At 52.1% G+C, this 57,671-nt stretch carries 54 protein-coding genes and 1 pseudogene; 40 read left to right on the forward strand and 15 right to left on the reverse strand.

Annotated features, from left to right (window positions below; translation table 11 throughout):
• Positions 1–215 (reverse strand): Arm DNA-binding domain-containing protein (locus tag M0R33_RS00005; protein WP_292563193.1); only part of this gene is annotated, 215 nt, incomplete at its 3' end.
• A 253-nt stretch (positions 216–468) separates the two neighbouring features.
• Between M0R33_RS00005 and M0R33_RS00010 the strand changes: the two genes are divergently transcribed.
• The 10 genes from M0R33_RS00010 (at position 469) to M0R33_RS00055 (ending at position 4,422) form a co-directional block, all read left to right on the forward strand.
• Positions 469–837 (forward strand): N-6 DNA methylase, encoded by a 369-nt coding sequence (locus tag M0R33_RS00010; RefSeq protein WP_292563196.1) that lies wholly within the window; start codon positions 469–471, stop codon positions 835–837.
• Between the two features lie 199 nt (positions 838–1,036).
• Positions 1,037–1,276, forward strand: a complete 240-nt coding sequence (locus tag M0R33_RS00015; protein WP_292563199.1) for a hypothetical protein — start codon at positions 1,037–1,039, stop codon at positions 1,274–1,276.
• Between the two features lie 104 nt (positions 1,277–1,380).
• Positions 1,381–1,551, forward strand: coding sequence for a hypothetical protein (locus M0R33_RS00020; RefSeq protein WP_292563201.1), 171 nt, complete (start codon positions 1,381–1,383; stop codon positions 1,549–1,551).
• 19 nt (positions 1,552–1,570) lie between these two features.
• Positions 1,571–2,119 (forward strand): endonuclease domain-containing protein, encoded by a 549-nt coding sequence (locus M0R33_RS00025; RefSeq protein ID WP_292563204.1) that lies wholly within the window; start codon positions 1,571–1,573, stop codon positions 2,117–2,119.
• A gap of 283 nt (positions 2,120–2,402) precedes the next feature.
• Positions 2,403–2,702, forward strand: coding sequence for a hypothetical protein (locus M0R33_RS00030; RefSeq protein ID WP_292563207.1), 300 nt, complete (start codon positions 2,403–2,405; stop codon positions 2,700–2,702).
• 35 nt (positions 2,703–2,737) lie between these two features.
• On the forward strand, positions 2,738–2,929 hold the full coding sequence (locus M0R33_RS00035; protein ID WP_292563210.1) for a hypothetical protein: 192 nt from the start codon (positions 2,738–2,740) through the stop codon (positions 2,927–2,929).
• A gap of 6 nt (positions 2,930–2,935) precedes the next feature.
• The gene (locus M0R33_RS00040) at positions 2,936–3,502 is read left to right on the forward strand and encodes a hypothetical protein (RefSeq protein ID WP_292563212.1); all 567 of its coding nucleotides are present in this window, start codon (positions 2,936–2,938) and stop codon (positions 3,500–3,502) included.
• A 38-nt stretch (positions 3,503–3,540) separates the two neighbouring features.
• A complete protein-coding gene (locus tag M0R33_RS00045; RefSeq protein ID WP_292563215.1) occupies positions 3,541–3,675 on the forward strand; it encodes a hypothetical protein in 135 nt (44 codons plus the stop codon).
• 33 nt (positions 3,676–3,708) lie between these two features.
• The gene (locus M0R33_RS00050; RefSeq protein ID WP_292563217.1) at positions 3,709–4,107 is read left to right on the forward strand and encodes a type I restriction endonuclease; all 399 of its coding nucleotides are present in this window, start codon (positions 3,709–3,711) and stop codon (positions 4,105–4,107) included.
• Positions 4,108–4,110: 3 nt separating this feature from the next.
• The gene (locus M0R33_RS00055) at positions 4,111–4,422 is read left to right on the forward strand and encodes a hypothetical protein (protein WP_292563220.1); all 312 of its coding nucleotides are present in this window, start codon (positions 4,111–4,113) and stop codon (positions 4,420–4,422) included.
• A 151-nt stretch (positions 4,423–4,573) separates the two neighbouring features.
• Here M0R33_RS00055 and M0R33_RS00060 read toward each other — a convergent pair whose 3' ends face one another.
• The 5 genes from M0R33_RS00060 to M0R33_RS00080 form a co-directional block, all read right to left on the reverse strand.
• The gene (locus M0R33_RS00060; protein WP_292563223.1) at positions 4,574–5,509 is read right to left on the reverse strand and encodes a response regulator transcription factor; all 936 of its coding nucleotides are present in this window, start codon (positions 5,507–5,509) and stop codon (positions 4,574–4,576) included.
• A complete protein-coding gene (locus tag M0R33_RS00065) occupies positions 5,506–8,883 on the reverse strand; it encodes an ATP-binding protein (RefSeq protein ID WP_292563226.1) in 3,378 nt (1,125 codons plus the stop codon). The genes M0R33_RS00060 and M0R33_RS00065 overlap by 4 nt, the downstream gene beginning before the upstream one ends.
• A gap of 151 nt (positions 8,884–9,034) precedes the next feature.
• Positions 9,035–9,562 (reverse strand): transposase, encoded by a 528-nt coding sequence (locus M0R33_RS00070; protein WP_292563228.1) that lies wholly within the window; start codon positions 9,560–9,562, stop codon positions 9,035–9,037.
• A gap of 88 nt (positions 9,563–9,650) precedes the next feature.
• Complete coding sequence (locus M0R33_RS00075; RefSeq protein ID WP_292563231.1) at positions 9,651–9,935, reverse strand: hypothetical protein; 285 nt, start codon at positions 9,933–9,935, stop codon at positions 9,651–9,653.
• A 393-nt stretch (positions 9,936–10,328) separates the two neighbouring features.
• Positions 10,329–11,069, reverse strand: a complete 741-nt coding sequence (locus M0R33_RS00080) for a hypothetical protein (protein WP_292563234.1) — start codon at positions 11,067–11,069, stop codon at positions 10,329–10,331.
• Between the two features lie 185 nt (positions 11,070–11,254).
• Here M0R33_RS00080 and M0R33_RS00085 point away from each other — a divergent pair, with 185 nt between their 5' ends.
• The 18 genes from M0R33_RS00085 (at position 11,255) to M0R33_RS00170 (ending at position 28,764) form a co-directional block, all read left to right on the forward strand.
• The gene (locus tag M0R33_RS00085) at positions 11,255–12,487 is read left to right on the forward strand and encodes a hypothetical protein (RefSeq protein WP_292563237.1); all 1,233 of its coding nucleotides are present in this window, start codon (positions 11,255–11,257) and stop codon (positions 12,485–12,487) included.
• Between the two features lie 26 nt (positions 12,488–12,513).
• On the forward strand, positions 12,514–13,818 hold the full coding sequence (urtA, locus tag M0R33_RS00090; RefSeq protein WP_292563240.1) for an urea ABC transporter substrate-binding protein: 1,305 nt from the start codon (positions 12,514–12,516) through the stop codon (positions 13,816–13,818).
• Between the two features lie 176 nt (positions 13,819–13,994).
• A complete protein-coding gene (urtB, locus tag M0R33_RS00095; protein ID WP_292563243.1) occupies positions 13,995–15,701 on the forward strand; it encodes an urea ABC transporter permease subunit UrtB in 1,707 nt (568 codons plus the stop codon).
• 98 nt (positions 15,702–15,799) lie between these two features.
• The gene (gene urtC, locus M0R33_RS00100; RefSeq protein ID WP_292563245.1) at positions 15,800–16,915 is read left to right on the forward strand and encodes an urea ABC transporter permease subunit UrtC; all 1,116 of its coding nucleotides are present in this window, start codon (positions 15,800–15,802) and stop codon (positions 16,913–16,915) included.
• 83 nt (positions 16,916–16,998) lie between these two features.
• The gene (urtD, locus tag M0R33_RS00105) at positions 16,999–17,718 is read left to right on the forward strand and encodes an urea ABC transporter ATP-binding protein UrtD (RefSeq protein ID WP_366042951.1); all 720 of its coding nucleotides are present in this window, start codon (positions 16,999–17,001) and stop codon (positions 17,716–17,718) included.
• Positions 17,718–18,491, forward strand: coding sequence for an ABC transporter ATP-binding protein (locus M0R33_RS00110; RefSeq protein ID WP_292563871.1), 774 nt, complete (start codon positions 17,718–17,720; stop codon positions 18,489–18,491). The genes urtD and M0R33_RS00110 overlap by 1 nt, the downstream gene beginning before the upstream one ends.
• Before the next feature lie 18 nt (positions 18,492–18,509).
• Positions 18,510–18,782, forward strand: a complete 273-nt coding sequence (locus M0R33_RS00115) for a hypothetical protein (RefSeq protein ID WP_292563252.1) — start codon at positions 18,510–18,512, stop codon at positions 18,780–18,782.
• A 4-nt stretch (positions 18,783–18,786) separates the two neighbouring features.
• On the forward strand, positions 18,787–19,641 hold the full coding sequence (locus tag M0R33_RS00120; protein ID WP_292563255.1) for an urease accessory protein UreD: 855 nt from the start codon (positions 18,787–18,789) through the stop codon (positions 19,639–19,641).
• Between the two features lie 116 nt (positions 19,642–19,757).
• Positions 19,758–20,060, forward strand: a complete 303-nt coding sequence (ureA, locus tag M0R33_RS00125) for an urease subunit gamma (protein ID WP_292563257.1) — start codon at positions 19,758–19,760, stop codon at positions 20,058–20,060.
• A 197-nt stretch (positions 20,061–20,257) separates the two neighbouring features.
• Positions 20,258–20,575: an urease subunit beta gene (locus M0R33_RS00130; protein ID WP_292563259.1), complete on the forward strand. Its 318-nt coding sequence runs from the start codon at positions 20,258–20,260 to the stop codon at positions 20,573–20,575.
• Complete coding sequence (gene ureC, locus M0R33_RS00135) at positions 20,572–22,308, forward strand: urease subunit alpha (RefSeq protein WP_292563261.1); 1,737 nt, start codon at positions 20,572–20,574, stop codon at positions 22,306–22,308. The genes M0R33_RS00130 and ureC overlap by 4 nt, the downstream gene beginning before the upstream one ends.
• Positions 22,309–23,147: 839 nt before the next feature.
• A complete protein-coding gene (locus M0R33_RS00140; protein ID WP_292563265.1) occupies positions 23,148–23,384 on the forward strand; it encodes a type II toxin-antitoxin system CcdA family antitoxin in 237 nt (78 codons plus the stop codon).
• A 1-nt stretch (position 23,385) separates the two neighbouring features.
• Positions 23,386–23,703, forward strand: coding sequence for a CcdB family protein (locus M0R33_RS00145; RefSeq protein WP_292563268.1), 318 nt, complete (start codon positions 23,386–23,388; stop codon positions 23,701–23,703).
• Positions 23,704–24,404: 701 nt separating this feature from the next.
• Positions 24,405–24,926, forward strand: a complete 522-nt coding sequence (locus M0R33_RS00150) for a hypothetical protein (RefSeq protein WP_366042943.1) — start codon at positions 24,405–24,407, stop codon at positions 24,924–24,926.
• Between the two features lie 424 nt (positions 24,927–25,350).
• Complete coding sequence (ureE, locus tag M0R33_RS00155) at positions 25,351–25,782, forward strand: urease accessory protein UreE (protein ID WP_292563271.1); 432 nt, start codon at positions 25,351–25,353, stop codon at positions 25,780–25,782.
• Positions 25,772–26,446, forward strand: coding sequence for an urease accessory protein UreF (locus tag M0R33_RS00160; RefSeq protein WP_292563874.1), 675 nt, complete (start codon positions 25,772–25,774; stop codon positions 26,444–26,446). The genes ureE and M0R33_RS00160 overlap by 11 nt, the downstream gene beginning before the upstream one ends.
• A gap of 183 nt (positions 26,447–26,629) precedes the next feature.
• Complete coding sequence (gene ureG, locus M0R33_RS00165; protein WP_292563275.1) at positions 26,630–27,244, forward strand: urease accessory protein UreG; 615 nt, start codon at positions 26,630–26,632, stop codon at positions 27,242–27,244.
• A 140-nt stretch (positions 27,245–27,384) separates the two neighbouring features.
• The gene (locus M0R33_RS00170) at positions 27,385–28,764 is read left to right on the forward strand and encodes an L-serine ammonia-lyase (protein WP_292563278.1); all 1,380 of its coding nucleotides are present in this window, start codon (positions 27,385–27,387) and stop codon (positions 28,762–28,764) included.
• A 3-nt stretch (positions 28,765–28,767) separates the two neighbouring features.
• On the opposite strand, the gene M0R33_RS00175 is transcribed toward M0R33_RS00170, so the two are convergent.
• From M0R33_RS00175 to M0R33_RS00185, 3 genes are all read right to left on the reverse strand, one after another.
• Entirely contained in the window at positions 28,768–29,895 is a 1,128-nt protein-coding gene (locus M0R33_RS00175; RefSeq protein WP_292563281.1) for a sensor domain-containing diguanylate cyclase, read from the reverse strand.
• A 97-nt stretch (positions 29,896–29,992) separates the two neighbouring features.
• Positions 29,993–32,551, reverse strand: coding sequence for a bifunctional aconitate hydratase 2/2-methylisocitrate dehydratase (acnB, locus tag M0R33_RS00180; protein ID WP_292563284.1), 2,559 nt, complete (start codon positions 32,549–32,551; stop codon positions 29,993–29,995).
• Between the two features lie 79 nt (positions 32,552–32,630).
• Positions 32,631–33,641, reverse strand: coding sequence for an isocitrate/isopropylmalate family dehydrogenase (locus M0R33_RS00185; RefSeq protein WP_292563287.1), 1,011 nt, complete (start codon positions 33,639–33,641; stop codon positions 32,631–32,633).
• A gap of 296 nt (positions 33,642–33,937) precedes the next feature.
• On the opposite strand from M0R33_RS00185, the gene M0R33_RS00190 reads away from it, so the two are divergent.
• The 4 genes from M0R33_RS00190 to M0R33_RS00205 all read left to right on the forward strand — a co-directional run bounded on the left by M0R33_RS00190 (position 33,938) and on the right by M0R33_RS00205 (position 38,986).
• Entirely contained in the window at positions 33,938–34,852 is a 915-nt protein-coding gene (locus M0R33_RS00190; protein WP_292563290.1) for an ABC transporter ATP-binding protein, read from the forward strand.
• Entirely contained in the window at positions 34,849–36,141 is a 1,293-nt protein-coding gene (locus M0R33_RS00195) for a hypothetical protein (protein ID WP_292563292.1), read from the forward strand. Before M0R33_RS00190 ends, M0R33_RS00195 begins: the two co-directional genes overlap by 4 nt.
• Before the next feature lie 13 nt (positions 36,142–36,154).
• Positions 36,155–37,024 carry an ion transporter gene (locus tag M0R33_RS00200; protein ID WP_292563295.1) on the forward strand — a complete coding sequence of 290 codons (870 nt, stop codon included), beginning with the start codon at positions 36,155–36,157 and terminating at the stop codon, positions 37,022–37,024.
• A 261-nt stretch (positions 37,025–37,285) separates the two neighbouring features.
• The gene (locus M0R33_RS00205) at positions 37,286–38,986 is read left to right on the forward strand and encodes a L,D-transpeptidase family protein (protein WP_292563297.1); all 1,701 of its coding nucleotides are present in this window, start codon (positions 37,286–37,288) and stop codon (positions 38,984–38,986) included.
• A 26-nt stretch (positions 38,987–39,012) separates the two neighbouring features.
• On the opposite strand, the gene M0R33_RS00210 is transcribed toward M0R33_RS00205, so the two are convergent.
• Entirely contained in the window at positions 39,013–39,603 is a 591-nt protein-coding gene (locus tag M0R33_RS00210) for a YcbK family protein (RefSeq protein ID WP_292563300.1), read from the reverse strand.
• A gap of 260 nt (positions 39,604–39,863) precedes the next feature.
• Here M0R33_RS00210 and M0R33_RS00215 point away from each other — a divergent pair.
• The 8 genes and pseudogenes from M0R33_RS00215 to rpiA all read left to right on the forward strand — a co-directional run.
• A pseudogene (locus tag M0R33_RS00215) lies at positions 39,864–41,039 on the forward strand (acetylornithine transaminase); the annotation flags it as partial.
• A gap of 7 nt (positions 41,040–41,046) precedes the next feature.
• Positions 41,047–41,946: an ornithine carbamoyltransferase gene (argF, locus tag M0R33_RS00220; protein WP_292563302.1), complete on the forward strand. Its 900-nt coding sequence runs from the start codon at positions 41,047–41,049 to the stop codon at positions 41,944–41,946.
• A gap of 47 nt (positions 41,947–41,993) precedes the next feature.
• On the forward strand, positions 41,994–42,632 hold the full coding sequence (locus M0R33_RS00225) for a TIGR04211 family SH3 domain-containing protein (RefSeq protein WP_366042944.1): 639 nt from the start codon (positions 41,994–41,996) through the stop codon (positions 42,630–42,632).
• Positions 42,633–42,731: 99 nt separating this feature from the next.
• Entirely contained in the window at positions 42,732–44,594 is a 1,863-nt protein-coding gene (gene ilvD / locus M0R33_RS00230; RefSeq protein WP_292563306.1) for a dihydroxy-acid dehydratase, read from the forward strand.
• Between the two features lie 191 nt (positions 44,595–44,785).
• On the forward strand, positions 44,786–45,619 hold the full coding sequence (locus M0R33_RS00235; RefSeq protein ID WP_292563307.1) for an ATP-binding protein: 834 nt from the start codon (positions 44,786–44,788) through the stop codon (positions 45,617–45,619).
• A gap of 30 nt (positions 45,620–45,649) precedes the next feature.
• Entirely contained in the window at positions 45,650–47,884 is a 2,235-nt protein-coding gene (locus M0R33_RS00240) for a fused MFS/spermidine synthase (protein WP_292563308.1), read from the forward strand.
• 8 nt (positions 47,885–47,892) lie between these two features.
• A complete protein-coding gene (gene lpxD / locus M0R33_RS00245) occupies positions 47,893–48,921 on the forward strand; it encodes a UDP-3-O-(3-hydroxymyristoyl)glucosamine N-acyltransferase (protein ID WP_292563311.1) in 1,029 nt (342 codons plus the stop codon).
• 24 nt (positions 48,922–48,945) lie between these two features.
• Positions 48,946–49,617, forward strand: coding sequence for a ribose-5-phosphate isomerase RpiA (rpiA, locus tag M0R33_RS00250; protein ID WP_292563313.1), 672 nt, complete (start codon positions 48,946–48,948; stop codon positions 49,615–49,617).
• A gap of 152 nt (positions 49,618–49,769) precedes the next feature.
• On the opposite strand, the gene M0R33_RS00255 is transcribed toward rpiA, so the two are convergent.
• The 5 genes from M0R33_RS00255 to M0R33_RS00275 all read right to left on the reverse strand — a co-directional run bounded on the left by M0R33_RS00255 (position 49,770) and on the right by M0R33_RS00275 (position 57,509).
• Entirely contained in the window at positions 49,770–54,065 is a 4,296-nt protein-coding gene (locus tag M0R33_RS00255) for a hypothetical protein (RefSeq protein ID WP_292563315.1), read from the reverse strand.
• Positions 54,066–54,236: 171 nt separating this feature from the next.
• A complete protein-coding gene (locus tag M0R33_RS00260) occupies positions 54,237–54,527 on the reverse strand; it encodes a cupin domain-containing protein (protein ID WP_292563316.1) in 291 nt (96 codons plus the stop codon).
• Between the two features lie 54 nt (positions 54,528–54,581).
• Positions 54,582–55,580: a lipopolysaccharide heptosyltransferase I gene (waaC, locus tag M0R33_RS00265; protein ID WP_292563319.1), complete on the reverse strand. Its 999-nt coding sequence runs from the start codon at positions 55,578–55,580 to the stop codon at positions 54,582–54,584.
• Positions 55,581–55,583: 3 nt separating this feature from the next.
• Positions 55,584–56,582, reverse strand: a complete 999-nt coding sequence (gene waaF, locus M0R33_RS00270; protein WP_292563322.1) for a lipopolysaccharide heptosyltransferase II — start codon at positions 56,580–56,582, stop codon at positions 55,584–55,586.
• On the reverse strand, positions 56,583–57,509 hold the full coding sequence (locus M0R33_RS00275; protein ID WP_292563324.1) for a branched-chain amino acid transaminase: 927 nt from the start codon (positions 57,507–57,509) through the stop codon (positions 56,583–56,585).
• Between the last annotated feature and the right edge of the window lie 162 nt (positions 57,510–57,671).

A 57,671-nucleotide genomic window follows, 5' to 3' on the forward strand; every position in this document is an offset into this window, starting at 1 on the left:
AGCTTTCGGTATTCAGATGCTTGCTCCCTGGCTACTTCCAGCGAAATATCGACAAAACTACCCAGACCTATCTCGGTAGCCTTTTTATTCCTGACAAATTTGAAAATCCAGCTTTTTGAAAGTGTCGGACTAACCTGTAGGTAAAGACCACCACCATCACTGTGATAACCAGGAGTTTTGATTGTCACAACCTTGCGTGCGTTCAGCTTATTCAAAATCCGACTCATAAATCCTACCCTACTTCCTACCCTACTTTCGGCATCGGATTGGAGTATATTTTATCGAACCAAGCTGGACAATAAATTTATAACTTATCGTTTTTTAACAAGAATTTAGGACAATAAAAAACGATATCGGACTCTTGTTAGGCGGACTAGCTCTCCGCCATATTCAAAAAACCCGCACCGCCGCAAGGCTTGCGGGTTTTTTTATGCCCCCGACTTGCCGCGACACGCACAGGATGCCCGCATGAACAATCAATCCCTCTCAGCCTTCATTTGGTCGGTTGCCGACCTGCTGCTGCATCTGATCAGCAAAATGCGCCCCACCCATGACGGCGGCAGTCGCTTCGGCATTGTTCTGAACGGCTCGCCGTTGTTCACCGGCGGCGCCGGTTCCGGCGAAAGCGAAATCCATCGCTATGTGCTGGAAAACGATTTGGTGGAAGCTATCATCGGCTTACCGACCGACATGTTCTACAACACCGGCATTTCCACCTATGTCTGGATACTCTCCAACCGCAAACCGCCAAGGCTTGCTGCAACTGATCGATGCCAGCAGCTTCTGGCAAAAGATGCGCAAAAGCCTGGGCTCCAAACGCAAGGCATTGTCGGATGAGCATATCGCCGAAATCACCCGCTTATTCGGGTAGTTCATCGAAGCCAGCGACGACAAGAAGCCGATTTCAAAAATCTTCAAGAATAGCGATTTCGGCTATCGCAGCATCATCGTCGACCGGCCGCTGCGCGACAAAAACGGCAACATCCTGCTCGGCACCAAAGGCAAGCTAAAAGGCAAGCCGCAACCCGATTCCAGCTTGCGCGACAGCGAAAACGTGCCGCTGTCGGACGATGTGGACGCCTACTTCAAACGCGAGGTGTTGCCGCGTGCCCCCGACGCCTGGATAGACTACGACAAAACCAGGGTCGGCTACGAAATTCACTTTAATAGGCATTTCTATGTGTTCGAACCGCCGCGCCCGCTGGCCGAGATCGACGCAGACCTGAAAAAGTGCACCGATGAGATACTAACCATGATTGCCGGATTGAGCGCATAACGTTAACCTAGCGCACAATGCCTGAACGACTTTTTAGTAGAGGTTTTTATGAATATCGACCAACTGGCTAATGAGGATTAAAACTTAACTAACACGACAGAGCGATGCTTGCCCAAACGATTTGGGAAAGTCTTGATTCCCCTTATCAGGCGGCGGATTTATCATATGACGAGGCTATCCTATTGGCAAAAGCCCGCGATAGCGAAATGCAGAATGGCGCGGTAACGCCGCTGTCGCATGCGCAGATAATGTCAAAGTTACGCAATGCGCGTTGAATACCAGTTTACGGAAGAAATGAACATTAAATATGCTCGCGAGCTGCGCAAAAACGCCACCGACTGCGAACGTCTGTTGTGGCTGCACTTGCGGGCCGGGCGATTGCAAGGATACAAATTTAAACGTCAGCAACTGCTTGGCAATTACATCGTCGATTTCGTTTGCTTTCAAACGCGATTGATCGTGGAAGCCGATGGCGGCCAACATAACGAACAGATCGAATATGACACACACCGTGATGATTGGCTAAGGCGCCAAGGTTTTACCGTATTGCGATTTTGGAATAATGACATTTTAACCAATACAGAGAGTGTATTGGCTATCATTCTTGATGCTTGTAATCAGTATGTGGACGCACCCTCTCCCCAACCCCTCTCCCGTAAAGGGAGAGGGGTCAAGGGCGCTGGTGTTATTCAAGCTCATGGCGCGGATTCGGCGTTGACCGATTTGATGCCGGCAGCGCATAGCGTCGGTTTCAACAATCGTCCCATAAACACAGAGCTAACTTCCCTTGCCCCTTGCAAAATGACTGCATGGATGCAGGAGGTAGAGCGACGTCTGGAATAGTTGGCGAAAGGACTCCGGCAGCATTTGGCAATGGCGACCGTAGGCACGACACCCCTCTCCCCTAGCGGGAGAGGGGCCGGGGGAGAGGGGGTGACGGATTAGAAGTTTTCTGCGTTACCAAAGTTATAAGGATAGCGGCGTCAAATGGTTGGGCGAGGTTCTGGAGCACTGAGAGTTTAAACAATTAAAGCACTTAGTTAATCCTGCAACTTCGATCACCTATGGCATCGTCCAAGCTGGCCAACATCACGAAGGGGATATCCCCTACATTAAAACAAGTGATATGTCAGACGATTCGTTACCGTTTGAAGGTTATTCGCTGTCTTCACCTGAAATTGATCAAGCTTACGAAAGATCCAAAGTGGCAAAAGGAGATTTGGTTATTGCAATTCGAGCGACTTTTGGTAAATGTCTGCCCGTTCCTGATGAGTTGGATGGTGCAAATCTTACCCAAGGCACTGCAAAAATTTCTCCCGGACTCAATATCAGCAATGAGTATATGCTCGCGGCTATCAACGCTTCACCGACACAAGCGTATTTTGACCACATGGCTAAAAGTGCAACCTTCAAGGAAAAACTTTAGACGCTCTCAGACGAACGCCGATTGTGTTACCGCCCATGAGTGAACAGACCGCTATATCTGATTTCCTTAGACGCGAAATCACCAAACTCGACACGTTAACCACCGAAACCCAACGCGCGATAGCCCTACTCAAAGAACGCCGCAGCGTGCTGATTTCCGCCGCCGTTACCGGCAAGATCGATGTGCGCGGCTTTGTCGATTCACTCCCTGATTCCAACCCAACCTGACACCGTATGACCGAAATTATTTTCCAAGCCGCCGATTATCCCGAAATTCGCCGCGCGCAGTTCGAGCTGAACAGGCGCATTTTGAAAAACCCCAATCTGGACGAGATCAAAACCTGCGCCAAGCATTTGGGCTTGTGGCACAAGAAAAACCTCAAATTCGATAACGACAGCGAAGTCGATTTGCTGATGGATTATCGGGTGTATGCATTTCGACCGCACGGCTTCAATATGGCCGAAAAATATTTGCGCGTACACCGACACAGCTTGTGCGACTACGACCGGGCCCTGCTGGAGCACATGTGCCTGGCCCGCTATGCGGTTTATCAGGTAGAAGCCGGCAATCACATCGACAGCGTTACGGTAACCGACGTATTTTTAAAGACCCGCTTTACCCTGGTTGACCATCAGCTGGCCAAAACCGCGACAGCCGGCCTGGTCATCGCCAGCCATATCATCGACCTCGGCGATTTTATGATTCAGTCCGGAGCGCTGCTGCCGTTGAATAAAGCCATATTGCAAGCCGACGAAGTCGTCGATGCCTTGGGACGCGTCGATGAAGGTAGCCGCAGATAGGAATCATTCTTAATTAAAACGACGAAGTCGTCGATGCCTTGGGACGCGTCGATGAAGACAACTTTAGCGGGCATTTCCTGGACCCGGCCAACGGCGCGAAACTGGCACGGGCGATCATTGCCGCGTCTATCCGCTTGGGGCATACCGAGCGGATTAAATACCAAGAAATTTGATTGCATCGATTGTAGAGGGAGTGTTCATGGATATTGCCCACTACCACTATCTGCGTGAATGCGAGCTGGATGCTGCTGGACTGGGTAAAACACACCCAGCCGCAGGCATGGGAAACGCTGGAGAAGAACCACGGCGCACAGGCCGGTGAGGTGTTGCTGGGCAGGTTGCGGGATTCCATCAATCAACGCGGCACACTGGCTGTATTGCGCCACGGCATCGAATTAATCGGCTTGCGGCAACCCTTGACCCTAGCCCAGTTCAAATCGGCGCTGGCCATCAATCCGGATATTCTGACCCACTACGCGGCTAACCGGCTGCGGGTGGTGCGGCAACTGCGTTACTCCTTGCATAACGAAAACGCCATCGATTTGGGGCTGTTTTTGAACGGCATTCCGGTGGCCACGGCGGAGCTGAAAACCGATTTTACTTAAGCGGTGGAAGATGCGATCGATCAATACCGCTTCGACCGCGAGCCGGGTCCGAAAGCTCAAGGCAGCCCCGAACCCTTGCTGTGTTTCCCCAATGGCGCTTTGGTGCATTTCGCGGTCAGCAATAGCGAAGTTTATATGAGCACGCAGCTGGCAGGGGCGGCCACCCGATTTTTGCCGTTTAATAAAGGCAATAACGGCGCGGCGGGTAATCCGGCCAATGAACACGGGCATCGCACCACCTATCTATGGGAACAGATTTGGGCACGGGATAGCTGGCTGGAGATTCTGGGACACTATACCTATCCAGCAAACTGATGAATGCGATCATCGACGCCTTCGCCGCACACAGCACCATAAGCAAACAGGCACTGAATTCGGAACAGGTACGCAGCGACTTGCGGGATATTCTGCTTGGGCCGACGCAACTGTATGAAGCGCTGCGGGCGTGCGGAGACTGTCGGAGACTTTAACCCCGCTCCAACACCATCGCCACCGCCGCCGCGCGGGTCGACACGCCCAGTTTTTCGAAGATGTGTTCCAGATGCTTGTTGACGGTGCGGGGGCTGGTATTCAGGATGATACCGATCTCTTTATTGGTTTTGCCGCGGGCTATCCACATCAGGATTTCCGCCTCGCGAAACGTCAGTTTCAGCTTGCCTCGTAAAGCCTGTAAATCCCACTCGGCATTATTTCCGTCCCGCTGCAGCAACAGCATGTATTCATCCGGATGCTCGCAGGCGCAGATACTGGCGATAAAACCCGGCGCAAGACATTCTTCACCCGACTCGGCGTTTGCCTGGTCCAGGCGCTGCCGCCAGGCTTGAAACCGCGTCAGCAACTTGCCGGGTAAAAAGTCCATAACACCGCATGCTATTTGCAAACGTTGCTGAACATTGAAGTCGGCCAACCAAGCTTCGGCGGTCGGCGTCATCCAAACAATTCGACCGGTGCCGTCCACCGTCATGGCGGCAAACTCGCCACTGGACAACAATTGCTCGGCACGCCGCAAGTTGCGGGTTTGGCTCAAATGTACTTCGATGCGCGCCAGCACTTCGGCCGGCCTGATAGGCTTGACGATATAATCCAACGCCCCTTCGCCAAATCCACGCAACAAATCGTCCAATTCGCTCAGGCCGGTCATGAACAATACCGGAATGGCGGCGGTAGCAGGATCGGCTTTCAAACGGTTGCAGGTTTCGAAACCATCGATACCCGGCATCATCACATCCAGTAAGATGATGTCGGGTTTGATGTATTGAATCTGCTCCAGCGCCGCACTGCCGTCTATGGCTACCAATACCCGGTAATGAGCCTCGGACAGTGTGTCGGATAGCAGCGCCAGATTGCCCGGCGTATCGTCGACTATCAACACCGTGCCGTTGTTAACGGTAGATTCCATCATCGTCGCGTCTCCTGTATTGCTGGCATATCCAATAATTTTCTGATTTCAGCGATCCGAAAGGCGTTGGCCAATGCTTTTAACTTGGCAAAAAATGCCGCGTAGTGCGGTTCGGTTTTAGTAAGCTGTTCAAGGGTTTGCTTCAAGCCTTGCAGGTCGCCGATGCGCACCAATGCAATGCAGGGTTCCAATAGGGTCGGCGGCGGCACCTCGATAACAGTGGTTCCGGGCTGCCGAATTTGCGGCTGTTTTTCCTGATACAGCCAATCCAGCCCCAAATACAATTTCAGTTTATCCATCAATTCGGCCACGTTGATGGGTTTGGACAAAAAGTCGCTGCAACCGACATTCAAAGCCGCCAGCCTATCGCTGGGATATGCATTCGCACTCAATACCCCGATAGGCATACTCCATTCCTGGTAGCGTAATTGAACAGCGGTTTCGATACCGTTAATGCCTGTCATGGATATATCCAACAAAATCAGATCGGGGGGATTTTCGGCGACTTTAAGCAAACATTCTTCGCCGGAACAGGCTTCGGTTAAATAAAAACCCAAAGGTTCCAGCATGGCCAATAACAATTCCCTGTGTTCACGCTGATCGTCCACCAACAAAATCTTGCGGCGCGGCCCCAAATAGCCGACTATTTTGGTATCCGCATCCGATTCGGTATCGGCACCTAAACTGGGCAGCAATAGCCGTACTGTAAAAGTGGAGCCCTCTCCGGGCTGGCTTTTTACCGTCAATTCCCCGCCCATTAACTCCGTGATGATCTTGCTGATGGTCAAGCCCAGGCCGCTGCCGGCTTCCGCGTTGCCGGTGGAATTATTGACCCGGGTAAACGGCTGAAAAATATTCTGCAATTGTTGTTCGTCGATGCCGCTGCCGGTGTCGATCACTTTAAAATTGGCTACCCCGCCACTGTAACCGATACGGAATATCACTTCGCCATTGGCGGTAAATTTGACGGCATTACCGAGCAAATTCATCAGAATCTGCCCTACCCTTTTTTCGTCGCCGCGCACCCGTTGCGGTAATGTATTGACAAACTGACAGCTGAAATTCAGGCCTTTCTGTTCCGCTTGGGCCTGAAAACTGTCCTGTAAATGGACGATGAAATCCGGAAAGTTGATCGGGTGGTACTTTAAATCAAACTTGCGGGCTTCAATACGGGCGATATCCAGAATATCTTCCACCAGCGAACATAAATGCTCACCGCTACGCTTGAGAGTTTCCACGGCCCGTCTGCGATTTTCCGGTATAGCGGGATCGTTGTGCAAAATATGCGCATAGCCGAGAATACTGTTGAGCGGCGAACGAATCTCATGGCTCATGCTGGATAAAAATCGGCTTTTGGCCTGATTGGCGCTATCCGCCATTTTCATGGCCTGTTGCAGTTTGCTATCGGTCTTTTTGTGGTTTTCAATTTCCTGCAACAGCAATTGGGTTTGTTTGGCGGTTTCCTCATGGGCAACACGGCGGCTTTCCGCACTGAGTATCAACAACCAGGTACACAAACCGATAAACACCATCAGCGCGGCAAAAATTTTAAAAAAGTTATACAGCAGCAGGTTAAATGCCGCTAAATCCTGCTGCACGCTCAGCAAATCCTGATAATAGATAATGCTGATAAAAATGCCGGTCAGCACCGACAAAAAAGAAAACATCAGCGCAAAACGCAGCAATCTGAGCCGCGCATTCAGACTCATGGTATTCGGCAGAAAACGCAGCGCGACCCGTTCCAGATAATCGTCGAAACGAAACCCCGTCTTGCAGACATCCAGACAGCGCGCATCCAGCGTGCAACATAAGGAACAAATACTGCCCGCATATGCTGGACAATAGGCCATATCCTCATGCTCAAACTGATTTTCGCAGATCGAACATTTAGTCTGACTGCGCGGATTATTCTCATCCCGGTCGCGGGCCAGATAATGCCGGCTACGGGTCAGCCAGGCAATCCCCGGCGTCAAAATAAACGCCAAGCCCAGGGCCAGAAAGGCTGAAAAAGCCTTGGGATATTCGCCGAACAAACCCACATAGGCCAGGATGGAAATCATGGAGGCAAGCGATGTCGATATAATGCCGACCGGGTTAAGGTCGGTCAGATAAGCGCGTTTGAATTCAATGATCTTGGGGCTGAGTCCAAGCGGTTTATTGATCATCAATTCCGCCGCCACGGTGCTGATCCAGGCGATCGACATATTGGAAAACAGCCCCAGCACTTTCTCCAAGGCCCCAAACACCCCGAATTCCATCAGTAACAAGGCGATCAACACGTTAAACACCAACCACACCACCCGGCCCGGATGACTATGCGTCAGCCGCGAAAAAAAGTTGGACCAGGCCAGCGAGCCGGCATAGGCATTGGTGACATTGATTTTGATCTGGCTAAGCACCACGAAAAGCGTGGTAGCGGCCAAGGCCCATTGCGGATTCTCGAACAGCTCGTTATAAGCCACCAAATACATCTGGGTAGGTTCATGGGCATGCTCGGGACTAATGCCGTGCCGGATCGCCAAGTGCGCCAGCAAGGCCCCTCCCAATTGACGCATAACGCCGAACACGACCCACCCCGGTCCGGCAGTCAGCATCGCCACCCACCAACGAATTTTGTTATCTTGGGTTTTATCCGGCAAAAAACGCAGAAAATCCACCTGTTCGCCGATTTGCGCCACCATGGAAAACGCCACCGTCGCGGCGCTGCCAAACAGCAACCATTCGAAACCTTGCCCGCTGCCGGCAATCCAGAAATAGCTTTCCAGTGTCTGCATTGCTTCCGGCTCATGCACCGCCACCGCCACATAAGGCGCGATTAATAACACTAACCAGATCGGCTGGGTCCATAGCTGCATGCGGCTGATCGTAGTGATACCAAAAGTCACCAATGGAATAACAATCGCCGCACTGGCAATATGGGCTAGCCACAACGGAATCTGAAAATACAACTCCAGCGCCAGCGACATAATTGAAGCTTCCAGCGCAAACAACGTGAAAGTAAACGAAGCGTAAATCAGCGAAGTCACCGTGGAGCCGATATAGCCAAATCCGGCGCTGCGAGTCAGCAAATCCATGTCTATGTGATAAGTGGCGGCATAATAACTGATCGGAAAACTGGTAATAAAAATCACCACACCTACAATCAAAATCGCCCAAAACGCGTTAGTAAACCCATAATTAATCGATAAAAATCCGCCGATGGCTTCCAGCACCAAAAACGAGGTAGAGCCGAATGCGGTATTGGCAACCTCAAACTCAGACCACTTACGAAAACTGCGCGGCGCATAGCGCAGTGCGTAGTCTTCCATGGTTTCGTTGGCGACCAGGGCGTTGTAGTCGCGGCGGACTTTTGTGATGCTTTGGCGGATTGTTTTCATTTTGTTGTGTCGCTATTACGACGGATTGGTTAGAAGTCGGTTCGCGGATCGGTGGCCGCGATGCTTTTTTGCTGCACCAATCCAAATAACGTAGGGTGGGCACGGCTTTTTCGTGCCCACGCGACCACCTCATTCCCCCGCAACCAAATTATCATCTACGTTGCCGCTTTCCCAATCCAATAGATAGATAAACGCCTTGTTCAACATAACGATGAAAAGTCGAATAAGGCCATTCGCCGACCGGTTTACAATATCCATGCTTGACCGGGTTGAAATGCATGTAATCCATATGCCGCTCGAAATCGTTTTCGTCCCGGATTTGGTGTTCCCAATACCTGCGTTGCCATAGCGTCGATTCCCGATGTTTTTGTTTCGAAGAACCAATCCAATCGGCCCGCCGATAGTTATTTGCACATGCCACGCTCACCTGCCGTTTGATCACCGCCCAACGTGTGGCAAAATCCGCATCGCCGGGCGGCAACGTCCAGATAGCATGCAAATGATCCGGCAACAACACCCAGGCATCGATAGTAAACGGCCGTTTGGCGCGCACCGCCGCAATCGCATCACGCAAGGCCTCCCGTATCGGCGCATCGCACAAAATCGCTTGCCGCCGATACATCACCACCGTAAAGAAATACGTTGCACCGGGTGTTTGCGAGCGGCGGTAACGGGACATTGTTTTCGGCGGTTATGTCGTGACGGTTAATTCAAGCGTTATGGTTTATTCCGCGTGGGCACGAACAGCATGTGCCCACCCTACGTCACTATTCATTTTCAATTGTTGCTATTACAAACGGATTTGTTCCACATGAATAACCATATTTATCTCCATTTTCAAGTCTCACTTCCAAATAATTGAAATGTACTTTTGCCCGTCTATTGGCATAACTAGAAATAATTTCATCTTCAGATAACGAAACTTTTGATGTTAAAACCTTGAGTAACTCTCTTAACCGTTTTTCACTGATTTGACCGACATATATTTTGTGCTCGAACAATAAAGTACAACTGTCCCATCCTTGTATGACCCAGTATTGCTTTCGTTTCATTTTTTTCCACATAGACTGTAGAGTACGCCAAATATTATTAAGCATTAATAATCGTGAACAATGTCTCTTCTAATGTTTGCATTGTTTAGCCATTGTCTCGACAAGTTTATTTATTATATTGAATCCTTAAATGAGATTTCTCCCGTTATTCCGCCCCGAGCATCGCAGCTTTTGGCGAACAAGGCCCGATAGGGGAGCGGCAGGAAGCCGCTCGTTTTCGTAGGGCCAGGGATGGTCCTTCGAAAACCCTCGGCAAAAGCGAGAAGCGCAGGAATCAGGCGGAATCCGGGCCGCCTTTCTTTTGGGTACTTTTCTTTGGCGGAGCAAAGAAAAGTACCTCGGCTGTCGGGCCGAAACCCGACTTCAAAAGCCGTCGCCCCAGCGACACAAAACCTACCTACGTTCATGCCCAAAGGTAAATATCACCGGCGTGCCCTGATTATGAATAATAATCTCCTTCTTTACCTCGACATTATTCGGCTTAACCGCCGTAACAGCCGCATCGCCGGCCGGCACGACCGGCACTTCCTTCACTTCCACTCTGACGTCCGGCATCCATTTGGGTTTAAACGAGCTGGTGTTGGTGCGCTGTTGGCTTTGCGGGCGAGGCAAATCTTCCAATAAATTTAAACAAGCCGTGCTGATTTGATCGACCAGTTTGTCGGTGACGTGCGCCTGGCCATGCTCGGAATTAAGTGAATGGGCGCTAAAGGTGGATTTGGCTTCGGCGATAACTTTATCGTCATCGGCTTTACTGAATAGGCACTCGACCGGTAATACGTCGGCCTTTTGAAAATCCATGGAACGCGGATCGGAATTACCGCTGGAAAACGAAAATCCTACCGGCGTATCGCTATGGGTAATTTCACCAATCCGAGCCCGTAGGCGATGACTGTAGGGACCGCTGTCCGGAAAGGGATACTCCCACTCCGCCAGATTATTGCGTACCCGGGCGGCAATGTCTGCCGCGGACAACGTAAAGCCGAATTGCTGCAGATGCTCCGCTGCCAGTTCGAATTGAATGGCGTTGATGCTGTCGCTAGCGACAGGTGCTTCGGCCACGGCGATGCCAGAAGCCAACAACCCGCTGAACAACCCTAGCAGAGCCAGGCGCCTTATACCGAAAATCTTCATATGCATTCTCCCGATTTTGGATTGCACTGTACGAAACCCGCGATTTTACAGCCATACGTTAAATGACTGATCAGTCATTCGCCCGATTGTGGAAAGCCTGAACAAATTCAAAAATCTACCCCGAAGTTTTTAAACGCCAAGGCCATCCGGTCATGGCAGGTTTCAATCCAGATAGGGGATGCATGATGAATGGGTTTAAGCAACAGACAGCAGGTAGCCGGCAAAAACGGCTACTGAGCGGATTGGCGGTAACCGCGCTAACGTTGGGTTATGGCGCCGATGCGCAGGCGGGCGCGACTTTCAAAATCGACGACACCAAATGGGTCAGCGTCGGCGCGGGTTTGCGTACCAGCTTTCGGGCCCAGGACAGTGCAGCCGGGGCCACCGGCAATAAATGGAGCAACGACTTCAATCTGGATAATATCCGTTTGTACATCAACGGTCAGATTCATAAATACCTGAAAGTGGAATTCAACACCGATTGCCAGACTTGCGGCAATGGCGGCGAAGTGCGGGTCCTGGATGCGATTGGCAAATTCGAAGTCACCCCTTACGCCAATTTGTGGGTAGGCCGTATGCTGGTGCCCGCCGAACGCCGGGAGATGAACGGTCCTTTCTATAGCGCAACTTACAACATTTTCTCCGCCGGCACCCCATTCGAACCGGCCGATTACAATCTGGTCATCAAATCCGACGGTACCTCGGCGGGTTCCTTCGGACGTGACGACGGTGCTACTTTCTGGGGGTCAGTCTTCAATGGCCGTTTCCAATACGCAGTGGGTTTCTTTCGCGGCCTGCGCGGCGGCGCCAATGTCAACGACAACATCCTCTACGCGCAACGCTTTGCCTACAACTTCTGGGAAGTGGAGAAAAACCCCGGTTATTACACCTCGGGCACTTATTACGGCAAGGGCGGCGATATTTTGACCGTTGCCGTCTCCAACCAATACCAGGAAGACGGTGCCGGCATTACCAGCGATTCCGGTAACTTCCGCGGCACCACGGTTGATTTATTGATGGAAAAAGTTCTGGCTGGCGGCGGCGTGGTGACCGTGAACGGCGAATTCAAAAACTACGGTATCTCCAACGGTTACAGCCAGGCTTCTCGCGATGCCGGCGGCGGCTTCGACATGTTTGAAGGCAATGCCTTCGATGCCAGCGCCATGTATCTATTCCCGCAAAAAGTCGGTATCGGCCAGTTCCAGCCCTACGTGCGTTACGTCAACGTGGAACCCCATGCCAGCGCCAGCCGCGAAGTCTACGAAGGCGGCGTCAACTACATCATAGACGGTCATAACGCCAGAATCTCCCTGAGCTATCAATACGGCGATCTGCTGACCAAAGGTCTCAATTATAAATCCACCGCCGCCGGCGAAAGCGTCAGTCAAATGATGCTCGGTTTCCAATGGCAAATTTAATTTACCTCTCACACAGGAATGACACGATGAAAATAGCATTTAATCCCCTACGAAAACTGGCGCTCACCGCCGCTCTATCGTCCTTATTACTAGCCAGTGTCACGCCGGCGCGGGCAGAGGACGGCACCATCAAAGTGGGCGTGTTGCACTCCCTGTCCGGCACCATGGCGATCAGTGAAACCACTCTGAAAGACACCATGCTGATGCTGATCGACGAACAAAACAAAAAAGGCGGTTTGTTGGGCAAAAAACTGGAAGCCGTGGTGGTCGACCCTGCCTCGGACTGGCCGTTATTTGCCGAAAAAGCCCGAGAACTACTGACCAAGGATAAAGTGGCCTCGATCTTCGGCTGCTGGACTTCGGTGTCGCGTAAATCGGTATTGCCTGTCATCGAAGAATTAAACGGCATCCTGTTTTACCCGGTGCAGTACGAGGGAGAAGAATCTTCCAAAAATGTGTTCTATACCGGTGCCGCGCCGAATCAACAAGCGATTCCGGCTGTCGATTATTTAATGAACGACCTGAAAGTGGAGCGCTGGATTCTGGCCGGTACCGATTACGTTTATCCGCGTACCACCAATAAAATTCTGGAAGCCTATCTGAAAGCCAAAGGTGTCAAAGAAAAAGACATCATGATCAACTACACCCCATTCGGCCATTCCGATTGGCAAAGCATTGTCGCCGACATCAAAAAATTCGGCTCGGCCGGCAAGAAAACTGCCGTGGTGTCCACCATCAACGGCGACGCCAACATTCCTTTTTACAAAGAATTAGGTAACCAGGGTGTATCGGCGGAAGACATTCCGGTAGTCGCTTTCTCGGTCGGTGAAGAAGAATTGTCCGGTATGGACACCAAACCGCTGGTCGGCCATTTGGCGGCCTGGAACTACTTCATGAGCGTCGACACCACCAAAAACGCCGCCTTCATCAAACAATGGCAGGATTACATCAAAAACCCCAAACGCGTCACCAACGACCCGATGGAAGCGCATTACATCGGCTTCAATATGTGGGTGAAAGCTGTGGAAAAAGCCGGCACCACCGACCCGGAAGCCGTGCAAAAAGCCCTGATCGGCGTCGAATTTCCTAATCTGACCGGCGGTATCGCTAAAATGTTGCCCAATCATCACATCAGCAAACCGGTGTTGATAGGCGAAATTCAGGATGATGGCCAATTCGTCACCGTCTGGCAAACCAACAAAGTCGTCGATGGCGATGCCTGGTCCGACTATCTGCCGGAAAGCAAACCCATCATCGCCGACTGGACCGCACCGATCAGCTGCGGCAACTACAACACCAAAACCAAAAAATGTTCAGGTCAAAACTACTAAGCAACTTGTAGGGTGGGCACGCATACCGTGCCCACCGGGCGTTAAAGCCAAGGTGGGCACTTAGCGTGCCCACCCTACCCCGGCTGTAAATACACCCGGATATAGGATACGGATAAAGATTGGACTCAGGCCGGCCCGACTGGCAAGCCGAACGACCATTTCACCAGGACATGACGATGACCACAAACCACGCCAAAAACGATTTTAAAACACTGCCCTTACCCGAACACACCGCAGGTCCGGTACGGCGAAACGGCGGCGTTTTCAAATCGCTTTTATCCCTTGCTCGGGCCGCGATATGGGCGCTGTTTTTGTTAACCTTCAGCGCCAATCTCGCGGCGCAAACCGGCGATGATTTGCCGCAACCGTTAGAGCAACTGCGACTGGGCAGCATGGCCGAGCGCGAACAAGCCATCGAGCAACTGGCGGAAGACAGCCGTAACTTAAAACTGTTGCAGGCCCTGCAGGATGGGCAATTGATGGACTGGAAAGCCGAGTCCCGCCTGGTAATAGCCAGCGAAAGTGCCAAGGGGTACAACCTGCGCGACCCTTTTGACGGCAAGGCCGTATTGGCCGATGTAGAACGTGACGCTGTCGGCAAACTCAACCTCACCAACAAACTGCGTAGCGTGCTGCGCAAGGCTATCGGCGGCTTGCAATTGAATGCCGATTCCGCCGATATGCGGCTCGAGGCAGTCAAGGCCATTGCCAAGGATGCCGACGACAAAGCCTTGCAATTGTTACGCAAACGCCTGGAAAAAGAACGCGATGCCGCGGTTTTGGCGGCGATTCAGGAAGCGTTATGGTTACAAGACCTGAATGGTGATGATAAACCGGCCCGCTTGGCCGCCATCACGGCCCTAAAAAACATCAACAATCAGGATGCCTATAACCGTTTGCGGGAACTGGCCGAGCCCGACGCGGAGGCCGATCCGGAGGTAGCCGAACAAGCCCGGTCGGCGGTAAAAAAAATTGAAAGCCGTTTGCAAAATTATGCCGCCATCGAGACGGTATTTTTCGGCCTCAGCCTGGGCGCGGTGTTGGTACTGGCCTCGATCGGTTTAGCCATCACCTTCGGGGTGATGGGGGTTATCAATATGGCGCATGGCGAACTGATGATGCTGGGCGCTTACACCACGTATGTGATGCAACAATTACTGCCGGAATATCTGGGTACGGCGTTGATTATTTCAATCCCGATGGCCTTTTTGGTGGCGGCGTTGGTGGGTGTCATCATCGAGCGCGGCATCATCCGTTTTTTATACGGCAGACCGCTGGAAACCCTGTTGGCGACCTTCGGCGTCAGTCTCTTTCTGCAACAAAGCGTGCGTTCCATCTTTTCGCCGCTGAACCGTAGCGTGTCGACCCCGGACTGGATGAGCGGTTCCTGGCAAATCAATGACTTTTTATCGCTGACCTGGAACCGATTTTATATCTTGATTTTCTGCCTGCTGGTGTTTACCGCCCTGTTGCAAATCCTCAAACGTACCAAGCTGGGTCTGGAAGTGCGGGCGGTGGCGCAGAATCGCGGCATGGCCCGCGCCATGGGCATCCCAACCGCCCGCGTCGATGCCATGACCTTTGGTTTGGGTTCCGGCATCGCCGGCGTAGCCGGGGTGGCCTTGAGCCAAATCACCAACGTCGGTCCGAATCTGGGTCAGGCCTATATCGTGGATTCCTTCATGGTGGTGGTATTCGGCGGGGTCGGCAATCTGTTCGGCACGCTGGTAGCGGGTTTCTCACTGGGTATCGCCAATAAATTCCTGGAACCCTACGCCGGCGCGGTATTGGCCAAAATTCTGGTACTGGTGTTCATTATTCTGTTTATCCAGAAGAAACCCAGAGGCCTGTTTCCTCAAAAAGGCCGGGCGGCGGATGGTTAACCATGTATTTCGCACCGCAAACGCGGCGTTTCTGAATTCCCACGCGGAACAGATGTTAACGGTGGGCAACCTCCACCCTACAACCCGACGGAACCGATATGAAGAACTTATTAAAGCAAGACAAAACCTACGCCTCGGTGCTGATTGCGCTGGCGGCGGTGACGCTAATCATCCCCTTCTGCAATCTGATTTCTTCCGTGGATTCGCCGCTGCATTTTTCCGCCTATAGCGTATCGCTGATCGGCAAATACCTGTGTTTTGCGCTGCTGGGCTTGTCGTTGGATATGGTCTGGGGCTATGCCGGGATTCTGGTACTCGGTCAAGGCGCCTTCTTCGCCTTGGGCGGCTACGCAATGGGCATGTATCTGATGCGGCAGATCGGCACTCGTGGGGTTTACGGCAACCCCGAATTGCCGGATTTCATGGTATTTTTGAATTGGAGCGAACTGCCCTGGTACTGGTTAGGCTTCGAAAACTTCGGTTTTGCCATGCTAATGGTGTTTTTAGCACCGGGGATACTGGCTTTTGTATTCGGCTGGCTGGCCTTTCGCTCCCGCGTCACCGGGGTTTACTTGTCCATCATTACCCAGGCCTTGACCTATGCGCTGCTGCTGGCGTTTTTCCGTAACGAAATGGGGTTTGGCGGTAACAACGGCCTGACCGATTTTAAGGAAATTCTGGGGTTCAATATTCAATCCGAAGCCGTGCGTTCCATGTTGCTGCTGCTGAGCGGCTTGAGTTTGATCGGCGCACTGTTGCTGTGTCGCTGGATCGTCAACAGCAAACTGGGCCGGGTGGTGACTGCTATTCGGGATCAGGAGTCGCGGGTACGCTTTTTAGGTTACCGGGTGGAATTATTCAAATTATGGGTGTTCGTGTTCGCGGCGATGCTGGCAGGTCTGGCCGGTGCCTTGTATGTGCCGCAGGTGGGCATCATCAACCCCAGCGAGTTTTCGCCACTGAATTCGCTGGAAATCGTCATCTGGGTAGCGGTCGGTGGACGTGGCACCTTGTACGGCGCCATTATTGGCGCGGTGTTGGTGAACTACGCCAAATCCGTATTGACCGGCTTGATGCCCGACGCCTGGCTGTTCTGTCTGGGCGGCGCTTTTATCCTGGTGACATTGCTTTTGCCGGATGGCATCGTCGGCTTGTTGCGCCGTCGGATTAAATCGAAATCTTTAGACCTGTCCCTGGAAGGAGAGCCAACATGATGGATGAAATGACAGCACCCAAAGGCGCGGCTAGCCCGCAATTTCGCGATTATGTCGATACCAAGCACGGCCCGATTCTGTACATGGAGGATGTCAGCGTCAGTTTCGACGGTTTCAAAGCGTTGAATCATTTGTCGCTGTATATAGACGCCGGCGAATTACGTTGCCTGATCGGCCCCAACGGCGCCGGTAAAACCACTTTAATGGATGTGATTACCGGCAAAACCCGTCCGGATACCGGTGAGGTGTTTTTCGGTCAAACCATCGATTTGTTAAAAATGGACGAGCCCGCCATCGCCCAGGCCGGCATCTGCCGCAAGTTTCAAAAGCCCAGCGTATTCGATGCCTTGACGGTATTCGAAAACCTGGAACTGGCCCTGAAAACCGATAAACGTACCTGGCCGACCTTGTTTAGCAAACTAAACGGCGCACAACGCGACCGGATTCAGGAGGTGATGTTGTTAATCGGTTTGGTCGGTCTGAAGAATCAGTTGGCCGGGATTCTGTCGCACGGCCAGAAGCAATGGCTGGAAATCGGCATGCTGTTGATGCAGGAACCCAAGGTGATGCTGGTCGACGAGCCCATCGCCGGCATGACCCATCAGGAAGTGGAACGCACCGCCGAATTATTGCTGTCCCTACAAGGCAAACATTCGATTGTCGTAGTCGAACACGACATGGAATTCGTGCGCAGCATCGCCCGCAAGGTGACGGTATTGCACGAGGGTTCGGTGCTCACGGAAGGGACGATGGACGAAGTGCAAAACGATACTCGCGTGATTCAGGTTTATTTGGGGGGATGATGTTAAATATAAGCGCACTACAACAATTTTACGGTGCCAGCCACACCTTATGGGATCTGGAGCTGCAAGTGCCGGCCGGTGCCTGCGTCTGTCTGATGGGTCGAAACGGCGTGGGTAAAACCACATTATTGAAAGCCATCATGGGCCTGATTCCGGTACAGGATGGCAGTATTTTGTACGAAGGGGTCGAATTGGCCAAAGCCAAGGCCGAATCCCGCGCCGAACTGGGCATAGGCTACGTACCGCAAGGTCGGGAGATTTTTCCGCTACTGACCGTGGAAGAAAATCTAAAAACCGGCTTGCGCGCCGCCAACAAACACGGCATCAAGAAAGTCCCCGAGGCCATCTTCGAAATTTTTCCGGTATTGAAACAAATGCTGAAACGGCGTGGCGGCGATTTATCCGGCGGTCAGCAACAACAACTGGCGATCGGCCGGGCGCTGGTGCTACAACCCCGCTTGTTGATTCTGGATGAACCGACCGAAGGCATACAGCCGAATATCGTCAGCGAAATTGGCGACGTTATCATCCGTCTAAACCGTTCTCGCGGCATTCCCACCCCAACCCCACCAGCGGCGGACGGCGAAATTCATCAGGCCATTGACCGCATCCATAAGGATTTGGGCGTCACCGTGTTACTGGTCGAACAAAAATTACCCTTCGCCCGTAAAGTGGCCGACAGCTTTTGCATCATGGACAGAGGCCGGCACGTAGCAACCGGCGCTATGCCCGATTTGGGCGCTGATATGGTAAAACGCTATCTAACCGTTTAATTCCCACGAGGACTGTTAATGAAATCCAAACCGCTCACCTTATTCACCGGTGCTTTGTTATTGATCTGGTCATTGCGCGGCGATGCCCACGGCAGCCTGGAAGCCATGCAAAACGGCGGCAGCTTGCTCAAATTAACCGCCGGACTATTACATCCGTTATTGGAAAGCGACTATTTACCGGCGCTGGGCTTACTTACCCTGTTGTCGTTGCTGATGATGGCCCACCGCCATAGACAGGCTAAAATACGCCGCTTAAGCCAGCAAAGCTTAAACAAGACTAGACTGGTTTAAAGGGATGCGCCCCGATTCACCTGCCGCCGGCCTTGCCGATCCGAGCGACATTGGCGATTCAGCCTGGCAAGCCGAATTAAACCTGGGGTTTGCCCGCCGCGGCGACAAAACCGTACTGGCAAGACGGGCACATCGCGGTCCACTGACCGTACAACGGCCGTTTTATCCCGAAGGCCCGGTCTGCCATGTGTATTTATTGCATCCGCCCGGCGGCGTGGTGGCGGGCGACCGCCTGCATTTCGATATCAGCGTCGATAACGCAGGCCAAGCCTTGATCACCACTCCTGCCGCCGGTAAGTTTTATCGTAGCGGCGGCGGCCGGGCTCAACAAACCGTGCAGCTGCGCGTGGCCGAAAATGCCAGTCTGGAATGGCTGCCGCAAGAAAGCATTGTCTACGAAGGCGCCAGCCTGCATACCGGCATGGAAATCGAGCTGGCCGACGGGGCCGGCTTCATCGGTTGGGAGGTGCTGGCCCTGGGCCGACCGGCCGCCGGCGAAGGATTCGATGCCGGACAGGCCGTATTGAACTGGCGCATAAAACGCGGCGGCCGTTTGTTTTATCTGGAAAAACAGCGCCTGGACACCGCTGCATTTAAATCCCGCTGGGGATTGCACAGCCATTCCGCCTGCGGCACCTTATTCGCCTGCTCAACCCGCCCCCACCACTTACAAGCGGTACAGGCCCTGATCGGCGACGATCCAAGCCGCGGCGTTACCCAGATCGAAGATATGTTGATCTGCCGGGCGCTAGACGACCGTGCCGATCGCTTGCGGCAGTTCTACATGCAGGTTTGGGCATTGCTACGTACGGATATTGTCGGGCAAAATAGTTGCCCGCCGAGGATATGGGCGACATGACGAAATGCTGCTTGAATTTACGGTGTCGTAAGGTGGGTACGATGAGTGCCCACCGTTGACATATGTTCCGGCTACCGTGCTAAAACAAAGTTACCACAGACACTAAGGAATACAGGATGCAATTAACGCCCCGCGAAAAAGACAAACTGCTGCTGTTTACCGCCGCACTGCTCGCCGAGCGCCGTAAAGCCCGAGGCGTCAAACTCAACTACCCGGAAGCCGTGGCCTATATTTCGGCGGCGATTATGGAAGGCGCCCGCGACGGAAAAACCGTTGCCGAGTTGATGGCTTATGGTCGTACGCTGCTGACGCAGGATGATGTGATGGAGGGTATCGCCGACATATTGCACGACGTGCAGGTGGAGGCGACGTTTCCGGATGGCACCAAGTTGGTCACCGTTCACGAACCCATCGTTTAATTCTTGTGTCGCTAATGCGACGGATTTATTGAATCGGGTTCTCGCACCCGAAAGAAAGTATCCAAAGAAAAGGCCACCCCATGCCGCGATAATCCATTGCGCGGCATAAGGGGAATCTCTAAACACAAATAACGTAGGGTGGGTACGATTTCTCGTGCCCACGCGGAAAAAATCAACACATTTCCAAGGAGCCAAGCATGATCCCAGGCGAAATCCTCCCCGCCGACGGCGAGATCGAATTGAATGTAGGCCGTTCAACCGTCACTGTGCTGGTCGCCAACAGCGGCGACCGGCCGATACAAGTCGGCTCGCATTACCATTTCTACGAAACCAACCCGGCCCTGCATTTCGATCGCAATTCAACACTGGGTTACCGACTGGATATCGCTGCCGGCACCGCAGTACGGTTCGAACCCGGTCAGCAACGCGAAGTGCAATTGGTAGAGTTTGCCGGCGAACGCAAGGTCTACGGTTTTAGAGGCAAGGTCATGGGTGTGTTGGGGAGACCGGCATGAGCAAAATCAGCCGTCAAGCCTATGCCGACATGTTCGGCCCTACCACCGGCGACCGGGTACGTCTGGCCGACACCGACTTGATTCTGCAAGTGGAAGCCGATTACACCGTCTACGGCGACGAAGTGAAATTCGGCGGCGGCAAGGTGATTCGCGACGGCATGGGTCAAAGCCAGCTGAGCTCGGAGCACGCGGTGGACTTGGTGATAACCAATGCTTTGATCGTCGATTACTGGGGCATCGTCAAGGCCGACGTCGGTATCAAACAGGGCCGGATTGTCAAGGTCGGCAAGGCCGGCAATCCCGACATTCAACCCGGTGTGGACATCATCATCGGCCCCGGCACCGAAGTCATCGCCGGCGAAGGCCAGATTTTGACCGCCGGCGGCATCGACGCCCATATACACTTCATCTGCCCACAGCAAATCGAAGAAGCCCTGACCTCCGGCATCACCACCATGCTGGGCGGTGGCAGCGGTCCGGCCACCGGCACCAACGCCACCACCTGTACGCCGGGGCCTTGGCATATCCAGCAAATGCTCAAAGCCGTGGATGGTCTGCCAATGAATATCGGCCTGCTCGGCAAAGGTAACGCCAGCCTGCCCGGTGCCTTGCAAGAACAAGTACTGGCCGGCGCGATGGGCCTGAAACTGCATGAAGACTGGGGCACCACACCGGCGGCGATCGACTGCTGCCTGAGCGTCGCCGAACAATACGACGTGCAGGTGGCGATCCATACCGACACCCTGAACGAATCCGGCTTTGTGGAAGATACGATTGCAGCCTTCAAGGGCCGTACCATCCACACCTACCATACCGAAGGCGCCGGCGGCGGCCATGCACCGGACATCATCAAAGCCTGTGGTTTGAGTAACGTATTGCCGTCGTCGACCAATCCGACCCGGCCTTATACAATCAATACCGTCGACGAACATCTGGACATGCTGATGGTCTGCCACCATCTGGACCCCAGCATTCCGGAAGACGTGGCCTTCGCCGAATCGCGCATCCGCCGCGAAACCATCGCCGCCGAAGATATTCTGCACGACCTGGGGGCATTCTCGATGATCGCCTCGGATTCGCAAGCCATGGGCCGGGTCGGCGAAGTGATCATCCGCACTTGGCAGACCGCGCATAAAATGAAAGTGCAACGCGGCCATCTTTCTCCCCTCGCCCTGGATGGGAGTGGGGTCGGGGGTGAGGGAAATAGGCAAAACGACAACTTCCGCATTAAACGCTACATCGCCAAATACACGATTAATCCGGCCATCAGCCACGGCATAAGCCATGAAGTGGGTTCCATCGAAGCCGGCAAGCTGGCCGATCTGGTGCTGTGGCAACCGGCCTTCTTCGGCGTAAAACCCAGCTTGATTATCAAAGGCGGCCTGATCGCCTCCGCACCGATGGGCGACCCGAATGCCTCGATACCAACCCCGCAGCCTGTGCATTACCGGCCGATGTTCGGTAGTTTCGGCAGCACTGCCGCCGCCAATTCGATGATCTTTTTGCCGCAAGCGGCTGTGTCTGCCGGAGTTGCCGGCCAGTTGGGACTGCAAAAGCGGGTTGGCACGGTGATGAATACCCGGACTATTGGCAAGGCGGATTTGAAGTTGAACGATTACCAGCCGGTGATGGAGGTTTGTCCGCAGACCTATCAGGTGCGGGCAGATGGTGAGTTGTTGGTTTGTGAGCCGGCGGTGGTGTTGCCGATGGCACAGCGGTATTTTTTGTTTTGATTTTCTTCGCTACGTAGCGGCATTATTCCCTCTCCTGCTGGAGAGGGTTAGGGTGAGGAGAATAGAAAGTGTCGCTAATGCGACGGCTTTTATTTTGAAGTCGGGTTTCGGCGCGACAGCCGAGATACTTTCTTTTGCGTGGCCAAAAGAAAGTATCCAAAGAAAAAGCCACCCCATGCCGCTTTGATCCTGCGCTCCGAAGGCTTTGAACGGGGTTTTCCGAAGGGGCCTCCAAGCCCCTGCGAAAAACGCGATGCATCCCTGCATCGCCCCTGCGGGCAAGTCACTCGGCACTTCCATGTGCCTCGCCCTGCGGGTGCTACGCATGCAAATCGGCAATCCTGCCGATTTGTCCGTTCAAACCCTTCGGTGCTCGGCGCGGCATCAGGGGATTTATACGTTTCGAGAGTAAAAATTGTCGGGAGATTTTGTAAGTTTGGTTTGAAGTTCTGTTGTAGGATGCTGCCGACGAAAGGAGGCGCATCTGTCGCGATCGATGCGCTTCACTTTGTTTAGCATATCCTACGGGCTGGTTCCCAAGCTCCTGCTTGGGAACCCAACAGTTTTCGTAGGTTGGGTTAGGCGCTAGCCGTAACCCAACACGTCGGCTTTTAGATTATTTAATGTGTTGTACCACTATCGCGACGGCTTGCTTTTGAAGTCGGTTTCACGAAACACACTATGTGTTTCGCCCGGTGGGTGCTCCGCATGCAAAAGAAAGACCGCCCCATGCCGCCTATTCCCTGCTCGGCATCAAGGGAGTTAAGTTTATCAAGAAAGGCAACATCCACAATGTTGCAGTATGATGCGCATGAATTAGCAGTTTTTAGGATACAGCGATGGCAACAAATAACACGGCGAAAAAAGCCACCAACATAACCTTGTCTGCCGATGTCTTGGCTGAGGCCAAGGCGTTGAATATCAATATTTCACAAGCCTGCGACCGCTATTTGCGCGAACTTGTGCGCAGCGAACACGAACGCCGCTGGCGGCAAGAACATGCCGACTTTATTTCGGTCTATAACCAGACCTTGGAACAAGACGGCTTACCGTTGGACGAATGGCGGTCTTTCTAACATGGCCCGCTTCGACGTTTACCGTAATAGCGGTGCAAAATCAGCCGATGTGCCGTATCTACTGGATGTGCAAAGTGATGTGTTAGATGACTTGGACAGTAGGGTCGTGGTGCCTCTAAGGCGAAAAGACCGTTTTCCTTCAGTTTCGCTACCAGCCAATTTGATGCCGACAGTCTTGGTGGAAGGTATTGAGTGCATTATTGAAACACCCAAACTGGCCGCCGTTCCAGTGCGGATTTTGAAGACTCGAATTGGCACGCTGGAATCGGAGCGGTTTGAAATTGGAGCGGCTCTGGATTTTTTGTTTCAAGGGTTTTGATTGTTTATTTTGTGTCGCTGGCGTGACGGCTTTTTAGATATCGGTTTCACGAAACACATCCATGTGTTACGCCCTGCGGGTTGATCCTTGCAAACCCTACGGTACTCGGCGCGGCATCAGGGGATTTATACGTTTCGAGAGTAAAAATTGTCGGGAGATTTTGTAAGTTTGGTTTGTGGTTCTGTTATAGGATGCTGCCGACGAAAGGAGGCGCATCTGTCGCGATCGATGCGCTTCGCTTTGTTCAGCACATCCTACGGGCTACGTAGCGGCATTATTCCCTCTCCTGCTGGAGAGGGTTAGGGTGAGGAGAATAAAAAGTGTCGCTAATGCGACGGCTTTTATTTTGAAGTCGGGTCTCGGCCCGACAACCGAGGTACTTTCTTTTGCTTGCCCAAAAGAAAGTACCCAAAGAAAACGGCACCCCATGCCGCTTTGATCCTGCGCTCCGAAGGCTTTGAACGGGGTTTTTCGATGGGGCTTCCTAGCCCCCGCGAAAAACGCGATGCTTCCCTGCATCGCCCCTGCGGGCAAATCCGTTCAAACCCTCCGGTGCTCGGCGCGGCATCAGGGGATTACCCGCGTCGTCAGAGGAAAAATTGGCGGATGATTTTGTAAGCCCGCGTAGGTCCGATTAGCGGAGCGTAATCGGACGCATGTTTAAAACCTAACCAAAGTCGATATTAAAAACGTAATAAACCATGCCCAATTACCGACGTGCACTTATTCCAGGCGGGACATGGTTTTTTACGATGAATTTGCTGGAGCGTAAAAACAACGATTTACTGATTCGGGAAATCGATTTGTTACGTGATACCGTGCGGGCGGTAAGAAAACGCCATCCGTTTCAAATCGATGCTTGGGTGGTGTTGCCGGAACACCTGCATGCGGTTTGGACGTTGCCGCCGGGCGACGCCGATTTTAGTAAACGCTGGCGTTTGATTAAGAGCGGATTTTCGAGGGCTTTACCTAAAACCGAGTATCGAACGAATGTTCGAAAGATGGCGGGCGAACGCGGTATTTACCCAAAGGGCACAAGTGGCAGCGGCATTTTTGGGAGCATTGCATACGAGACGAAACAGATTTCGAACGGCATGTCGATTATGTACATGTTAATCCGGTTAAACATGGTTTGGTCGCGCGGACCGCTGACTGGCCGTATTCCAGTTTTCATCGGTATGTTGAAAGAGGTGTCTATCCGGAAAATTGGGGTGGCGATTTGAAGATAGTGATTGCTGGGGATGATTGACATGCGTCCGATTACGCTTTGCTAATCGGACCTACGGTTTATTCGCGTGGGCACGAAAAGCCTGTGCCCAGCCTACGTTTTTGGATTTTCCGTTGAGTTTGGGGATGGTTTTGCTCCCGTTATTCCGCCCCGAGCATCGCAGCTTTTGGCGAATCAGGCCCGATAGGGGAGCGGCAGGAAGCCGCTCGTTTTCGTAGGGCCATGGATGGCACTTCGAAAACCCTCGCTAAAAGCGAGAAGCGCAGGATTAAGGCGGAATCCGGGTGCCGTTTTCTTTGGGTACTTTCTTTTGGGCAAGCAAAAGAAAGTACCTCGGCTGTCGGGCCGAGACCCGACTTTAAAAAAACCGTCGCGACAGCGACACAAAACCAAAAACCAAAAACCAAACGATAAGCAAAATGCTAAAACTCACCGAAACCACAAACACCAAAGAAACCCCGGACGACACCCTAACCCTCCCTTTTGAGGCCAGGCAAAAATCCCGCCACCCGGCCATCACCCAAGGCGGCATCCAGGTCGGCGTGTTTTTACCGAGGGGGCATACTCTAAGGCACGGCGCAGTGTTGACTAACAGCCAGGGATTCAAAGTCAAAATCGAAGCAGCCCCGGAAGCCTTGTCTACCGTCAAATGCGATGAACCGTTATTATTCGCCCGGGCCTGCTACCACCTCGGCAATCGCCATGTCCCTCTGCAAATTCTACCCGGCGAACTGCGCTATTTGACCGACCACGTGCTGGATCAAATGCTGGTCGGGTTGGGCTTAAACGTTGAGCACCAAATATTGCCGTTCGAACCTGAAGCCGGTGCTTACCATGGCCATGGCCACTGATTTGGCATTGCTGCGGCTGTTGCAGCTGGTCAGCCCCAGTCTGCCTATCGGCATGTACAGCTATTCGCAAGGTCTGGAACGAGCGGTCGAAGACGGCTGGATTACGAATGCGGATCAAAGCGCCGATTGGTTGCGCGGTGTGTTGACGAATGCCTTGGCCCGGGTCGATGCGCCGATTATGGCGCGGCTTTACGATGCCTGGACGGCAATCGACATGGTTGCGGTAGAAAGCTGGAGCCGGACGCTGGCCGCCTGCCGGGAGACCGCCGAACTGCGCGCCGAGGATAGGCAAACCGGTCAGGCGCTGGCCCGTTTGCTGGTGAATCTGGAATTGCCGGAAGCGCAAGACTGGTTACGCCGGCCCGACGCCACACTGGCGACTTTATTTTCATTGGCCGCGTCACGCTGGCAAATCGATAAAGCCGACGCCATGGCCGGTTACCTGTGGGGCTGGCTGGAAAATCAGGTGTTGTGCGCGGTCAAGCTGGTGCCGTTGGGTCAAGTCGCCGGGCAGCGTTTATTGAAAGACTTGGCCGGCGATATACCGGGTTTGGTAAAGCAAGCCTTAAGTATGGCGGACGACGATATCGGCGGCAGTTGCTTCGGTTTGGCCCTGGCCAGCAGTCGGCACGAAATGCAATATTCGCGTTTGTTCCGTTCGTAAAATCGTGAATAAAAGTAGCTCACGTTGCCGCATTGGCGGTTACGTGACATTCGAGATAATGTCAAGGAACGCTGCGCGCACCCTGAGCTACTTAAAATAAGTTAACCTCGATTCGCCGCTAGTGGAATTGAGGTTTGGCAAATCCCCCCCCCGGATTGCATCCGGGCTACTTTGGATGAAAATATGAACGCAAAACAAGTTTTACGAGTCGGCATAGGCGGCCCGGTCGGGTCCGGCAAAACGGCGCTGGTGGATGCCTTGTGCAAAAAAATGCGCGATCAGTTCCAAATCGGCGTGGTCACCAACGATATCTATACCCGCGAGGATCAACAGTTTTTGATCCGCAGTCAGGCGCTGCCCGAGGAACGGATTTTGGGGGTGGAAACCGGCGGCTGCCCGCATACCGCCATTCGCGAGGACGCTTCGATGAATCTGGCGGCGGTCGACGAGCTATGCGAACGCTGGCCGGAACTGGATTTCGTGTTGGTGGAGAGCGGCGGCGACAATCTCAGCGCCACCTTCAGTCCGGAATTGGCCGATCTAACCATTTACGTGATCGACGTGTCGGCCGGCGACAAAATTCCCCGCAAGGGCGGCCCCGGCATCACCCGTTCGGATTTATTGGTAATCAACAAAATCGATCTGGCGCCCCATGTCGGCGCCTCACTGGAGGTGATGAACCGCGACGCCAAAAAAATGCGCGGCGCCCGGCCGTTCGTGTTCAGCAATATCAAAACTGGCCTGGGCGTCAATGAAATCGCCAGTTTTATCATCAACCAGGGCATGCTGGATGCTTAAATAATCCGCCTGCACGGATCTACCATGCCCACCCGCCCGGAAATATTCTCCGAAGCGGCACGATCATTGCTGCAAATCTATCCGAAACTTTGGCTTGGATTTTTTGATCTGCACTTTTTTGCACTATTCAGGTGGCGGTAATGGCTATCAGCGTGTTCGATATTTTTAAAATCGGTATAGGTCCTTCCAGCTCACATACCGTCGGCCCAATGCGGGCAGCCATGACCTTCGCCCACAAATTAGAGCAGCAAGGCCTGATCCGGGACGTCAATCGTTTGAGGGTAGAGCTGTTCGGCTCATTGGGTGCAACCGGCAAAGGTCACGGCTCGGATAAAGCCGTATTGCTGGGGCTGGAAGGCGAAGCGCCCGATTTGATCGACCCCGCCATCATTCCGCAGCGGTTGGTCGCCATACGGGAAACCGGTAGGTTGCGATTGCTGCAACGCTATCCTATCCCTTTCAATGAAAAAACCGATTTGCTGTTTCAACGCAAGTCCTTGCCTTATCACGCCAACGGCATGCGTTTCACCGTTTTCGATGCAAGCGGCGCCGAGTTGGTGCAAGCCGAATATTATTCGGTGGGCGGCGGTTTCGTGGTAACCAGTACCGACGCGGCTGCCGACCGGTTAACGCACGACGATACTCGCCTGCCCTATCCATTTAAAACCGGCGCCGCTTTGTTGAAATTATGCGCTTTGCACCATAAACCCATCAGTACTTTGATGATGAGCAATGAAAAGGCCTGGCAGAGCGAAACGCAAATTCGCCGGAATCTACTGCATATCTGGGAGGTCATGCAGGCCTGCGTCGAACGAGGCATGCACCAGGAAGGCATTATGCCGGGCGGCATGAAGATAAAACGCCGAGCCGCCAACCTGCATCGGCAGTTGAACGGCGAAATACCCAGAATTACCCCCAACTTACCGGTCGGCACGCTGGACTGGGTGAATTTGTTCGCTCTGGCGGTCAGCGAAGAAAATGCGTCCGGCGGCCGGGTGGTGACGGCACCGACCAACGGCGCGGCCGGTATCATTCCGGCTGTGCTGCATTATTACTGGCGGTTTTGCGAAGGCGCGGATGAAGACGGCGTGATCCGCTTTTTATTGACGGCGGCGGCTATTGCGATTTTATATAAAGAAAATGCCTCGTTGTCCGGGGCGGAAGTCGGTTGCCAGGGCGAAGTCGGGGTGGCCTGCTCGATGGCGGCCGGCGCGCTGGCTGAAGTATTGGGCGGTACGCCGGAACAGGTCGAAAACGCGGCGGAAATCGGCATGGAACATAACCTGGGCCTGACTTGCGATCCGGTCGGTGGCTTGGTACAAGTGCCGTGCATAGAACGCAACGCCATGGGTTCGGTCAAGGCCATCAATGCGGCCCGCATTGCATTGCGCGGCGACGGCTCTCATTTTGTTTCGCTGGACAAGGTGATTAAAACCATGCGCGAAACCGGTGCCGACATGAAAACCAAATACAAGGAAACGTCCCGTGGCGGCTTGGCGGTTAATCTGATCGAGTGTTGAAACTCAAGCCTGCTGCAGCTGTAATTTTTCCGAGATAACCCCGCTGTTTTCCACCCGGTTGCGGCCGTTGTTTTTGGCTTTGTATAACGCCCCGTCTGCGGCATGTATTAATTGACTGGCGGTTTCTGTGGCGCTGTTTATTTTGCTTAACTTGGCATCGAAAGTCGCCACACCGATGGAAATGCTGACCGGAATGCTCTGACCGCCGAATTCAATGCTCAATCCGGCGATACTGCTACGGATCCGCTCGGCAATTTCCCCGGAAATAGCTTCACCGCTGCCTGACAACAAGGCCACAAATTCTTCGCCGCCGAAGCGCGACAATACATCATTGCTACGCAGTTGTTTTTTAATCGCCGCGGCCACTAAAGCCAAAACGTGGTCGCCGGCTTGGTGTCCGAAATTATCGTTAATACGTTTGAAGTAATCGATGTCCAGAAACAGACAGGATAAAGGCTGCCGGTTGCGCACACAGCGGTCGACTTCTTCGTCGATACGTTGCTCTAAAAAACGCCGATTATTCACGCCGGTTAACGGATCGATCAGGCTGGTGCGGCGCATGGTTTCGAAATTCAGGGTATTTTCCAGGCAAATACTCAGAACCGAAGCCAAGTGCTCGATAAAGTCGGTAGCCATGGTGCGTATGAAACGATCCTGACGAAAACTACCCAGATTTAACGAACCCAGATATTTACCGCGTCGCACCAAAGGCGCCAGAATCACCGACGACGGTTTGCCGGCATCTTCCGGGAAAAACTGCGCGTAATTTTCAGGATGGTAGATGCCCAGCAATGGCCGGTGGGTATAGTCGAAAAACCTTTTGAACAGGCCATCATCGTTGACCAGCATAAAGCCTTTACGGGATTGATAGGGATACTGATCGTTGGTCAGATAAGCGGCTATTTCCTGGGTGGGATCGAACAAAAACAGGCTGACGATTTCCAGATCGAATAAAGATTTACTTTCATCCAATATGTAATCGATCATTTCGGTTAGCGAGCTGAGCCCCAGCAGACGCATTTCGAAGGCTTGCAGGCGTTTTAAGGTTAAGCTGTTATGCTGTACACGATTCAGCATGCCATCTAAATGGCTTTGCAAGACCCGCAAGTCAGCTGTGATATCTTCGTCCAATGTTCAGTCTCGACAGAAATTACTGATGTAATAAGGTTAGCAGCAATCTGAAAATCTGCCCGGTCCCGACTTTGCGCCGGGACCAAACGTTGAACGGTTACACTACTAGATCAGCCTTTTCCTGAAAACTGGGGATTTGATTAAAATTCAGATACCGATAGGTATCGGCACTGGTTTCATCAATCGTCGCCGCATACTGCATGTATTCCTCAACCGTCGGAATTTTGCCCAATAACGAACACACCGCGGCCAATTCCGCTGAGGCCAGATAGACATTGGCGCCATTGCCCAGACGGTTCGGGAAGTTACGGGTCGATGTGGATACCACGGTCGAACCTTCCGCCACCCGGGCTTGGTTACCCATGCACAACGAGCAGCCCGGCATTTCGGTACGGGCACCGACTTTGCCGAAGGTAGCGTAATAGCCCTCTTCCACCAGCTGGCTTTGATCCATCTTGGTCGGCGGCGCCACCCATAAACGGGTCGGCAAGGAACCGGCTTTTTCCAGCAGCTTGCCGGCCGCCCTAAAATGGCCGACGTTGGTCATGCAGGAACCGATAAACACTTCGTCTATTTTGGTATTGGCCAGCTCGGACAGTGGCTTGATGTCGTCCGGATCGTTCGGACAGGCCATCAGCGGTTCGGTGATCTGATCCATGTCGATTTCGATGATTTCCGCGTATTCGGCATCGGCATCCGCTTCCATCAGCACTGGATTTTCCAGCCAATCCCGCATGGCTTTGATGCGGCGCTGCAGGGTGCGCACATCGCCGTAGCCCTCGCTGATCATCCATTTCAACAGGGTAATATTGGAATTCAGATATTCGGCGATAGGTGCTTGGTTCAATTTGATGGTACAACCGCCGGCGGAACGTTCCGCCGAGGCATCGGACAATTCGAAAGCCTGTTCGACTTTCAGATCCGGCAAGCCTTCGATTTCCAAAATCCGCCCGGAAAATACATTTTTCTTGCCCTGCTTGGCGACAGTCAGCAAGCCGCGTTGGATGGCCGCATAGGGAATTGCATTGACCAGATCGCGTAGGGTGATGCCGGGCTGCATTTTGCCGGTAAAACGCACTAAAACCGATTCCGGCATATCCAGCGGCATCACGCCGGTGGCAGCCGCAAAGGCCACCAAACCGGAACCGGCCGGAAAGGAAATTCCGATTGGAAAGCGGGTATGCGAGTCGCCGCCGGTGCCGACGGTGTCCGGCAACAGCATGCGGTTCAACCAGGAATGAATAATGCCGTCGCCGGGGCGCAACGACACGCCGCCGCGGGTCATGATGAAATCCGGCAAGCTGTGCTGCATTTTGACGTCCACCGGTTTCGGATACGCAGCAGTGTGGCAAAAAGACTGCATCACCAAATCGGCGGAAAAACCCAGACAGGCCAAGTCTTTTAGTTCATCGCGGGTCATGGGGCCGGTGGTGTCTTGCGAGCCGACCGTCGTCATGCGCGGTTCGCAATAACTGCCCGGCCGCACGCCCGGTACACCGCAGGCTTTGCCGACCATTTTTTGCGCCAGCGTGTAACCTTTGCCGGTATCGGCCACCGCCGCCAGGATGCGAAATACGGTCGACGCCGGCAAGCCCAAGGCTTTACGCGCTCTGTCCGTCAAACCACGACCGATGATCAATGGAATCCGGCCGCCGGCACGGACTTCGTCCAATATCACCTCGGTTTTTAAACTAAACTCGCACACCACTTCATCACTGTCGTGACGCTTGACCACGCCTTGATAAGGATAAATGTCGATCACGTCGCCCATGTGCATGGCACTGACATCGCATTCGATCGGCAAGGCGCCGGAATCTTCCATGGTGTTAAAAAATATCGGGGCGATCTTGCTGCCGATGCAGACGCCACCGGCGCGTTTGTTGGGGATATAGGGAATATCGTCGCCCATGAACCACAGCACCGAGTTGGTGGCGGATTTACGCGACGAACCGGTACCGACCACATCGCCGACATAAGCCACCGGAAAACCTTTGTTTTTCAGGTCGTCGATTTGCTGTTCGGCGTTGGTGATGCCTTCACGCGGCATTTTCAACATGGCTTTGGCATGTAACGGAATATCCGGCCGCGACCAGGCGTCCGGCGCAGGCGATAAGTCATCGGTATTGGTTTCACCGCTGACCTTGAACACCGTCACGGTGAGTTTTTCCGGCACTTCCGGTTTGGCGGTAAACCATTCGGCGTCCGCCCAGGATTGCAGCACTTGTTTGGCAAATGCATTACCGGCTTCGGCCTTTTCCTGCACGTCGTGAAAAGCATCGAAAATCAGCAGGATATGTGATAAGGCCTGTGCTGCTATAGTGGCAAGCGCCGGGTGATCCAGTAATTCGATCAAAGGGGCAATGTTGTAACCGCCCAGCATGGTGCCCAACAATTCGGTGGCTTTTTCGGCTGAAACGATAGGCGATACCGCCACGCCTTTGGCTACATCGGCCAGAAAAGCGGCCTTGACATAAGCCGCTTCATCAACCCCGGCAGGCACCCGATTGGTTAATAAATCCAGCATAAAGGCGTCTTCGCCCGGCGGAGGCTGTTTCAATAAGTCCACTAAACCGGCAACCTGCTCGGCATCCAGCGGTTTGGGAACGATGCCTTCGGCGGCCCGTTCGGCAACATGTTTACGATATTCTTCTAGCATGAGAGTGACCCGGAGAATGTTGGAAAATAATGCAATGGGCGGATTAAATAACGCCGCCCAAACTCGGATATGGCCTCGGTTATTCCATAGCGTCTACGATAGCCTGGCCCATTTCCCTAGTACCGCAAGTACTGTTCGGGTTGAGGTCGGGCGTGACGTACTTGCCTTCGTTAACAACTTTTTCGATGGCATGCAGCATGCGCATGCCAGCATCATGTTCGCCCAAATGAGTCAGCATCATCACCCCGGCCATCATCACGGCAGTCGGGTTAGCGATATTTTTGCCGGCAATATCCGGCGCACTGCCGTGCACCGCTTCGAACAGCGCCGCATCAATGCCGATATTGGCGCCAGGAATCAGGCCCAAGCCGCCGACCAGACCGGCGGTCAAGTCCGACAAGATATCGCCGAACATATTGGTGGTCACCACTACATCGAATTGCTCGGGTTTCATCACCATGTGCATGCAGGCGGCATCGATGATTTTTTCGTCGAATTCAATTTGCGGATATTTTTTGGCCACTTCCCGGGCGGTATTTAAAAATAATCCTTGGGTAAATTTTAGAATATTGGCTTTGTGACAAACCGTGACTTTTTGGCGGTCGTTATCCAGCGCGTATTTAAAGGCATATTCGACGATGCGCTCGGAACTGTCCTTGGTGACCACGGCCAAACTTTCGGCAATATCTTTTTGCGGGGTCAGATAATGCTCCAAGCCCACATACAAACCCTGGGTGTTTTCGCGCACCACGACGATGTCGACATCCTCATAACGGGTTTTTACGCCGGGCCAACTTTTGGCCGGACGTACATTGGCGTAAAGATCGTATTTTTTGCGCAATTCGACGTTGATACTTCTGAAACCCTCGCCCACCATGGTAGTCAGCGGCCCTTTGAAAGCGACCCGGGTTTCATCGATTGATTGCATGGTGGCATCCGGCAAAGGGGTGCCGTTTTTTTCATACGCAGACATGCCGGCTTCGGCTTCCAGCCAGTTAATTTTCGCGCCGGATGCATTGATAACCGCTACGGCGGCATCCATAATCGAAGGACCAATACCATCACCTTTAATCAACGTGACGTTGTGCATTCACTCTCTCCTGAGGGTTTTTTAAAAACTAAATGATAACAGTTTCCTGGCCGGCGGGCAGCCGAGTGGTTAGGCTGCTGTTAAGCCAACAAAAAAATCGTTATCAACCAAGGTTTATTAAAGCAATTTTAATACCATAAAAAACCCTATTATCAGCGGCGATTAGCCGATTATATTCGGCATCAGCTGAAATTTTGCACCAAGCTAGCTTGTTAAAGATCTTTAATGGTGCGTAGTTAGTCGTTATCAAACAGAGTTAGCTACAATGCCCGGCAAACCCCACAAGGCAAGCCTAAATGATTACAGTCGATAAACTGATTTTTGAATATCCGGGACTCAGGGCGCTGGACAATGTGTCCTTTCGCATGGATCAAGGTAGTATCACGGCCTTGGTTGGCCCCAACGGCGCCGGAAAAACCACCTTGCTGCGCTGTATGGCGGCCTTGGAACGGCCGGTCAGCGGCACTATTACGATCGAGGAAATCGATGTTTTGGAACAACCTCGGGATTGCCACCGGATTATCGGCTATCTGTCTGACTTTTTTGGACTTTACCAGCGTTTGACCGTACGACAATGTCTACATTTCGTGGCGCGCGCCCAAGGCATTGACGATAGCGATTGCCCGGCGGCAATTGCAGCCGTATGCCGCCGCCTAAATATCGAAGACCGGTTGGAGATGCGGCCAGGCGAGCTTTCACGCGGTTTACGGCAACGAGTGGCCATAGCCCAAGCCATTATTCATAAACCCAGCTTGGTGTTACTGGACGAACCGGCCTCGGGTCTGGATCCGGAGGCCCGTCATGAATTGGCCGAACTTTTTCTGGATCTGCAACGTCAAGGCATGACGCTGCTGGTCTCATCCCATATTCTGGCGGAACTGGAAGCCTACTGCACAGATATGCTGGTACTGCGAAATGGCCGTTTGGTCGAACAGATCACCGTAAAAAAAGCCCGGCAGCATAAACCGTTCAAATTGTTACTGGCCCAACCGGTGCAAAATTTGGCGGAGATATTGAAACAAATACCGGATATCGAATTGTTAAAAACCGAACACGATCAGCTGGCATTGATCCAGCTAACCGCCGATACTCAACAACAACACGCTGTATTAAAGGCCTTATTGGCGCTGAATTTACCGGTGTGCGAGTTCGCCCCGGCCGCCAGCAACTTGCAAGACGCCTATCTACAGACCATCAGGCAACGCCCATGAATTTGAATCCGGAATTTCAACGCCAGCTTTATCTGGAATGTTCGCAAGCTCGTTTAATCGGCATCCCATTGGTATTGGGCGTTATCTTTACGTTCAGTTATTTTATCGACGGCTATCGGCTAGGCGGCGCCACGGCAAAGGCTGCCTTGATATTGTTCCTGCTGATCACCCTGTTATGGGGCGCACGGCAGGCTGTCGACAGTATTGTCGAGGAATATCGCGATCGCACCTGGGACACCCAACGCCTGTCGGCGTTAGGGCCCTGGGAAATGGTCTGGGCTAAGTTGTTCGGCAGTACCTTGATGGCCTGGTATGCCGGCTTGCTGTGCCTGTTGGTATACGGCTCGGCAATCGATGATTACGCCGCCCTGCCGATGCTGATTTTTTACGGCGTTTGCGCCGCGTTGCTGGTACAAAGCGGTAGCCTGTTACTGGGTCTGCTTGCGGTGCGGCGGGGGCAAACCAAAAGCGGCTCGATTTTCCTGCTTGCCGTTATCGGCTTCTTATCCATCGCCCCATGGTTATCGGAGGTATCGAGCCTGACCGCCTACGCTTTGCCGGATTCGACGACAGCTTGGTACGAAATACGCTTCAGCAGCAGTGCTTTTCATCAAATCAGCTTATTATTGGCTCTATTTTGGTGTGCGGTAGGCAATTATCGGTTAATGACGCTGGAGCTGGGTATGCGCACGACACCCTCGGTCTGGCTGGGATTTAGTGTATTTTTAATGATCTATGTCGGCGGCTTTATGCCCAGTTCGGCGTATTCGTTTTGGCTGGCTGCTTTCGCGGTGTGCAGTGCATTGACCTATGTGGGCGTGGTGGTCGAATCCAACGACGCCATGCGCATCAAACGTTTATTGACTTATTTTGTTCAGCGCAACTGGCGGCGCGGCAGTGAAGAGTTGCCGATCTGGTGGCTGTCTTTCCTTTTATTGCTACCGGCCGCGCTGGTGTTGAGTGTGTCCGTACACCCGCTGCGCGAATTCAGTTTGCGCTTTCATTTTTATCCGCTGGCTATTGTTCTGATTTTATTGCGAGATTGCGGCATTTATATTTATTTTTGCTACGGCAAAAATCCGCAACGCGCTTTAAGCCTGACCTTACTATCCGGTGTTTTACTATACGGCATCTTACCGGGTATTTTTAACGCCATGGGCCAAAACGGACTGGCGGCGCTTTTCTTTCCGCTGTGGGCGGATTCGGCCGGCGGCGCCCTGCTCTGCGCCTTGGCACAGAGCGGATGGGTAATGGGTATGTTGTATCGACGCTGGCAGGCCAGCACTTGAACTAACTAGCATCATGAAAACTATTTACAGAAAATCCGTCATCAATGAAGGTCGAAGCCTGGCGCCTTGGCGTGAACAGCTGAATGAAGTGATTTTTGGCTCTGAAACCCCGGCAGGGCGCAATTTCGATGTATTGCTTATTGTGTTCATCATACTAAGCACGCTGGTCGCTATCATTGATAGCGTCGAAAGCCTTCATAACCAGTACGCCGAATTATTGAACATTCTGGAATGGGTGTTTACGCTCCTATTCAGTCTGGAGTACTTTTTACGCTTACTGTGCGTCCGTCACCCCTGGCTTTATATGCGCAGTTTTTACGGGATAGTGGATTTACTGTCTATCTTGCCCAGCTATATCAGCTTGTTTATGCCCGGTGTGCACTACGCTGCCGTGGTGCGCATATTACGTTTGCTACGTATTTTCCGGATACTGAAGCTGTCGGTTTATCTCAATGAAGCCAATTTGCTCAAAACCGCGCTATACAATTCGCGCTGGAAAATCATGGTGTTCCTCTATACGGTCTTAACATTGGTGGTTATTTGCGGGACGTTGATGTACGTCATAGAAGGCAAAGAGGCCGGGTTCACCTCGATTCCTAGAAGCATGTATTGGGCCATAGTTACACTGACGACAGTGGGTTACGGAGACATTGCCCCCAATTCCACCCTAGGGCAGATCGCAGCCTCGTTTATCATGATCATGGGCTACGGCATCATCGCCGTGCCGACCGGAATTTACGGTGCGGAATTGATCAAAACCGTCAATCAAGCGAATCTCTCGAATGAAGCGTGTCCGGATTGCGGACGCATCGGCCACGATATAGATGCCAGCTATTGTAAATATTGCGGCCATAATCTTGCCGATTTGCCGTCCCATCATTGAACCTCAACAGCTATACTTGATCTGACAATAACAACGCTAAAGCAATGCAGCCATTAGTCGATACAATAAACAAGCAATATTCACAGACATTTTGCTGTTTTTACTCAATCAGCTAAAAATTGTTGTATAAAGACTAGGTTATTCTGGCTACAACCGATTAATCTTGCGATTCACCTTTAAGTATCAGAGTGCACCGTGTCTATTCGATCGAACTATATGAATACTACTGGTTTAAAAAAACTGTCAATCAATGTTGGCCTCATGCTGCCGGTTGTTTTGATTTTATTCTTTTCGACCCAACCCACGACCTCTGCCGAGGAAACCAGCCTGTCCATCGATGCCGGCCCCGCGCCCGCCATCACCAGCCTAATTGCCGGCAAACAGAATGCTTTGCTGACCAAGCCTGATTTCTCCAATCACGCGGCGCTACTGAGCACTCTTTATCAATCAAACGAAAATCAATTGTTATGGCTAGGTGAAAACCGTTCAGAATCGAATATCGATCAGGCTCTGACCATACTCGGCAACGCTGGCTCGGACGGCCTGGATCCTAAAGACTACGATGCGGAGGTTTTGAAGGTCAATTTGCAAATGGCCTTATCGATTCCGCAAACCGCCGTCCATGAGCTTGCCGAGTTCGATACCGCGCTATCCATTTCCTTACTGCGATTTGCAAACGATTTGCATCATGGCCGCGTCAACCCCCAAAAGCTTAGTTACCCCACCCCTTTCGGCAGCAAAACCGCAATTGATGTAGCGAGCTTAATCAAGCAAGCCATTGATAATCAAGGATTAGAGAAACTGCCGCAACAATTACAACCCAAATTAAAACAATACGGGCAGCTAAAGCAGATATTGGCGGCTTATCGCAAAGCGCCCGCGGATGCAAATTATCAGCCGCTGATTTTTCAAAAATCATTGCGCCCAGGCGAGACCTACCCCCAATTGGCTGAACTGCATCGACGCTTAATAGCGCTTGGTGCTTTGCCTGAATACGATCCGGCAAATTCACCGAAAAAACGCTATGACCATGAGCTGCAGGAAGGGGTAATAAACTTTCAACGTGAAAACGGCCTTAAAGCGGATGCTATTATCGGACCGGAAACCGCCGCCAGACTCAATCAATCCCTGGCCCAAAAAATCCTGCAGATCGAACTGGCCATGGAGAGGCTGCGCTGGTTGCCCGATAACATCGCAGGGCCAATGATTATCGTCAATATCCCCGCTTTTCAGCTATGGGCCTTCAATTCGCCCGACGATACAGACATATTGAATATGAAAGTCATCGTAGGCAAGGCCTTAAAAAACCAGACCCCGGTTTTATTTGAAGAAATGAAATATCTGGAATTTATGCCTTATTGGAATATTCCCAGAAGTATTATGGATAAGGAAATTCTGCCTAAGCTGTATAACGACTTTGGTTATCTGCAAAGCCAGGATATCGAGTTGGTGCAGCGTTACGCGTCCGACAACGCCGGCTCGTGGGACACCGTTTTCGATGATATCCGCCGCGGGCGAGTGCGGGCCAGACAAAGACCCGGCAAAAAGAATCCGCTAGGCAAGGTAAAATTTATTTTCCCCAACAAGGAAGACGTCTATCTGCACGACACTTCGGCCCACAGCCTGTTCAGCCGCAGCCGTCGCGATTTTAGCCACGGCTGCGTCAGAGTGGCGGAAGCGGAAAAACTGGCGGAATTCGTGCTGAACAACCAACCGGAATCAAGTTGGGATGTGGCTGCCATTCAAGAAGCGATGTCGGGTTCCAAGACCCGGAGGGTCACCTTGAAAAAGCCGATTCCGGTTTTGTTTTTCTACAGCACCACTTTTGTGGACCACAATAACCAAATTCATTTTTACCGGGACATTTACGAACAGGATGCCGCTTTAGAAAAAGCTCTGGGAAAAATCCCCGGCTCCGGAGACAGTAGTTTATTAACGGCTAAAACAACAACCCCCAGTTAAGTCGGTCGATGTAGCGTCCAAAGACGCTACCAGGTTCTGAATTTCCCGGTATCAAGATGCACGAAATCAGATTTGGGGTAATAACCAACCCCGCCGCGATGTAGTGAAATAGCGGCATTTCGTAAATGCTTTGTGTCATAGCCGTCCAAACGGATATCAATCGCCCTACCCTGCATATGTAAGCTGTTATTGGCCACACCCGACTTATGCTTGCGCAAATTAGCGTTGGTGAATGGCGACCGGTAACCGCAGATAATTTCAAAGGGGCGGTGAGCGCCCAGCATTAATTTCAAGTCGTGTAATTGGTCCAACAGATGCGGGTCGATACGATGCACGTCTCCGCTACGATAATCGCGCAACAAATAATCGATCTCGCTTAAGGCCGAACTGATATAGCGGCCTTTTTCAAAATAGGTTAATTTCAGTTTGTCGCCGGTATTGAGGATTTCGAACGCCAGTGATTTATGACTAGGGAAGTGGGCTTTTGCGGCTTGGGCAATGACAGGGGAGCCCAAGGTCAATAAAGACCCGCAGGCTAAATGGCGAATAAAACGACGTCTTGACAGCACAATATCGCTATCGTCGCTGGTTCGATTTTCTAAGATTCGTTGCAACATAGTGTAACTTTATATTTCGACTTAAATTGAGTTGACGGAAATTCGCAGCAAAATAGCCCACAAATTTACAAAAAACATTCTTTTTAGCGCAAAGTTAAGATATCACAAGTGTGCCCCAAAAATCTTCCCGGTTCAGTAAAGCGCGGCTTTTTGACACACCCTCGATAAACTATGTATTGCTTCCCTCACCCCAAAAAAATATAATCGCGGCTTTTTTTTAATCCAGATCACTTTTTTTAACTAACCTACAAAGCCTTAACAAAATGACAACCCATATTATGTCTACCTATGCTCGGCAGGCAGTTACTTTTGATCGCGGCGAAGGCGCGTGGCTGTGGGACAGTAATGGCAAACGCTATCTGGATGCATTAGCGGGTATAGCCGTTTGCAATCTCGGCCACGCTCACCCTGCCGTACATCGGGCTTTATGCAAGCAAAGCCAAACTTTGATCCACACATCCAATCTATATGGCGTGAAGTTACAGACTGAACTGGCTGACCAGCTGTGCCGGCTCAGCGGTATGGATAACGTATTTTTTTGCAACTCCGGCACGGAGGCTAACGAAGCCGCAATAAAAATTGCCCGCAAATACGGTCATGCACAAGGTATCGATGCGCCTGTGATCATGACTATGGACAAAAGCTTTCACGGCCGTACCATGGGATCGTTAAGCGCAACCGGCAACAGCAAGGTCAAGCAAGGCTTTGCTCCGCTGCTGCCGGGCTTTGTTCATGTGCCGTATAACGACATAGACGCCATCCGTTCCGCTCTCCGGGCCGATAAAAATATAGTGGCCATATTGGTGGAACCCATCCAGGGCGAAGGCGGCGTCAATATTCCCAAGCCGGATTACTTGAATCAAATACGTGCCATCTGCGATGAACATCAATTGTTGATGATGCTGGATGAAATCCAAACCGGTATCGGCCGTACCGGGCAATTTTTGGCGTATCAACATAACCGGATTCTGCCGGATGTCTGCACGCTGGCCAAAGCGCTGGGAAATGGCGTACCTATCGGCGCCTGCATGGCGCATGGTAAAGCGGCCGCTATTTTAACGGCCGGCAATCACGGTTCCACTTTCGGCGGCAACCCGCTGGCTTGCAGCGCGGCGCTGGCTGTTCTCGATACGTTAAGCAACTCCAACCTGATTACCGATGCGGATATGAAGGGTAAGCGTATTTGCAGTGCCATAACCCAGCAACTCGAAGGCAATCACCATATCGTCTCTATCCGCCACCAAGGCCTGATGATTGGCATCGAGCTGGACGCCGCGTGCGGAGAACTGGTCGGCAAAGCATTGGAAAAAGGTTTGCTGATCAACGTTACCGCCGATAGCACCATACGCTTACTACCGCCGCTGCTGATTGACGACGCGCAGATCGATTTACTCACCGAGACATTGTCTGCACTTATAAAAGAACATACCCATTAGTATCCTTATGCAACCCAGACATTTCACCAGCTTGCTGGATTTGAGCAGCACCGAATTACGGACATTAATTCATCGCGCCATCCAGTTAAAAAATCACCGCGACCCGGATTTTCAACCGCTCAAAGGCAAAGTGCTGGCCATGGTGTTTGAAAAGTCATCCACCCGTACCCGTATTTCCTTTGAAGCGGGGATGACGCAGTTCGGCGGAAGCGCCATATTTTTATCGCCGCGCGATACCCAACTGGGCCGGGGCGAACCGCTGGAAGACAGTGCCAGGGTCATATCCAGCATGGTGGATTGCATCATGCTGCGCACCAACGAGCACGACACCGTCACCACCTTTGCGAAATACTCGCGGGTACCGGTGATCAACGGGCTGACCGATTTGTTGCACCCTTGCCAATTACTGGCCGACATGCAAGCTTATTTCGAACACCGTGGCGACATTGCCGGCAAAACCGTTGCCTGGATAGGCGATGGTAACAATATGTGCCATTCCTACATTAACGCCGCCCGTCAATTCGATTTTAAATTGCATATTGCCAGCCCGGCCGATTATGGCCCAGTGCAAAGCATCGTCGATGCCGCCGCCGATAAAGTGGCCATTTTTAATTCGCCGGTTTTAGCGGCACAAGGTGCCGATTTGGTGGTAACCGATGTTTGGGCCAGCATGGGCCAGGAAAGCGAGCAAAAAAAACGCGAATATGCTTTCCGGGATTTCCAAGTCTCCCAAGAGGTTATGCAGGCCGCCAATCCGGACGCACTGTTTATGCATTGCTTGCCCGCCCACCGTGGCGAGGAAGTGGCCGCGGAAGTCATAGACGGCCCGCAAAGCGTGGTTTTCGACGAGGCTGAAAACCGCCTGCATGCACAAAAAGCCCTGCTGGAATTTCTCATCTGCCGATAATTTCGCTAGAATTAGCGGTTTTTAGTTAGTAGATGAAGAGTACCAACGTGAAAAGAGCCATCGCCAGTTTTCTTGTTTTACTTGCAACCAGTAGCTTGGCACAGGCCAAAACAGGTTACGTAACGGACAACATCGACATACCGTTGCGCAGTGGGGAGAGCGAGCGCAGCCGTATCGTCAAAATGCTGCCGAATGGCATGTCGCTTAATTTATTGGGCGACAATACCGAAAATGGCTATACCTATGTGCAAGCCGCCAATGGCGCTGAGGGCTATATCCTGACGCGTTATATCAGCCGTCAACCCATCAGCCGGACTCAACTTGAGGATGCCAACAAAAAACTGCAAGAGCTTCAGGAAGAAAACAAAGCGCTCAAAGCCGCTCAAGCCAGTGGTCAGGACATCAGCAAGGAACGCGACCAGCTCAGTGCCGAACTGACCGAACTGCAACAAACCGCGGCCAACGCCATTCAACTGAAACAACAACGCGATCAATTACAGGAACGTGTTGTTACCGTCGAACGGGAATTACAACAACTTAAGCGCGAAAACCAAGCCTTAACCGATAATACCAATCAAGATTGGTTTTTGTATGGCGGCGGTTTATCCTTGTTCGGTGTATTGTTAGGCTTCATTCTGCCTAAACTCAGCTGGCGGCGCCGTTCCAGCGGTTGGGATACGTTTTAATTTTTTACGGTTTTAAGCGTGGGCTTACCCTGCGGTTAAAGACACCCTTTTCACTTCGGCAGTTTAAAACTGCCGGTTTTTGATTTTCGTGGAATTATCATGCCTGCATATCGTTCTCATACCACCACTCAAGGTCGCAATATGGCGGGTGCGCGCGCATTGTGGCGCGCCACCGGCATGAAAGAAGGCGACTTCGATAAGCCGATCATTGCGATTGCCAACTCCTTCACCCAGTTTGTGCCGGGCCATGTGCATTTGAAAGATATGGGACAGTTGGTGGCGCGCGAGATCGAAAAAGCGGGCGGCGTAGCCAAGGAATTCAATACCATTGCGGTGGATGACGGCATTGCGATGGGCCATGACGGCATGTTGTACAGCCTGCCCAGCCGCGATTTGATCGCCGACAGCGTCGAGTACATGGTCAATGCGCACTGCGCCGATGCGCTGGTCTGTATTTCCAATTGCGACAAAATCACCCCCGGCATGCTGATGGCAGCGATGCGCATCAATATTCCGGTGATCTTTGTATCCGGCGGGCCGATGGAAGCCGGTAAAGTCCGTTTGGCCAATCCTGACGGCCAAAGCTTCGATATCAAAAAACTGGATTTGATCGACGCCATGGTGATGGCGGCGGACAGTAACGTTTCAGATAGCGATTTGGCGGAAGTGGAACGTTCCGCCTGCCCGACTTGCGGTTCGTGCTCAGGGATGTTCACCGCCAATTCCATGAACTGTTTGACCGAGGCATTGGGGCTGTCGTTGCCGGGTAACGGTACGGTAGTCGCCACCCATGCCGACCGCGAACAACTGTTCAAACAAGCCGGATGGCGTATCGTCGCACTGGCCAAACAATATTACGAACAAGGCGATGAATCAGTACTGCCGCGTTCCGTCGGATTTAAAGCCTTCGAAAACGCCATCACCTTGGATATTGCCATGGGCGGCTCGACCAACACCATTCTGCACCTGTTGGCCATCGCCCAAGAGGCCAACATCGATTTCACGCTGGCTGACATCGACCGCATGTCCAAAGTGGTGCCGCAGTTGTGCAAAGTAGCGCCCAACACCAACAAATATCACATCGAGGACGTACACCGGGCCGGCGGCATCATGGCGATTCTGGCCGAGCTTAACCGGGCCGGCCGCTTGCATACCGACGTGCCCACCGTGCATGCCAAAACCCTGGGCGAAGCGTTGGCGCAATGGGACATCATGGCTAACCCCAGCGATGCGGTTAAAAGCTTTTATCTGGCTGGGCCAGCCGGCATTCCATCCCAAGTTGCCTTTAGTCAGAACACCCGCTGGCCCAGCCTGGACCTGGATAGAGCCGAAGGTTGTATTCGCTCCTTCGATCATGCCTTCAGCAAGGAAGGCGGTCTAGCGGTGCTGTACGGCAATATCGCGCTGGACGGCTGCGTGATAAAAACCGCTGGCGTCGATGACAGCCTGCTGGTGTTCGAAGGCAATGCTCATGTGGTCGAGTCGCAGGACGAAGCGGTGGAAAATATCCTGAACGATAAAGTCAAGGCGGGCGACGTGGTGGTGGTGCGCTACGAAGGCCCTAAAGGCGGGCCGGGCATGCAGGAAATGTTGTATCCGACCAGCTATATCAAATCCAAGGGCTTGGGCAAAGCCTGCGCCTTACTGACCGACGGCCGCTTTTCCGGCGGCACATCCGGCCTGTCGATCGGCCACTGCTCTCCGGAAGCGGCGGCGGGTGGCGCCATCGGCCTAGTGCGGAACGGCGACCGTATCCATATCGACATTCCTAACCGCTCAATTAATGTATTGGTCAGTGATCAGGAGCTGGCCCAACGCCGCACTGAGCAGGACAAACTGGGCTGGAAACCGGTCAAGGCGCGTCCGCGCAAGGTTTCGGTGGCGCTGAAAGCGTATGCCAAATTTGCCACTTCCGCCGACAAGGGCGCGGTAAGGGACTTGGCCCAGCTCGAAGGTCACTAAGTGGGCGACGCTGGATGCGCGCATGGTGAAACCATTGAAACGACATCAAGCATTGACCCTACAGGTGGGCGAACACGAAATCGCCCGCCGCTTCGAGAAATGAACGCTTCGGGATGCCACTTTAAGTTCTTGAGCCGCATCCCGGCAAACATCAATATTCATGTCATATTGCCAGCGGGCAACGCAATCCGATGAGGCGATTTTTTCTATTAATCATTTCAATCTGGAAACAGCAATTTAAAATCTATTTGATGGCTGCTCTGATCGGTGCGCTGATAGGCATCTTCCTGCTGGCTCCCAGCTACGATTACATCAATTCCCGCGAACACCACGCCTCCCCTCTGTCGTCTCTCGAATACGTATTTATTCAAATCAAAGAGATTTGGACCGGCAAGATCAACCAGAACAATCTGCTGGTATTTTATGCCGAGATCGGCGCCATGTTGGGCTTGCTGTCCCTGGGATTTTACAAGCTGGTGCACGGCCGACTGACGCGTCTGGAATCCTTAAAATCCGAGCTGGATAAGGACTTACCGTCCATCATCCGCCAGGGAGAGGGGCCGTTATTGGAATTCAAGTCCTCGCTACGCTGGGATATGCAGGAACAACGCATCAACCGCAACCTGGAAGCCGTGGTAATGAAAACAATGGCCGGCTTTCTCAATAGCCATATTGGTGGCACCTTGTTAATAGGCGTGAGCGATGACGGCGAACTCGTTGGTCTGGAGAAGGATTACCAAACCCTGAAAAAAACCAATCAGGATGGTTTTGAACAAACTCTGATGACGGCCATATCCACGAATTTGGGCGCTGACCTCTGTTCCAACGTACATATTTTGTTTCATGTCATCGATCAAAAGGACGTCTGCCGGGTTATTATCTCCCCTGCCCTTAGGCCGGTATTTTTTAGCCAAGGTAACACGCCCAAATTTTTCGTCCGTACCGGCGGCGGTACCCGCGATTTAAATATACAGGAAGCACTGGAATACGTGGCAGGGCGTTGGAAAAACCTCAAAATGAATTAATCGGGATTCAGTAGCATAACATCAATAATAATGAACACTACTTCACAAACCACCGCCAAACCTTTGATTTCACCGGTCTTATTATTTGCCGGCACCTTATTCATTAGCGCCATGTTGATGTTCGCGCTACAACCCATGTTCGGTAAACTTTTACTGCCTTTATTGGGCGGCACCCCGGCAGTTTGGAATACCTGCATGGTGTTTTATCAGACTGTTTTATTCGGCGGCTATTTATATGCGCATTGGCTAACCACCCGCTCGGGCCAACAGCGGCAAATTCAAATGCACACGGCCCTGCTGATATTCAGCCTGTTTGCCTTGCCGGTCGCCTTACCCGCCAATGCCAACCCGCCCACGGATGGCAACCCTAGTTTCTGGTTGATCTGGACTTTATTTTTAGCCATCGGCTTACCTTTTTTTGTGGTCTCCACGACAGCTCCGTTACTGCAAAAATGGTTCTCGCATTTAGGCCATCATAGTTCCGAAGACCCTTATTACCTGTATGCCGCCAGCAACGCCGGCAGCTTGTTGGCCTTACTCAGCTATCCGTTTTTGATTGAACCGAATATCGGCCTAGTCAATCAACGCCTGTTCTGGAGTATCGGTTACGGATTGCTGTGTATCTTGATTATCGTCTGCGCCGTCGCATTATGGCGTAACCTGCCGGAGACCGATGCCGAAGAGCTATCGGAAACCGAACCCGAACAGATTGCCGCGCCGCCCATGCGCCAACAGTTGCACTGGCTGGCGCTGGCTTTCGTCCCATCCAGCTTGTTGTTGGGCCTGACCCAATACATCAGCACCGACATAGCTGCGGTACCGCTGTTATGGATATTGCCGCTGACCTTGTATTTACTGTCGTTCATCTTTGTATTTTCCAAGTGGGCCGACCGCATACATCCCGGCATGATCGCGCTGCAACCGGCTGTTTTATTAGTATTTATCGCCTATTCCTTCATCAATCCGGCCGTATTGCCGTATTGGCTGGACTTGATATTGCACTGCCTGGCTTTCTTCCTGGCCATCATGGTTTGCCATGGCGAATTGGCCAAGCATCGCCCAAACACCCAGCATTTAACCCGGTTTTATCTGGTTATGTCCTTCGCGGGCATGCTGGGCGGCTTATTTAACACATTCGTGGCGCCGTTCATCTTCAATGCAGTGTACGAATATCCGATCATGATTGTGGCCGCCTTACTGTTGCGGCCCGGCTTTTTTAATGGCCGCTGGGTTCTGCAACCGATCTTTCCAGGGCTGTTGCTGATACTAGGATTTTTGATTTATTTCAGCTCGGACCAACTATTCGAATACCTGGATGTCATCGGTGGCGCGTTGATCTTGTTGGCCGGTCTGACCTATTCCGTCCGCCACAGTCCATTAGGGTTGGGTTTATTGACGGCGGTGATCTTGATTTTCACCTTGGGCTTACATAGTTTGGCATCCAGCACCCTGTATCAGGCACGCACCTTTTTTGGGGTGTTATCGGTAAGGGAAACCGTCATTGCCGACGAGAACCAGCATCCGGAGAAAGTTCATGAGCTTTATCACGGCACCACCAAGCACGGGGCCGAGCGCCTGACTGCCGCCAACATCACTACCCCTCTCACCTACTACAGCCGCCCCGGACCAATCGGCCAGTTATTTACCGAATTCGACGCCGACAACCAACATTGGAACATCGGTGCGGTCGGTCTAGGTGCCGGTGCTTTGGCCTGCTACAGTAAGGAGCAACAGCATTGGCGCTTTTACGAAATCGACCCATTAATCGTCGATGTCGCCAAGAATCCAAAATGGTTTCATTACCTGGAGCGCTGCAATCCGCAAGCAGACATGATTGTCGGCGACGCCCGTTTATCCTTAACCAAAGAGCCGGATAACAGCTTTGATTTACTGATCATGGATGCCTTCAGTTCGGACGCGGTGCCTACCCATTTGCTGACCCGCGAAGCGATGCAGCTATACTTTAGCAAACTGAAAGATGATGGCATGCTGGCGTTCCACATTACTAACCGGCATTTGGCTTTGAAAAAAGTCTTAGCCGACCACGCCGAAAACTTACACCTATCCGGCCTGTTACAGGAATTCAGCCCGGAAAGCCCGGCTCCATTGGTGGTTGCCACAGACTGGGTGGTGATCGCCAAGCAACCACAACGGCTGGACCGCTTGCGTCAAAGTCGTCTCGGCCATTGGCAAAAATTGCCGCTCACCTTTGATCTACAACCGTGGACCGATGACTTCACTAACATCATAGGAATCTGGAAATAGGAAAACTCATGCTGATTACGGAACTTGCCCAACTTTGCGACGCCAGCCCACAAGGCGGCGACGCCTCTGTCCCACTGCAGTCCGCGGCCGACATCATGTCCGCCCAGGCGCATCAAGTCACGGTATTGAGCGATGGCAAATACAAAAAATATTTAAAGGGCTGCCAAGCGTCCGCCTGTTTTATTGCCGAATCGTTAATAGACGACGACGTACCGACTGGCTTGACTTTATTGGTTTGCAAAGACCCCGAGATGAGCTTTCTTACCGCAGTCAAAGCCTTGCATCCCGAAGCGGCATTGGACAGACAGATTTCCCAACATGCAGCTATCGCCGAGACCGCCAGGCTAGGCAACAACATACACGTGGGCGCGTTTGCCAGCATAGGTCAACACTGTAATATCGGGGACGGCAGTACAATCGATGCCGGCGTACGCATCGGTAATGGAGTCAAGATAGGCAGCAATTGCCGCATTCATCCCAATGCGGTGATTTATGACAACACCCTGATTGGAGACAATGTCATCATTCATTCCGGCGCCATCATCGGCGCGGATGGCTTTGGCTACAAATATCGCGACAATCAACATGTCAAAGTACCGCATGTCGGCAATGTAGTGATAGATGACAATGTTGAAATCGGCGCCAATACCTGTATCGACCGCGGCGCATTGGGTTCAACCCGTATCGGCCTGGGCAGTAAAATCGATAATTTAGTGCAACTGGGCCATAACAATGTGGTGGGCCGCAACGTCATTATTTGCGGACAGTGCGGCATATCCGGCTCTTGCACCATAGAGGACGGCGCCATTCTGGCGGGCAGCGTCGGGGTAGCCGACCATATTAAAATCGGCACCCGCGCCGTCGTGATGGCCCGCAGCGGTATTTCACAGGACGTGGAGCCCGGAACCCAAGTCTGGGGCAGCCCGGCTAAAGATAGAAAAGTGGCTTGGCGCGAATTGGCAGCGTTGGCGAAATTGCCGGAACTGATGCAAAAAATCAAGCAATTCGAAAGCCGTCTGAGTAAACTGGAAAAATAAAACGGCAACGATCGGGAGCCCATCATGAACGACAAACAACTCGTCGCGGAACACGCCGCACAACGCATTGAATCCGGCATGCTGGTTGGTTTGGGCACCGGCTCCACCGCTAATTTTTTTATCGAGGCGTTAGCCCGCCGTCAGCAGGACGATCATTTACGGATCGAAGTTGTTGCCAGCTCGGTAGTCAGCACTTTAAAAGCCCGCCAGCTGGGCTTGAAGTTGCGTAGTATGGAACATATCAGCGGACTTGATGTATACGTTGACGGCGCCGATGAAGTCGCACCCGACTTGACCTTGTTGAAAGGCCGCGGCTCCGACTTGGTGCGGGAAAAATTGCTGGCTAAAGCCAGTCAGGTCTTTTGGGTGTTGATCGACCCGAGCAAACACGTCAAGCGTATCGGACAAAACTTCCCGATTCCGATTGAAGTGATGCCATTTGCCTGGCAATTGGTGCAACGCAGTCTGGACGGCATCGGAGGCGCGGCCAAGCTGCGCGCCAATGGCGACGGCTTATTCGTTACATCCTACGGCAGTCTGGTGTTGGATACCGGATTCGATCCCGGAGTAGATGGTAAAACCCTGAACACTCAACTGAATGCCATTCCCGGCATCGTCGAACACGGTATTTTTGCCGATCTAACCAGTGCGGTATTTTGCGCACAAGACGGTGAAGTGTCTGAAATATTGGCTTGAGCTCGCAACAGGACAGCTTCAAGTTGAACATGGATTGACGGGCAAACCAACCAATTTCAGCCATAGAGTATGAGCCGACCTATGACTGCAAACCGGCTGTATCCAGTCAGTGAATTGGTTTGTTTCTTATCCCAATTTAGAGCACCGTCGGCTCAGGAATCACTGACTCTCCCTCTTTCAGCTAAATCTATAACGATTACATCTATTGCCAAAACGCCAGGATATTGATCGGAAATGCCTTGCCAATAATTTTTTAGCGCGTCGGCAAGGCCAGTCAATACAACGTTTTTGCCGTTGACTATCCAATATTTTTTCTGGCCAATATTTTGAGCAACCAATAACAATACGCCGCATCCGGCGGTTTCTTCGCGTAAATAATCCCCTGCCAATTGATTGCGCAGCCGTTCGCAAAGATCATTGCCGCTCCAGTCTTTGTCGAGCAACTTGAGTTCTATCGGTACGGGAGATTTTACATAGGTGCTATGCAGCCAAATATCCATTCGTTGGCTATTGGCCAACTCCGGCTCCTGAGCTGTCACGTAATGGCTTTGGCAACGCTGATTAAGCCAGCCAGCAATCAATGTGCGCATTTCGGTTTCTTGTTCTGCACGCCGCCAAGTTTTCCAGGCGCTATCATTGCCACGTTCCAGCCAATTTTTTAACTCCGTCAGGTGCTGCACGGCCAAATTGAATAATTGCCGGTGTGTGGTTGGGGTATTAGTTTGTGACTGGGCAAAGTCGAAGACCTGGGAAGCTGTCCAAGACTCTAAATCGCCATCGGCTTCTGCGCGTTGATAGGCCCGTTTCGCCATCCATGGTCGATAATCGGCAGCGGGATGGTCATCAATCAGTTGTTTAATAGCGATGTAACTGGCTTTGCCGGGTATTTCCGTTATCAGGTTGAACAGCCTGTTGCGTGCATCCTGGGCATCATCACGAAGTCCGCGAGAATAAGTACCTTTATTGGCACGTTCGATATCCTCTTTTACCTGAATGTGGCGGTGCATTAAAACGTAAAGCGATTTCAAGTGTTCCGCTGTACGGAAGCTACCAACGTAGGGGCCTCGGTCCCTCGCCCAACTTCCGCCCATCAGTGCAGTAATGAAAATTTGGGCGGCGTGTTTCGCGTCTGCCGTTAAAAGACTCGCAAGCCATCGTTCGACTTCAGGTATACCGTTGTCTGGGGCGCAATCGACGCGAAGCGCATGCCAACGGGCCATATGCTCCAGTTGCCTGGTGTTTGCCAACTCTTGGTTTGCCAGCCCCTCTAATCGTTCTGGTGAAGCACCGCCTTTTGCCAGTATCTGCAGACAATAATGTTGATTTGCGTTTATCCGGCCGGGATTCGCTAGCACCCAGCTTAATATGGCGGGGGCGATCGACGAATAAAGCCACGGGGCATTATAGGCGACCCTGTCCAAGATGTAGTGCATGGGTTGTTCGGAATCTGTATTCTCAAGTTCCCAGAGAATTTCTTTAGTAACCGCCTCTATAGTCGATTCCGGAAAAGCGTGGTGCATCTTCTCAAACCAGCGGGGAAATCCGTTCAGCTCCCAGGTGATATAGCGTAAGGCATGGCGCACCTCTGCGTTACTTAGATGGTATGGGAAATCGGTTGTTTCGTTTGCTTCAATCTCTAGTCCAGCCATTGCGAATATCAACCCGCAAGGTACGGAGTTATCTCTGATAGCGCCTTCGGATTGCATGGTTGGTACGAAACTCCGCCAATAATTGATAGCCGCTTCGCGGTAGGCATGGGCAACGGCTTCACCGAAATCCGGTATCAATGTTCGCCAATCGGCCGCTTCCGAGTGGCTAATCATCAAGCCTTCGCCACGCAGTTCTCTGAGTAACCAATACTGATCTCCGGTCAGTTCTCCCGGTTTTAAGTTTGCTGACGTGATGATTCGATCCGGATTGGCACGTAGTTCAGTTATCCAGCGATCACGATTTCGTTTTTGTTGCTCATCCCGCTCTTCACGTTCTCGTTGGCTTTTTGCAACTTCCAGTTCCAGTTGCTTCGATTGCTCGCTAACGGGTGGGTCGAGCAACATATCCAATCTATTTTGCAAAACCGGATTTGCAGCTGCGGATTTTTTCAGGCCAGTTAACATGTGCTTAGGCCTCCCAGCCTGGACAAAAATCCTAAACGCCGCATTAAGTGCGATTAGCCGGTCGTCCTGAAGTTTGCGAGACTCCATATAGCCCAGCAACCTTGGAAAGCTTGTGGCGTCGAACATAAAATAGTGATCACGCCATAACACTGACAACTCGTCGGTTAACGGCTCGGTGGATTTCGCCGCTTTATTGAGCCTTGCTTGCTCAATACTTGCCCAATACAGCGCGTCGTTGAGTTCAGGCCAATCGGGAACGAGCGTCCGTAGATCGCCTTGGTGTTCTCTGATTTGACTATGCCCCCAATAACGCAGTGCCGGTACCATTAACAGTACGGAGATTATCGTTGCCTCTAATGCGGCAGCGTTACGCCTCTCAACCAATCGCTCGACAGCATGAGTAGCAATACTCAATAACCACGCATATGCCTCGGAAACATGGCAATTCCCGCACTCGACAAAAGGGGGTATAACTAGTAGCCGGTGTAGTCCATCGATAAGCTGGACAATAACTGCCGCGCCGCCATCGGCAGGCAATTTCGCAACAAATTCGTGTAGAACATCCTCAAGGCCTGTCGGATTAAATTCATCGTACCGCTCAAGTTTGCCGATTGAAATCAGCAATTGTTCGATGCTGTTGCTATTCGGTTCCGCCCCATCAACAATTTCAGCGAGTAATTCGCGCGGTATAAACGCATCAATTCCGTTAAGCTGGCGCCATAAATTTTGCTTTTGCTCTTCAGTGCCGCAAGTCATAACAGCGCGAACAGACGCAATGCGCGCGTATTTTTCCCGTGTTATATCAAGTGCTATTGTCCTCAGCGGCTCCAGGCATCCGACCAGATTGCCCTGCCACACGAATCTGCCCAGAAAGAAAATGGCCTCGTCATTATTTTGATATTCATTGATAAGCCGCAAGGCGTTGTCCGAGAGATCAGCCTTTGCTATTCGCGCAATGGCACTGTTATCTCGCGCTGAACGATCATCCTGATTAGCAGCAATTCTGTGGACAATATCGCGCAAAATGTTTTGCCGTTCCGGCAATGGCAGCTTGGATGGATCGCCACCTTCGACAGGGATTTCAGGGATTATTTGCAGTGCTTTGAGGCGAATCCCATCGTCAAACAATATCAGCCAGGGCAAAACCGGCCTTAGTCTGGGAGCAATAATTTTTTCCCCGTATTGTTCGCGGAAAAATAACGATTCGATTGCCTGTCGGCTGTTGCCCTTTTTTAACAGGCTATCGAACCACTCGGCGGCCAAAAGCTCACGCACTTCCCGATGACGAAATCGTACGGCACCATAAAGGATGTCGTTGAATATGCCGCGTTCCAAAAGTGCACGAACATCTTTTAGGTCCCATTCCCCAAGTATGGCGCCAGCCTCAATGCCCGGTTTATCAGAAGATGAATCAGGCACATTTAACCCAACCTGACCACTCAACACCACTGCAGCTGCCAATCGACGCGCACCTTCCTTGGCCTGTTCCAGATTCAATGGCTGGCGTTGCGCCCGGTCCGTGTTATGGGTGTCGCGTAGTCTCTGATCGATGTTGTGGCGCAGCAATTCCAGGCGGCCACCAAGTGCCTTGTCTTTAGCCCATTTAGACAGAATGCTTTCGAGATCGAACGGACGTTCCGCCAAACTGCCAAGATTGCATCGATCAATTTCCTGCATGAGTTGATCAATGTCATGCGTACCGCGAGCCAGACAAAAGCGCCGAATCTTTTCATGATTCAAAGGAAGCATGCTGTATACGGTCAACGCACTTTCGGATTCGGGGTGTTGTTTACCCTCATTAGCCTTATCCATTAGCTTGGGCACAAACAAAATTTCATCCAGAATTCTGCAATCCTCAGAAAATCGCCAGGCATAGGGCCGACTGGAAAAATAGATATGTGCTCGGTGTGCGCCTTGCTTTATGGTTCGGGCAAAATGGCGTAATGCTCTTTCAAAGGTTCTTGAATTATCCAGCCGCGCTTCGTCAACCGAATCGAGAAAAAACCAAGCTTCCGCAGTCGATTGCAACCACGCTTCGAATTGCGTTTCTTCGCCGATTTCAAACGCTTGCCAGAAGCTGTTTTCAATATCTTCGATTCGGATGAAGAAAGATAACTTTCCCTGATCTAAAAGTTCATTTGCCCTGTGCCGTAATTCTTCTGTCTTTCCTGCTCCTGCCGCCGCCAGGATGACACTTCGATATTCTTGGTCAAGATCATCCCAGGATTTTGAGTTGGTATTTCCCCAAAAAGAAAGAAACTCATTCGATTCCGAGTCTTCTTGATTCCCAGATATGGGAGAGAATTGTCGCTGTAATGGAATGTACTTTTCCATGTAGTTCAATTTCGTGGTAGTTACATAAACTGGAAATATAGATGTAGATATAGAGTCAGAAGAATGACTTCGAGAAATGATTCAAAGAATGCCTGCGGCTCGATCTCAATCGACTCAGTCTCAATAGAAAAAAAGGCAACCTAGGTTGCCTTTTTAGTACGTGTTGGGTAATTAAATACCGTCCGGAAAATCGTAGCTGTAATGCTTGCGTAGCGGTTTAACCACTTCCCATTGGCTATCCAGACCGGCCGGAAACACGACCAAATCACCCGGCAAAATCCGAACCGGCTCACCACCGGCGGGTGTGACCAGAATTTCACCGTCCAGTACATAGGCGCATTCGGTTTCATCGAAATCGAGGGGAAATTTGGAGACTTCTTTTTCCCAAATCTCCCAACCTGAAACGCCCAGTTCCTGCAAGCGCGCTTCGCTGGGGTTATGTTCAATTTTAATTTGGCTCATGTCGTTAAATTAGCAAAGTTTTTGAAGCGGTGATTTTAGCATTCCGCGTAAGGCTTAACCATGCATAAGCAAGGAATTCGCCACATCGATGACAGCCCGGGGTGGAATCTCGGCGATGGAAAAATCGTTTTTATTCAGCTTGAACGGGTTTACCACGGAGGGTGATTTCAACACGCGGTTGATATTGGTCTGATAAACCCGGCTTACCGGGGTCGGGCCAAACAAAGTAATCGACGGCCGATTCAAACCCCAAGCCATGTGAGTGGGCCCGGTGTCATTGCCTATCAATAAATCCACCCGGGCGATGACGGCTTTTAAATCGTTCAAACTTAGCCTGGGCAATACCGTTGCGTCGCTGTGCTCGGCCAGCCATCGGGCACGCTGCAATTCCTGTTTGTCACCCCAGCAGATCAGATAATTGGCCGGCAAACCTTGCATGACCTGTAAAATATTCTCGGCGGGGTAATTACGGCTGGACCAGGTCGAACCTATCACCAACAGAATATTGGGTTTGTCCGCAGCAAACAAAGTATCCAGGCCGGCTTCGGCGGGCTTGTAATACAGAAAAGGCTTTTTAGCCAAAATCTGTTGCGGCGTCACCTTTATGCCCAACGGACGGGTCAATACGGTAACGTTTCTGTCTATGGTATTGGCATCGTAGGGACAGGCTATCGCTTTTGCATAAAGACTGGCGGCCCATTTTTCGCGGATGGAATGTTTATCGAAACCGACTGTGTGCGCTGACAGCAGGCGCGCGACGATGGCCGACTTGATCAAACCCTGGGCGTCGATCACCAGATCGTAATGCTGTTGCGCGTAGCGTCTGATGTTGGCAAACTCGCGAAACAACAAGGTTTTGTCGGTCTTTAAGGCTTTTAAATTGACCGGCAGCACACGCTCGATATGCGGATTATCGGCCAGCACCCCGGCAAAGCCTTGCTCCACCACCCAATCGATCCGTGCGTCGGGCAACGCTTCGTTGATAAACTGCAAGGCCACCATGGCATGCACGATGTCGCCCATCGCGGACAATTTGACGATGGCGATATTCATGGCTTAGGTAGGAATGGCCGCAATCACGCGTTCCGGTGCGATGTCGGTTAAACAGCGGGTGTGGCCTAATGGGCATTCGCGCTTGAAACAGGGCGAGCATGCCAGCTTCAGGGTGATAATTTCGGCATCCTGGTGTAACGGCGGCGTAAACCCAGGGTCCGAGGAACCGTACAGCGCAATGAGTTTTTTATCCAGCGCCGCCGCCACATGCATTAAGCCCGAATCGTTACTAACCACCACATCGGCCAGCGACATCAAATCCACGGCTTCGGCTAGATTGGTCGAGCCGGAAAAATTCCGGCAAACCTGCCCGGACAATGAATCGATTTGTTCAGCGACCGGTTTATCTTTATCCGAACCCAACAACCAGACTTGCCAGCCGTGTTGATGCATGTGGCTGGCAACCGCGGCAAAATGCTCGCTGGGCCAGCGTTTGGCGGGGCCGTATTCCGCTCCGGGACACAGCGCCAGAATTTTCGCATCGTTATTGACGGCGAATTTTGCGGCAACCGCTTGTTGCTGTGCCGGGCTGATCGCCAAACGGGGAAAGGGATATTCCAATATACCAGGGTCTGCCAGCGCCACGAAACGCTGCACGGTCATGGTCAGACGGCTTTTATCGAGCTTGCGGGCATCATTCAATAAGCCCCAGCGCATTTCGCCTATGTAGCCGGTTCGTTTAGGAATGCCGGCAAAAAAAGGGATCAGCGCCGACTTCCAGGAATTGGGTAACACCAGCGCCTGATCATATTGATGGTTCCGAAGGCCGCGGCCGATACGAACACGCCCCGGCAGATCGAATTGGCCGTGTCCGAAAGGCATGGCGATAGCTTGATGGACTTGCGGCATCCGTTGCAACAACTGCAACGACCAAGCCGGCGCCAACACGTCGATCCGACAGCCGGGATGTTGTTGTTTGAGTACGCTGAAAAGGCTTTGCGCCATGACCATGTCACCGACCCAGGATGGGCCGATGACCAGGATGTTAAACGGCTTTGCCACTTATGAAACGAGTGTCAGCCAGTCTTTGTGGTCGGCGAGGCGACCGTGCACATAATCGAAATACAGGGTTTGCAGTTTTTCGGTGATTGGACCGCGACTACCGGTACCGATATCGCGATTGTCGTACTGACGAATAGGCGTGACTTCAGCCGCGGAGCCGGTAAAGAAGGCTTCGTCGGCCACGTAGACTTCGTCACGGGTAATACGTTTTTCAATCACTTCATAGCCTTGTTCACGAGCGATGGTGATCAAGGTATCGCGAGTAATGCCTTCCAGCGCCGAAGTGGTTTCCGGTGTATATAACTTGCCGTTGCGAACGATAAATAAATTCTCGCCACTGCCTTCGGCGCAATAGCCTTCATGATCCAGCAGTAACGCTTCGTCGTAACCGGTCGATAAGGCTTCCTGCAGGGCCAGAATAGAGTTGATGTAATTGCCGTTGGCCTTGGCTTTACACATGGTGCTGTTGACGTGATTACGGGTATAGGACGAGGTACGAATACGGATACCTTTTTCCATATTCTCGGCCCCCAGATAGGCGCCCCATGTCCAGGCAGCCACCATGACATGTACTTTCAAATTATCGGCTCGCAAGCCCATGCCTTCGGAGCCGAAGAACACCATGCTGCGGATATACGCGCTATCCAGGTTGTTTTTGGCCACCGCATCCCTATGCGCCTGATTTAACTCCTCCTTGGAAAACGGCATTTTCATGTTCATGATATGCGCGGAACGATACAATCGATCGGTATGTTCGGCCAGCTTGAAAATGGCAGTGCCATTGTCGGTTTTATAGGCCCGTAAACCCTCAAACACGCCACAGCCATAATGCAGGGTATGGGTTAGCACGTGGACTTTGGCTTCGCGCCATTCAACCCACTGCCCGTCTAACCATATCCAACCGTCTCTGTCATCCATCGTTTTCATCATTTGAACCTGTGTATCTTGTGTGAGGGTGTAATTAGTAATTTTCAGCCGCGGCCAGAGTGAGAATTGTACTATAGCGCCGTTGAAGACAATAAATAGAAAATCGACTGGTTTAGCTGGATCTCCCTGCTGATCCGGAATATTTCAGCTTTTCTTCCCTAC

The sequence above is a fragment of the Methylomonas sp. genome (assembly GCF_023228165.1).
Taxonomy (GTDB): Bacteria; Pseudomonadota; Gammaproteobacteria; order Methylococcales; family Methylomonadaceae; genus Methylomonas.

Excerpts from the sequence above, each read along its gene's own strand:
- M0R33_RS00010 (WP_292563196.1), top strand. The coding sequence starts at position 469 with ATGAACAATCAATCCCTCTCAGCCTTCATTTGGTCGGTTGCCGACCTG.
- M0R33_RS00020 (WP_292563201.1), top strand. The coding sequence starts at position 1,381 with ATGCTTGCCCAAACGATTTGGGAAAGTCTTGATTCCCCTTATCAGGCG.
- M0R33_RS00025 (WP_292563204.1), top strand. The coding sequence starts at position 1,571 with ATGAACATTAAATATGCTCGCGAGCTGCGCAAAAACGCCACCGACTGC.
- M0R33_RS00030 (WP_292563207.1), top strand. The coding sequence starts at position 2,403 with ATGTCAGACGATTCGTTACCGTTTGAAGGTTATTCGCTGTCTTCACCT.
- M0R33_RS00035 (WP_292563210.1), top strand. The coding sequence starts at position 2,738 with ATGAGTGAACAGACCGCTATATCTGATTTCCTTAGACGCGAAATCACC.
- M0R33_RS00040 (WP_292563212.1), top strand. The coding sequence starts at position 2,936 with ATGACCGAAATTATTTTCCAAGCCGCCGATTATCCCGAAATTCGCCGC.
- M0R33_RS00060 (WP_292563223.1), bottom strand. The coding sequence starts at position 5,509 with ATGATGGAATCTACCGTTAACAACGGCACGGTGTTGATAGTCGACGAT.
- M0R33_RS00065 (WP_292563226.1), bottom strand. The coding sequence starts at position 8,883 with ATGAAAACAATCCGCCAAAGCATCACAAAAGTCCGCCGCGACTACAAC.
- M0R33_RS00070 (WP_292563228.1), bottom strand. The coding sequence starts at position 9,562 with ATGTCCCGTTACCGCCGCTCGCAAACACCCGGTGCAACGTATTTCTTT.
- M0R33_RS00075 (WP_292563231.1), bottom strand. The coding sequence starts at position 9,935 with ATGAAACGAAAGCAATACTGGGTCATACAAGGATGGGACAGTTGTACT.
- M0R33_RS00080 (WP_292563234.1), bottom strand. The coding sequence starts at position 11,069 with ATGAAGATTTTCGGTATAAGGCGCCTGGCTCTGCTAGGGTTGTTCAGC.
- M0R33_RS00085 (WP_292563237.1), top strand. The coding sequence starts at position 11,255 with ATGAATGGGTTTAAGCAACAGACAGCAGGTAGCCGGCAAAAACGGCTA.
- urtA (WP_292563240.1), top strand. The coding sequence starts at position 12,514 with ATGAAAATAGCATTTAATCCCCTACGAAAACTGGCGCTCACCGCCGCT.
- urtB (WP_292563243.1), top strand. The coding sequence starts at position 13,995 with ATGACCACAAACCACGCCAAAAACGATTTTAAAACACTGCCCTTACCC.
- urtC (WP_292563245.1), top strand. The coding sequence starts at position 15,800 with ATGAAGAACTTATTAAAGCAAGACAAAACCTACGCCTCGGTGCTGATT.
- urtD (WP_366042951.1), top strand. The coding sequence starts at position 16,999 with ATGGAGGATGTCAGCGTCAGTTTCGACGGTTTCAAAGCGTTGAATCAT.
- M0R33_RS00110 (WP_292563871.1), top strand. The coding sequence starts at position 17,718 with ATGTTAAATATAAGCGCACTACAACAATTTTACGGTGCCAGCCACACC.
- M0R33_RS00115 (WP_292563252.1), top strand. The coding sequence starts at position 18,510 with ATGAAATCCAAACCGCTCACCTTATTCACCGGTGCTTTGTTATTGATC.
- M0R33_RS00120 (WP_292563255.1), top strand. The coding sequence starts at position 18,787 with ATGCGCCCCGATTCACCTGCCGCCGGCCTTGCCGATCCGAGCGACATT.
- ureA (WP_292563257.1), top strand. The coding sequence starts at position 19,758 with ATGCAATTAACGCCCCGCGAAAAAGACAAACTGCTGCTGTTTACCGCC.
- M0R33_RS00130 (WP_292563259.1), top strand. The coding sequence starts at position 20,258 with ATGATCCCAGGCGAAATCCTCCCCGCCGACGGCGAGATCGAATTGAAT.
- ureC (WP_292563261.1), top strand. The coding sequence starts at position 20,572 with ATGAGCAAAATCAGCCGTCAAGCCTATGCCGACATGTTCGGCCCTACC.
- M0R33_RS00140 (WP_292563265.1), top strand. The coding sequence starts at position 23,148 with ATGGCAACAAATAACACGGCGAAAAAAGCCACCAACATAACCTTGTCT.
- M0R33_RS00145 (WP_292563268.1), top strand. The coding sequence starts at position 23,386 with ATGGCCCGCTTCGACGTTTACCGTAATAGCGGTGCAAAATCAGCCGAT.
- M0R33_RS00150 (WP_366042943.1), top strand. The coding sequence starts at position 24,405 with ATGCCCAATTACCGACGTGCACTTATTCCAGGCGGGACATGGTTTTTT.
- ureE (WP_292563271.1), top strand. The coding sequence starts at position 25,351 with ATGCTAAAACTCACCGAAACCACAAACACCAAAGAAACCCCGGACGAC.
- M0R33_RS00160 (WP_292563874.1), top strand. The coding sequence starts at position 25,772 with ATGGCCACTGATTTGGCATTGCTGCGGCTGTTGCAGCTGGTCAGCCCC.
- ureG (WP_292563275.1), top strand. The coding sequence starts at position 26,630 with ATGAACGCAAAACAAGTTTTACGAGTCGGCATAGGCGGCCCGGTCGGG.
- M0R33_RS00170 (WP_292563278.1), top strand. The coding sequence starts at position 27,385 with ATGGCTATCAGCGTGTTCGATATTTTTAAAATCGGTATAGGTCCTTCC.
- acnB (WP_292563284.1), bottom strand. The coding sequence starts at position 32,551 with ATGCTAGAAGAATATCGTAAACATGTTGCCGAACGGGCCGCCGAAGGC.
- M0R33_RS00185 (WP_292563287.1), bottom strand. The coding sequence starts at position 33,641 with ATGCACAACGTCACGTTGATTAAAGGTGATGGTATTGGTCCTTCGATT.
- M0R33_RS00190 (WP_292563290.1), top strand. The coding sequence starts at position 33,938 with ATGATTACAGTCGATAAACTGATTTTTGAATATCCGGGACTCAGGGCG.
- M0R33_RS00195 (WP_292563292.1), top strand. The coding sequence starts at position 34,849 with ATGAATTTGAATCCGGAATTTCAACGCCAGCTTTATCTGGAATGTTCG.
- M0R33_RS00200 (WP_292563295.1), top strand. The coding sequence starts at position 36,155 with ATGAAAACTATTTACAGAAAATCCGTCATCAATGAAGGTCGAAGCCTG.
- M0R33_RS00205 (WP_292563297.1), top strand. The coding sequence starts at position 37,286 with ATGCTGCCGGTTGTTTTGATTTTATTCTTTTCGACCCAACCCACGACC.
- M0R33_RS00210 (WP_292563300.1), bottom strand. The coding sequence starts at position 39,603 with ATGTTGCAACGAATCTTAGAAAATCGAACCAGCGACGATAGCGATATT.
- argF (WP_292563302.1), top strand. The coding sequence starts at position 41,047 with ATGCAACCCAGACATTTCACCAGCTTGCTGGATTTGAGCAGCACCGAA.
- ilvD (WP_292563306.1), top strand. The coding sequence starts at position 42,732 with ATGCCTGCATATCGTTCTCATACCACCACTCAAGGTCGCAATATGGCG.
- M0R33_RS00235 (WP_292563307.1), top strand. The coding sequence starts at position 44,786 with ATGAGGCGATTTTTTCTATTAATCATTTCAATCTGGAAACAGCAATTT.
- M0R33_RS00240 (WP_292563308.1), top strand. The coding sequence starts at position 45,650 with ATGAACACTACTTCACAAACCACCGCCAAACCTTTGATTTCACCGGTC.
- lpxD (WP_292563311.1), top strand. The coding sequence starts at position 47,893 with ATGCTGATTACGGAACTTGCCCAACTTTGCGACGCCAGCCCACAAGGC.
- rpiA (WP_292563313.1), top strand. The coding sequence starts at position 48,946 with ATGAACGACAAACAACTCGTCGCGGAACACGCCGCACAACGCATTGAA.
- M0R33_RS00255 (WP_292563315.1), bottom strand. The coding sequence starts at position 54,065 with ATGGAAAAGTACATTCCATTACAGCGACAATTCTCTCCCATATCTGGG.
- M0R33_RS00260 (WP_292563316.1), bottom strand. The coding sequence starts at position 54,527 with ATGAGCCAAATTAAAATTGAACATAACCCCAGCGAAGCGCGCTTGCAG.
- waaC (WP_292563319.1), bottom strand. The coding sequence starts at position 55,580 with ATGAATATCGCCATCGTCAAATTGTCCGCGATGGGCGACATCGTGCAT.
- M0R33_RS00275 (WP_292563324.1), bottom strand. The coding sequence starts at position 57,509 with ATGAAAACGATGGATGACAGAGACGGTTGGATATGGTTAGACGGGCAG.